Origin of the sequence: Corynebacterium meitnerae (genome assembly GCF_027570075.1) — a bacterium.
Taxonomy (GTDB): domain Bacteria; phylum Actinomycetota; class Actinomycetes; order Mycobacteriales; family Mycobacteriaceae; genus Corynebacterium; species Corynebacterium meitnerae.
In genome coordinates this window covers 1-57,671 of the sequence record NZ_JAKMUS010000011.1, presented here as the reverse complement: position 1 = coordinate 57,671, position 57,671 = coordinate 1, and the positions used below count along the sequence as shown (strand labels likewise).

General features: G+C 60.7%; 51 protein-coding genes (1 of these 51 running past the window's edge). 20 read left to right on the top strand and 31 right to left on the bottom strand.

The window, feature by feature from the left end:
- Together L8U60_RS07740 and L8U60_RS07735 are read right to left on the bottom strand one after the other, a co-directional pair.
- On the bottom strand, positions 1-34 hold the beginning of the coding sequence (locus tag L8U60_RS07740) for a TlpA family protein disulfide reductase (RefSeq protein ID WP_269965790.1). Its footprint begins 566 nt before the window's first position; the window shows 34 of its 600 coding nt (coding positions 1-34); its start codon is at positions 32-34; its stop codon lies beyond the left edge, outside the window.
- Positions 35-643, bottom strand: a complete 609-nt coding sequence (locus L8U60_RS07735; protein ID WP_269965789.1) for a histidine phosphatase family protein — start codon at positions 641-643, stop codon at positions 35-37.
- Between the two features lie 113 nt (positions 644-756).
- Here L8U60_RS07735 and L8U60_RS07730 point away from each other — a divergent pair, with 113 nt between their 5' ends.
- Genes L8U60_RS07730 through galK form a run of 5 tightly spaced genes read left to right on the top strand, consistent with a single transcriptional unit; the run spans position 757 to position 5,927 of the window.
- Positions 757-1,650, top strand: a complete 894-nt coding sequence (locus tag L8U60_RS07730; RefSeq protein WP_269965788.1) for an aldose 1-epimerase family protein — start codon at positions 757-759, stop codon at positions 1,648-1,650.
- A gap of 40 nt (positions 1,651-1,690) precedes the next feature.
- On the top strand, positions 1,691-3,334 hold the full coding sequence (locus L8U60_RS07725; RefSeq protein ID WP_269965787.1) for a sodium:solute symporter family protein: 1,644 nt from the start codon (positions 1,691-1,693) through the stop codon (positions 3,332-3,334).
- Between the two features lie 14 nt (positions 3,335-3,348).
- Positions 3,349-3,609: a hypothetical protein gene (locus tag L8U60_RS07720; RefSeq protein WP_269965786.1), complete on the top strand. Its 261-nt coding sequence runs from the start codon at positions 3,349-3,351 to the stop codon at positions 3,607-3,609.
- Positions 3,610-4,719, top strand: coding sequence for a galactose-1-phosphate uridylyltransferase (galT, locus tag L8U60_RS07715; protein WP_269965785.1), 1,110 nt, complete (start codon positions 3,610-3,612; stop codon positions 4,717-4,719).
- Positions 4,716-5,927, top strand: a complete 1,212-nt coding sequence (gene galK / locus L8U60_RS07710) for a galactokinase (RefSeq protein ID WP_269965784.1) — start codon at positions 4,716-4,718, stop codon at positions 5,925-5,927. The genes galT and galK overlap by 4 nt, the downstream gene beginning before the upstream one ends.
- A 2-nt stretch (positions 5,928-5,929) precedes the next feature.
- On the opposite strand, the gene L8U60_RS07705 is transcribed toward galK, so the two are convergent.
- The 9 genes from L8U60_RS07705 to L8U60_RS07665 all read right to left on the bottom strand — a co-directional run bounded on the left by L8U60_RS07705 (position 5,930) and on the right by L8U60_RS07665 (position 15,767).
- On the bottom strand, positions 5,930-6,694 hold the full coding sequence (locus L8U60_RS07705; RefSeq protein ID WP_269965783.1) for a DedA family protein: 765 nt from the start codon (positions 6,692-6,694) through the stop codon (positions 5,930-5,932).
- Positions 6,695-6,718: 24 nt separating this feature from the next.
- Positions 6,719-7,744: an FAD-dependent oxidoreductase gene (locus L8U60_RS07700; RefSeq protein ID WP_269965782.1), complete on the bottom strand. Its 1,026-nt coding sequence runs from the start codon at positions 7,742-7,744 to the stop codon at positions 6,719-6,721.
- On the bottom strand, positions 7,737-10,517 hold the full coding sequence (locus L8U60_RS07695; protein WP_269965781.1) for a heavy metal translocating P-type ATPase: 2,781 nt from the start codon (positions 10,515-10,517) through the stop codon (positions 7,737-7,739). The genes L8U60_RS07700 and L8U60_RS07695 overlap by 8 nt, the downstream gene beginning before the upstream one ends.
- Positions 10,517-11,041, bottom strand: a complete 525-nt coding sequence (locus L8U60_RS07690; protein ID WP_269965780.1) for a hypothetical protein — start codon at positions 11,039-11,041, stop codon at positions 10,517-10,519. Before L8U60_RS07690 ends, L8U60_RS07695 begins: the two co-directional genes overlap by 1 nt.
- 16 nt (positions 11,042-11,057) lie before the next feature.
- Positions 11,058-11,639 carry a hypothetical protein gene (locus tag L8U60_RS07685; protein ID WP_269965779.1) on the bottom strand — a complete coding sequence of 194 codons (582 nt, stop codon included), beginning with the start codon at positions 11,637-11,639 and terminating at the stop codon, positions 11,058-11,060.
- Positions 11,640-11,649: 10 nt separating this feature from the next.
- Entirely contained in the window at positions 11,650-12,687 is a 1,038-nt protein-coding gene (gene hemB / locus L8U60_RS07680) for a porphobilinogen synthase (RefSeq protein ID WP_420840178.1), read from the bottom strand.
- 15 nt (positions 12,688-12,702) lie between these two features.
- The gene (locus L8U60_RS07675) at positions 12,703-14,454 is read right to left on the bottom strand and encodes a bifunctional uroporphyrinogen-III C-methyltransferase/uroporphyrinogen-III synthase (protein WP_269965777.1); all 1,752 of its coding nucleotides are present in this window, start codon (positions 14,452-14,454) and stop codon (positions 12,703-12,705) included.
- A 195-nt stretch (positions 14,455-14,649) separates the two neighbouring features.
- Positions 14,650-15,534 carry a hydroxymethylbilane synthase gene (gene hemC / locus L8U60_RS07670; protein WP_269965776.1) on the bottom strand — a complete coding sequence of 295 codons (885 nt, stop codon included), beginning with the start codon at positions 15,532-15,534 and terminating at the stop codon, positions 14,650-14,652.
- A gap of 17 nt (positions 15,535-15,551) precedes the next feature.
- Entirely contained in the window at positions 15,552-15,767 is a 216-nt protein-coding gene (locus L8U60_RS07665; RefSeq protein ID WP_269965809.1) for a glutaredoxin family protein, read from the bottom strand.
- Positions 15,768-15,862: 95 nt separating this feature from the next.
- Between L8U60_RS07665 and L8U60_RS07660 the strand changes: the two genes are divergently transcribed.
- Both L8U60_RS07660 and L8U60_RS07655 read left to right on the top strand, forming a co-directional pair.
- A complete protein-coding gene (locus L8U60_RS07660) occupies positions 15,863-16,819 on the top strand; it encodes an HAD family hydrolase (RefSeq protein ID WP_269965775.1) in 957 nt (318 codons plus the stop codon).
- A gap of 201 nt (positions 16,820-17,020) precedes the next feature.
- A complete protein-coding gene (locus tag L8U60_RS07655; protein ID WP_269965774.1) occupies positions 17,021-18,112 on the top strand; it encodes an HNH endonuclease signature motif containing protein in 1,092 nt (363 codons plus the stop codon).
- Positions 18,113-18,302: 190 nt separating this feature from the next.
- On the opposite strand, the gene L8U60_RS07650 is transcribed toward L8U60_RS07655, so the two are convergent.
- The 5 genes from L8U60_RS07650 to L8U60_RS07630 all read right to left on the bottom strand — a co-directional run bounded on the left by L8U60_RS07650 (position 18,303) and on the right by L8U60_RS07630 (position 21,799).
- The gene (locus L8U60_RS07650; protein ID WP_003855542.1) at positions 18,303-18,404 is read right to left on the bottom strand and encodes a 30S ribosomal protein bS22; all 102 of its coding nucleotides are present in this window, start codon (positions 18,402-18,404) and stop codon (positions 18,303-18,305) included.
- Between the two features lie 231 nt (positions 18,405-18,635).
- A complete protein-coding gene (locus tag L8U60_RS07645) occupies positions 18,636-18,839 on the bottom strand; it encodes a helix-turn-helix domain-containing protein (protein WP_269965773.1) in 204 nt (67 codons plus the stop codon).
- A 305-nt stretch (positions 18,840-19,144) separates the two neighbouring features.
- A complete protein-coding gene (gene proC / locus L8U60_RS07640) occupies positions 19,145-19,957 on the bottom strand; it encodes a pyrroline-5-carboxylate reductase (RefSeq protein ID WP_269965772.1) in 813 nt (270 codons plus the stop codon).
- A 48-nt stretch (positions 19,958-20,005) separates the two neighbouring features.
- The gene (locus tag L8U60_RS07635; RefSeq protein WP_269965771.1) at positions 20,006-20,854 is read right to left on the bottom strand and encodes a hypothetical protein; all 849 of its coding nucleotides are present in this window, start codon (positions 20,852-20,854) and stop codon (positions 20,006-20,008) included.
- A 21-nt stretch (positions 20,855-20,875) separates the two neighbouring features.
- A complete protein-coding gene (locus L8U60_RS07630) occupies positions 20,876-21,799 on the bottom strand; it encodes a Ppx/GppA family phosphatase (RefSeq protein ID WP_269965770.1) in 924 nt (307 codons plus the stop codon).
- Between the two features lie 34 nt (positions 21,800-21,833).
- On the opposite strand from L8U60_RS07630, the gene L8U60_RS07625 reads away from it, so the two are divergent.
- Positions 21,834-22,703 (top strand): DUF3109 family protein, encoded by an 870-nt coding sequence (locus L8U60_RS07625; RefSeq protein ID WP_269965769.1) that lies wholly within the window; start codon positions 21,834-21,836, stop codon positions 22,701-22,703.
- 16 nt (positions 22,704-22,719) lie between these two features.
- Here the strand turns inward: L8U60_RS07625 and L8U60_RS07620 are convergent, their stop codons facing one another.
- The 3 genes from L8U60_RS07620 to L8U60_RS07610 are packed head-to-tail and all read right to left on the bottom strand — an operon-like array spanning position 22,720 to position 25,406.
- Positions 22,720-23,418, bottom strand: a complete 699-nt coding sequence (locus L8U60_RS07620; protein WP_269965768.1) for a response regulator transcription factor — start codon at positions 23,416-23,418, stop codon at positions 22,720-22,722.
- 19 nt (positions 23,419-23,437) lie between these two features.
- Positions 23,438-24,637 (bottom strand): sensor histidine kinase, encoded by a 1,200-nt coding sequence (locus tag L8U60_RS07615; RefSeq protein WP_269965767.1) that lies wholly within the window; start codon positions 24,635-24,637, stop codon positions 23,438-23,440.
- Positions 24,638-24,659: 22 nt separating this feature from the next.
- Positions 24,660-25,406, bottom strand: coding sequence for a phosphoglyceromutase (locus L8U60_RS07610; protein ID WP_269965766.1), 747 nt, complete (start codon positions 25,404-25,406; stop codon positions 24,660-24,662).
- Positions 25,407-25,651: 245 nt separating this feature from the next.
- On the opposite strand from L8U60_RS07610, the gene L8U60_RS07605 reads away from it, so the two are divergent.
- Positions 25,652-26,815: a chymotrypsin family serine protease gene (locus L8U60_RS07605; RefSeq protein ID WP_269965765.1), complete on the top strand. Its 1,164-nt coding sequence runs from the start codon at positions 25,652-25,654 to the stop codon at positions 26,813-26,815.
- Here L8U60_RS07605 and mshA read toward each other — a convergent pair.
- Both mshA and L8U60_RS07595 read right to left on the bottom strand, forming a co-directional pair.
- Complete coding sequence (gene mshA, locus L8U60_RS07600) at positions 26,812-28,092, bottom strand: D-inositol-3-phosphate glycosyltransferase (protein WP_269965764.1); 1,281 nt, start codon at positions 28,090-28,092, stop codon at positions 26,812-26,814. The two genes, L8U60_RS07605 and mshA, sit on opposite strands and share 4 nt — an antisense overlap.
- A gap of 11 nt (positions 28,093-28,103) precedes the next feature.
- Positions 28,104-29,081 carry a MinD/ParA family ATP-binding protein gene (locus L8U60_RS07595; RefSeq protein WP_420840179.1) on the bottom strand — a complete coding sequence of 326 codons (978 nt, stop codon included), beginning with the start codon at positions 29,079-29,081 and terminating at the stop codon, positions 28,104-28,106.
- A 342-nt stretch (positions 29,082-29,423) separates the two neighbouring features.
- On the opposite strand from L8U60_RS07595, the gene L8U60_RS07590 reads away from it, so the two are divergent.
- The 3 genes from L8U60_RS07590 (at position 29,424) to L8U60_RS07580 (ending at position 36,245) form a co-directional block, all read left to right on the top strand.
- Positions 29,424-31,214 (top strand): long-chain-fatty-acid--CoA ligase, encoded by a 1,791-nt coding sequence (locus L8U60_RS07590; RefSeq protein ID WP_269965763.1) that lies wholly within the window; start codon positions 29,424-29,426, stop codon positions 31,212-31,214.
- A 291-nt stretch (positions 31,215-31,505) separates the two neighbouring features.
- The gene (locus tag L8U60_RS07585) at positions 31,506-34,889 is read left to right on the top strand and encodes an HtaA domain-containing protein (RefSeq protein WP_269965762.1); all 3,384 of its coding nucleotides are present in this window, start codon (positions 31,506-31,508) and stop codon (positions 34,887-34,889) included.
- A 294-nt stretch (positions 34,890-35,183) separates the two neighbouring features.
- Positions 35,184-36,245: a hypothetical protein gene (locus L8U60_RS07580; protein WP_269965761.1), complete on the top strand. Its 1,062-nt coding sequence runs from the start codon at positions 35,184-35,186 to the stop codon at positions 36,243-36,245.
- Positions 36,246-36,251: 6 nt separating this feature from the next.
- On the opposite strand, the gene L8U60_RS07575 is transcribed toward L8U60_RS07580, so the two are convergent.
- Positions 36,252-37,349, bottom strand: coding sequence for a UDP-N-acetylmuramate dehydrogenase (locus tag L8U60_RS07575; RefSeq protein ID WP_420840176.1), 1,098 nt, complete (start codon positions 37,347-37,349; stop codon positions 36,252-36,254).
- Here L8U60_RS07575 and L8U60_RS07570 point away from each other — a divergent pair.
- On the top strand, positions 37,338-37,829 hold the full coding sequence (locus L8U60_RS07570; protein ID WP_269965759.1) for a DUF2505 domain-containing protein: 492 nt from the start codon (positions 37,338-37,340) through the stop codon (positions 37,827-37,829). The genes L8U60_RS07575 and L8U60_RS07570 overlap by 12 nt on opposite strands.
- A 108-nt stretch (positions 37,830-37,937) precedes the next feature.
- Complete coding sequence (locus L8U60_RS07565; RefSeq protein WP_269965758.1) at positions 37,938-38,714, top strand: LmeA family phospholipid-binding protein; 777 nt, start codon at positions 37,938-37,940, stop codon at positions 38,712-38,714.
- Here the strand turns inward: L8U60_RS07565 and L8U60_RS07560 are convergent.
- The 9 genes from L8U60_RS07560 to lpdA all read right to left on the bottom strand — a co-directional run bounded on the left by L8U60_RS07560 (position 38,674) and on the right by lpdA (position 48,529).
- The gene (locus tag L8U60_RS07560) at positions 38,674-39,315 is read right to left on the bottom strand and encodes a beta/alpha barrel domain-containing protein (RefSeq protein ID WP_269965757.1); all 642 of its coding nucleotides are present in this window, start codon (positions 39,313-39,315) and stop codon (positions 38,674-38,676) included. The genes L8U60_RS07565 and L8U60_RS07560 overlap by 41 nt on opposite strands.
- 12 nt (positions 39,316-39,327) lie before the next feature.
- Positions 39,328-39,651: a DUF2516 family protein gene (locus L8U60_RS07555; protein ID WP_420840175.1), complete on the bottom strand. Its 324-nt coding sequence runs from the start codon at positions 39,649-39,651 to the stop codon at positions 39,328-39,330.
- 65 nt (positions 39,652-39,716) lie between these two features.
- Complete coding sequence (locus L8U60_RS07550; protein ID WP_269965756.1) at positions 39,717-41,039, bottom strand: DUF445 domain-containing protein; 1,323 nt, start codon at positions 41,037-41,039, stop codon at positions 39,717-39,719.
- A 98-nt stretch (positions 41,040-41,137) separates the two neighbouring features.
- Entirely contained in the window at positions 41,138-41,515 is a 378-nt protein-coding gene (locus tag L8U60_RS07545) for a hypothetical protein (RefSeq protein ID WP_269965755.1), read from the bottom strand.
- A 30-nt stretch (positions 41,516-41,545) separates the two neighbouring features.
- Positions 41,546-42,295 (bottom strand): succinate dehydrogenase/fumarate reductase iron-sulfur subunit, encoded by a 750-nt coding sequence (locus L8U60_RS07540; protein ID WP_269965754.1) that lies wholly within the window; start codon positions 42,293-42,295, stop codon positions 41,546-41,548.
- On the bottom strand, positions 42,295-44,316 hold the full coding sequence (locus tag L8U60_RS07535) for a fumarate reductase/succinate dehydrogenase flavoprotein subunit (RefSeq protein WP_269965753.1): 2,022 nt from the start codon (positions 44,314-44,316) through the stop codon (positions 42,295-42,297). The genes L8U60_RS07540 and L8U60_RS07535 overlap by 1 nt, the downstream gene beginning before the upstream one ends.
- A gap of 20 nt (positions 44,317-44,336) precedes the next feature.
- Positions 44,337-45,095, bottom strand: a complete 759-nt coding sequence (locus L8U60_RS07530; RefSeq protein ID WP_269965752.1) for a succinate dehydrogenase cytochrome b subunit — start codon at positions 45,093-45,095, stop codon at positions 44,337-44,339.
- A gap of 457 nt (positions 45,096-45,552) precedes the next feature.
- Positions 45,553-46,569 (bottom strand): DUF4352 domain-containing protein, encoded by a 1,017-nt coding sequence (locus L8U60_RS07525; RefSeq protein WP_269965751.1) that lies wholly within the window; start codon positions 46,567-46,569, stop codon positions 45,553-45,555.
- A 547-nt stretch (positions 46,570-47,116) separates the two neighbouring features.
- Entirely contained in the window at positions 47,117-48,529 is a 1,413-nt protein-coding gene (gene lpdA, locus L8U60_RS07520) for a dihydrolipoyl dehydrogenase (protein ID WP_269965750.1), read from the bottom strand.
- Positions 48,530-48,745: 216 nt separating this feature from the next.
- Between lpdA and L8U60_RS07515 the strand changes: the two genes are divergently transcribed.
- The 6 genes from L8U60_RS07515 (at position 48,746) to L8U60_RS07490 (ending at position 57,642) form a co-directional block, all read left to right on the top strand.
- Positions 48,746-50,182, top strand: a complete 1,437-nt coding sequence (locus L8U60_RS07515) for an alpha/beta hydrolase-fold protein (RefSeq protein WP_269965749.1) — start codon at positions 48,746-48,748, stop codon at positions 50,180-50,182.
- A 238-nt stretch (positions 50,183-50,420) separates the two neighbouring features.
- On the top strand, positions 50,421-51,509 hold the full coding sequence (locus L8U60_RS07510; protein WP_269965748.1) for an HNH endonuclease signature motif containing protein: 1,089 nt from the start codon (positions 50,421-50,423) through the stop codon (positions 51,507-51,509).
- Between the two features lie 877 nt (positions 51,510-52,386).
- Positions 52,387-53,535, top strand: a complete 1,149-nt coding sequence (locus tag L8U60_RS07505) for an alpha/beta hydrolase (protein WP_269965747.1) — start codon at positions 52,387-52,389, stop codon at positions 53,533-53,535.
- A 74-nt stretch (positions 53,536-53,609) separates the two neighbouring features.
- On the top strand, positions 53,610-55,625 hold the full coding sequence (locus L8U60_RS07500) for a prolyl oligopeptidase family serine peptidase (RefSeq protein WP_269965746.1): 2,016 nt from the start codon (positions 53,610-53,612) through the stop codon (positions 55,623-55,625).
- Between the two features lie 56 nt (positions 55,626-55,681).
- Entirely contained in the window at positions 55,682-56,326 is a 645-nt protein-coding gene (locus tag L8U60_RS07495) for a copper chaperone PCu(A)C (RefSeq protein ID WP_269965745.1), read from the top strand.
- Between the two features lie 26 nt (positions 56,327-56,352).
- Positions 56,353-57,642 carry a Dyp-type peroxidase gene (locus L8U60_RS07490; protein WP_269965744.1) on the top strand — a complete coding sequence of 430 codons (1,290 nt, stop codon included), beginning with the start codon at positions 56,353-56,355 and terminating at the stop codon, positions 57,640-57,642.
- Positions 57,643-57,671 lie beyond the last annotated feature (29 nt).

Below are 57,671 nucleotides of genomic sequence, written 5' to 3'. Positions count from 1 at the left end.
CGCTTGCCAAAACCATGGCATGAGAACGACGCATCTAAATCCCCTTCGCCGGTTCGGAATAAGACCAAGACTTCAGCTTGTCCCCTTCAAACACCAGGGTGGTCACGCTGGCCAGGTCGCACTTACGCGTTGCCGGGTTGTGTGGCAGCCGCTTGCCCTGGGCCCAACGCTGCACCATCACGATAGGCAGCTGGTGGGACACGAGCACGGCCTCATGCCCTTCAGCCTCAGCACGAGCCTTATCGACGGCACGCAGCATCCTCTCCAGAATCTCCGCGTACGGCTCACCCCAACTCGGCTTCAACGGGTTGGTCATGTGGCGCCACCGGATCGGGTTGAGCAGCTGGCTGCGTAGCCCCTTGGTGCGCAGGCCTTCAAAGACGTTGCCGGACTCAATGAGATCCCGGTTCGTCTGAATATCCTGCCCCACCACCTCCGCGATGGGTGCCGCGGTTTCTTGGACGCGTTCCAGCGGGGATGCCGCCAGGTAGGTCACGTCTTTGCCTTTGAAGCTCGTGGCGGTCCGCGCCGCCATGGAACGGCCGCGGGAACTCAAGTGGAAATCCGGGAGACGCCCGTAGAGCAATTTCTTCGGGTTGTGCACTTCCCCGTGTCGCACGAGGTGGACAACGGTCTCAACCATGACAAGCCCTCCTCTTTACGCTGCGATTTTCATGGAGTTTCAGAATCTGAGTACTAATCCTATTGGTTGATGCCAGTTTCACGGCAGAGGGGGCACCCGTGGATAATTACCCCATGGGTGTTCACACAATCCCGGAAGTAACGCTTCGAAGAGTCGCTGACCACGAGGTCACCGCGATTATTACGGCCTCAGGCGCCGCTATTCGACGTCTGGAGGTAGACGGACGCCCATTACTCAAGAGCTTTGAACCCGCCCACCGGCCACCGGGAGCAGCCAATATTGTACTGGCACCCTGGCCGAACCGGGTTGCTGATGCGACGTTCACGTTCAACGGTGTTACGCACCAACTGGACGTGACGGAACCTGAACGGGGGCATGCACTCCACGGGTTCACGTGGGGGCGGATCTTCAGCATTGAGGAGCACACGGACGACAGCGCAACCCTGCGCACAGTCTTGGGGCCTGAACCTGGGTGGCCGTGGCAGATTGAGCTCACGGTGATGTACACGCTCACCGATACGGGAATTGATGGCGCAATGACAGCACGCAACATCACCCCGGCCGAGGACGATCACGGTCCAGCGCCGTGTGCTTTGGGCGTGCACACCTATCTAGATCCCCAAGGCGCGCCACTCGATGAGTGCACGTTGCATCACACCATCGAGGAACGCCAACCACTAGATTCCCGCAATATCCCAGCCGGCCCACGTGAACCGTGGCCGGCCAGCCCCATGCCCATGAACGGGGTGTGGCTCGATGATGCGGGAATTGATTTAGTGAAACGCCCACGCGTGGCCCGGCTGGTGAATAAGGGTGGATATGGGGTGGAACTGGAGGCGTGCATAAGCATGCCCTGGACCCAGGTTTTCACCTCCCCGCAGCGGGAGCTGGCGGTCGAACCGATGACCGCGCCCCCAAACGCCCTGAACTCGGGCGAAGATTTGACCGTGCTGGCCCCCGGTGAGCGCATGAGCGTGAGCTGGTCAGTGCGGGCAATACATAACTGAACACGAAACCTGTACATCAACAGAAAGCGAGTGTCCCGCTATGGATACAGCCCTCAGGCTCGATGCCTCCTGGGTCGACTACATGCTCGTCGCGGTGTTTTTCGCGTTCGTGCTGGGGATTGGATGGGCTGCGAAGCGCGGCGTGTCCTCGTCGATTGACTTCTTCCTCTCCGGCCGCGGGCTGCCCGCCTGGATCACTGGTTTGGCGTTCATCTCCGCCAACTTGGGTGCGGTGGAGATCATCGGTATGTCCGCCAATGGTGTGGAGTACGGCGTGCAAACCATGCACTACTTCTGGATCGGCGCCGTGCCCGCCATGATCTTCCTGGGCATTGTGATGATGCCGTTCTACTACGGCTCCAAGGTCCGCTCCGTGCCGGAGTTCATGCTCAAGCGTTTCGGCCCGGCCGCGCACTTGGTCAACGCGATTTCCTTCGCGGTGGCACAGCTGCTCATCGCCGGCGTGAACCTGTTCCTTTTGGCCACGGTGGTGGAAGCGCTGCTGGGCTGGCCGCTGTGGGCAACGCTTGTTGTTGCCGCCGTGATCGTGTTGGCCTACATCACCCTGGGTGGCCTGTCGGCTGCGATTTACAACGAGGTGCTGCAGTTCTTCGTCATCGTTGCCGCGCTGCTGCCGCTGACCATCATTGGTCTGCGCCACGTGGGCGGCTGGAGTGGCCTGAAGGAGGCCATCAACGATCCGAGCCACTTCTCCACCTGGCCCGGCCAGGACATCTCTGGCTTTGCCAACCCGGTGTGGTCCGTCGTGGGTATCGTCTTCGGCCTCGGCTTCGTGCTGTCCTTCGGTTACTGGACCACCAACTTCGTTGAGGTGCAGCGCGCCATGGCATCTGATTCGCTGTCCTCGGCGCGCAAGACCCCGATCATCGGCGCATTCCCCAAGATGTTCATCCCGTTCATCGTGGTTGTGCCCGGCATGGTTGCTTCCGTCCTGGTCACCCCGATCATGGAGGGTGCCGCTAATCCGAATGATGCGGTGCTGTATCTCATGCGTGACCTGCTGCCCAACGGTCTCCTCGGCGTGGGTATCGCTGGCCTGCTGGCTGCATTCATGGCCGGTATGGCAGCGAATATTTCATCCTTCAACACCGTGTTCAGCTACGACCTGTGGCAGACCTACGTGGTCAAGGACAAGGACGATGATTACTACCTGCGCGTTGGCCGCCTGGCCACCGTCGGTGCAACCGTGATCGCTGTGTTTACGGCGCTGCTCGCCGCGAACTTCGGCAACATCATGGACTACCTGCAAACACTGTTCGGCTTCTTCAACGCCCCGCTGTTTGCCACCTTCATCCTGGGTATGTTCTGGAAGCGCATGACCCCGCATGCCGGTTGGTCCGGCCTGGTGGCGGGTACCGCTGCCGCGATCATCTTCTGGGCACTCTCCCTGGGCGAGGACCCGCTGGTCAGCCTGCCGGGCCAGGGCACCGCATTCGTCGCTGCTTCCCTGGCATTCACGGTGGACATCCTCGTGTCCGTCATCGTGTCCCTGTTCACCACCCCGAAGCCGGATGAGGAGCTCGTGGGCTTTGTCCGCAGCGTCACCCCGAAGGACCAGCTCGTCGACGCCTCTGAGGCCACCTTGCCGTGGTTCCAGCGCACCATCCCGTTGGGCGTGATCGCCCTTGTCCTTGTCATCGGCCTGAACTTGATGTTCCTCTAAAGGAAGTGACTTCCATGACTACTTCACAAGCATCAACCGCCACGTTTGATATCCGTAACGTCATTGGCGCGCTGCTGGGTTTCTACGGCATCGTGCTCATCATCTGCTCGTTCGTGCTCGACCCGGGCTTCAATGTGGACGAGAACATCCCCAAGGAGTCCGGCGACAACCTGTGGGTGGGCATTGTGCTGGCCGTCGCGGCAGCAGTGTTCTTCCTGTGGGCACGGTTCCGCCCGATCGCCTTTGACCCCGAGACACTGGAAGCAGCAGATTAGATGACTGATCTGAAAATCACGCGCACTACTTTGTCCGATGGACGTGAGCTCATCTACTTCGATGAGCCCGGCACACCCGATCGCACCGCCACCGATGAGCGTGGCCTGCCGGAGGTTCTCACCGAATCCTGGATGCGCCGGGACCCGCTGACCGGCGAGTGGGCGATCTACGCCGCGCACCGCCAGAATCGGACGTTCCTCCCACCCGCCAATGAGGACCCGCTGGCGCCCACGCGGCCTGGCCAGAAGCCCAGTGAGATTCCAGAGGACGACTACCAGGTGGTCGTGTTTGAGAACCGCTTCCCGTCCTTGAGCATGCGGTTGGATATTCCGGAACACTATGACCCATTCGTCGATAAGCAAGAGCTCTTCGAGCGCGCCCCCGCGTGGTCACGCTGCGAAGTCGTGTGTTTCACGCCGGACGCGGAAGGCTCTTTCAAGGACCTGCCGCTGAGCCGCAAGCGCGCGCTCATCGACGTCTGGGCGCACCGCACCGCCGAACTCTCCGCACTTGAACCCGTCAAGGCCGTGTTCCCGTTTGAGAACCGCGGCGAGGAAATCGGTGTGACCTTGCACCACCCGCACGGGCAGATCTACTCCTACCCGTTCGTGCCGCCGCGCATGGCCGCCATCGCGCGCCAAGCACAGGCTCATCGTGCAGCGCATGGCACATCGCTTTTCGACGATCTCTTGGCCGCCGAACTCGCCTCCGCCCAGCGCGTCATCGCGGAGACAGACCGCTTTGTGGTGTTCACACCCGCCGCGGCGAAATGGCCGCTGGAGGTCATGGTGATGGCCAAGCGAGCGGTGCCGAATTTCGCTGAGCTGACCACCGCTGAGCGTGATGATCTGGCCGTGATCTGCGACAAGCTCTTCGCCGCTGTGGACCAGTTCTTCCCTGGCATTGAGCGCACGCCGTACATCGCTGCGTGGAACCAGGCGCCGGTGGATGCCCCGGAGGATGGGCGCTTCCACCTTCAGCTGTTCTCCCTCATGCGCTCTCCCGGCCGCATGAAGTTCCTGGCTGGCAGTGAATCCGGCATGGGTGCGTGGATCAATGACACCACCCCGGAAGTCATCGCCGCGACGTTGAAGGAGGCCTACCAGTGATTGTTTCTGCCACCCGCAGCCCCGAGCAGCTGACCACCAATGCGCACGCGTTTTTCACCGAGCACATCGGTGGCCGTGCCGCTGGTGTGTGGGTCGCACCGGGGCGCGTGAACCTCATCGGTGACCACGTGGATTACGCCTTCGGTGTATGCCTGCCCTTTGCCACCTCCATGGCCACGGCCGTGGCTGCGCGCGTGCGTGAGGACGGCGTTGTGCGCATGGTGTCCCACTCCCCCAATGGTGAGATTCTGGACGCCGAAGTGAACCTGGCGGAACTATCCACCACCAGCGCGGAGGAAGGCTGCCTGCCGGATTGGCGCGGCTACATCGCCGGCACCGTCCATGCCCTCATTGGTGGCGCCACATCAGGCCTAGACATCGCGGTGATCTCTGACGTGCCGCTGGGTTCTGGCCTGTCCAGTTCCGCCGCTTTGGAGTGCGCCGTGGCCGTTGCGGTGCGCGATCTGTTGGCACCGTCCCCGACTGATGAGGACATCATCGCCGCCACCATGCGCGCCGAGAACCACTACGTGGGCGCCAACACCGGCGGCTTGGACCAAAACGCCGTGGTGCGTGGGCGCGAAGGTTTCGCCTTGGCGCTTGATTTCCTGGCCAATACCCACGAGCAGGTTCCCTGCGACTGGGAGGGCTACCAGCTGCTTGTCTCCGACAGCCGCGTTGAGCACTCCCACGTGACCGGTGAGTACAGCTCCCGCCGTGGCCTCATCGACCAGGTGGCAGCCGCCCTTGACTGCACCTTCCGCGAGGACGATGTGGTGGAGCGTGCCGTGGAGTGGGCATCCTCATCCGAATCCGGTGGCACCGCTGTTGACGGTGCCACCGTGCGCCGTCGCGTGCGCCACGTGCACACGGAAACCGCGCGCACGATCGATGCGATTGCGGCGCTCAAGGCTGGCGATATCGCCCGATTCGGTGAGCTCATGAACGAAAGCCACGTCTCCTTGCGCGATGATTTTGAGATCGTCCCCGACGCCCTCGAAACCGCTGTTCAAGCCGCTTTGAAGGCCGGCGCAGTGGGCGCCCGCATCACCGGCGGTGGCTTTGGTGGTTCCATCATCGCCCTGTGCCGGGTGGAGGATGTGGATGCGGTGGCCGCAGCAATTGAGGCTGACACCGCCGCCCAGGGCCACCCCACCCCGGTCATCTATGCGACGAGCGCCCAGGATGGTGCCCGGCGCGTGGACTAGCGTCAGGCCTTGCCGGTGGCCTTGGACTGCCCGCGGAAGGCGCCGAAGAGCACCACGACGATAAGGCCGATGGCGATCCAGTTGGCTACCTTCGAGTACTGCTCGAGGACGTAGACCACTGGCTCGCCGATCGACCAGCCCAGGCCGAGGTAGAGGAAGGACCACATGGTCTTCGCCACAAAGTCGAGGACCATGAACTTCTTCACATCCATGCCGGTTGCACCGCACATGACAAACACAACGAAGGCGATGGGCAGCGGAATAGGCAGGTACGCCAGGAAAATAGCCACCCAGCCGAGGCGGTGGAACCAGCCCTCCACGCGCGCGAAATTCTTCGCCGCACGCTTGGAGTTTTGTGCCTGAACATCCAGGATGCCCCGGCCCCAGAGTTTGCCGGCCCACCAGTAGACCCAGTCAAACTTGATGTTCACCAGCGAACCAATGAGCAGGAACCACAACCAGCCCGGGGCCTCCCCTACCGCGGCCAGCGCACCAGTGGATGCCGCACCAATGCGTGAGCCCGTCACGGCCAACAGGATTGGTGGATCCAAACCAAGCAGCCAGGCACGCAACGGAATCATGGCCATGCCAAAGATGCCCACGAAACCGAACCAGGCGAGACACCAGTAGTCCGACTTCGTCGGCTTAGAATTCCACGGCAGGCCGGATTGCTCCCACCATTCGGGTTCTTTGTCCTCCGAGCCTTCCGGGGTTTCCGGCTTGTCCGGATTCTCCGACAGGTCTGGCTGATCCTGGTCTTTGTGCATGGGACTTAAAACTACACGGGGTATCTACGCGGTGGGCACATCATCCGCGGTTGTGCGGGCGTGTGCGATGACAGCGGCGATACCCGCGCCACCTGCCCATGCACCGGTGGCGGAGATTCCCGGGAGCTGCGCGATCAGTTCAGCTGCTTCCGCGGCAGCAGCCTTGTTCGCATCCGTGTTCTCCGGGAAAGCACCGAACCAGCGCTGGACATAGATTTCTTCCAGGCCGGCAGCGCGGCCATCAAAGCCGGTCACCGTTGCCAGATCATCCAGGGCCCAATCCACCAAATCATCCTCATTGGCATGCGCTTCGGCCTTGAGAGTGGCGCGGACCAGTGCGCCCTCGCGTTGCGCGATGTGGGTCCAGCGCTGAGACGAGAACACGAAGGATTCTGTGTGGACTCCATCCACCCCATCCGCAATACGGATCTCCGCGGTCTCCGGCAAGCCCTCACCCGTGGCAAAACGCATGCCCACCACAACGCGGTTAGCCAAGGTCACCTTCGCCAAAGCCTGGGATGCATCAGCATCCACCTGCTTGAGCAGAAGAGCCGCGGTCGGTGTTGGTACAGCGAGAACAACGTGGTCGTAGAGCTTGTCCTCGCCGCCTTTCAGGCGGAAGCCTTCTCTCCCGCTTTCTTTGTCCTTTTCACGCGTGATGCCGGAGATGAAAGCATCAATGTAAATATCGGCGCCGGATTCCTCCGCGAGCTTCTCCGGCAGTTCCTGGAGGCCGTGGTGGAAGGTGGTGGTGCGGGGAGCATCGATAAGCGAAAGCTCCTTGCCATCCCACTGCATGGTCGGCGCGTCGCTGGGTTCGACGAGTGACCCAGTCAGGCCCAGCTCGTCGATAAATGCACGCATGTCTTCGGTGGGGATGAAGGATTCCGAGCCGATGTCCGTGGGGCCGCCCTCGAATCCGACGGTGTGCAGCTTGCCTCCGATGCGATCGGTTGCCTCATACACATCGACGCTCACCCCGCGCAATTGCCGTGCCACGGTGAGTCCCGCCAGCCCGGCACCAACAACAGCAATCTTCGTGTTAGACATTGTTCTCTCCGTTGACAAGTTCAGACATCGTCTCCGGCTCCACGCGATCCTCATTCGGGAAACTACGCGCACGCATAGACAACCCCTCAATGAGCAGCGAAGAACCAAGCATGAGCACCGTTGCCGCGATCGGCGGAATCACACCCGCCACCGCGCACAGCAACATCACACCGTTGTAGACCCAGGCGAGCGTGAGGTTGCGGTCAATCACCTCACACACCTTGCGCGCATGAGCGACAAGCTGCGGCACCGCCAGTACATCGTGGCGCAGCAGCACAGCAGACACCGAGCGGCCACGACGACGGGAAACTTCAAGGTCCTCCGAGTCCGCGTACATGACACTCACGGTCGCCGCGCGCAACGCATCGCGTACCGACGCATCCCCCACCAACGCCACTTCCGCCCCCGCCGCCTGCAGGTTGCGGATCGCCCCGGCCTTGCGGTTATTCGTGATACCGGCCAGAACATTCGAGATACCCAAGAAATCCGCAAAACGACGCGCCACCGGGTAGGTGTCACGCGTCATCATGACCGTTTCCACACCCATCTGCTCCAGGCGGGACACCGCCTCATCCGCGTCATCCTTGAACGGGTCAAACAACGTAATCACGCCACGGTCCTTGCCCTTCCAACGCACCACAACGGGTGTACCGCCGGAGGTTGCCGCCACCGCAAGGCGGCCACGCAGGTGCGACAGGTTCACCGGGCGCCACAGCGTGGCGTCAACCTGCGAGGAGGTTTCCTTACCGTCCTCGTCGATGTACACCAGGTGCACGCGCGCGTTCACGTCACCGCTGGGCTCCGTGGTCACGCTCACCAGTTCATAGCGCGTGGGCAGATCCGGGTTGTTGTCCGACTGCGTCTTTGCCTCGCGTGCGCTCTGCACCAAGGCACGTGCCGCCGGAGTGTCCGATTCCATGGACAGCGCACCAGCGATGCGCAAAACCATTTCCTCGCTCTCCCCCTCCGCGGCCGTGACTGTTTCCACACACGTCTGGTCCTTCACCAACGCCCCCACGCGGTTAAACACCACCGTGTCCACCGTCTCCAGAGCACGCAGCGTACTGCCGTCGCGCAGCAGCACACCGTTGCGGGCCGCAGTCTCAATACCCAACCGCAGCGCCAACGCCGGGGACAGGGCCAACGCGACTGGTGCCACACCAGCCAGCACCGCCAAGGAGGTGCGCAGCGCCGCGTTGTAATCGCCGGAGATCAGACCCCACAGAATGAAGCTGAAAAACGCCACCGTCATGGACAGCGGCATGAGCCGGGCAGCGCTCTGCGCATATTGCACAGACGCGTAGCGCTGGCGCTCTTCCACGTCACGCAGCCACTGCATGACCACCAACCAGCGCGTGGCATGGCCGGTGCGCTGCGCGCGGATCTTGATCTCGCCGGCCTCAATCACGGAACCGGCGTACACGGTGGAGCCGACTTTGACGTCGTTGGGCTCGTGGACGTCGATAAGCCCCGGGCGCAAACGAGCCTTTCCACCGATCACCTTGCCGTCGGCTGGAATGACTTCCCCGACGTGCACGACAATGTCATCGCCGCGGTTGATTTCGGTGACCGGGATCTGCTCCTGATCAATCTCCGCGCGGCCGCGCATCTTGTTGATGCGCGTGTACTCAAGATCCGGATCAAGCGATTGATCCGCCATCTCATCAAACAACAAGCGCCGCGCGCGAATGGAATATCTACGGCCGATGAGCAGCAACAACGTGATGCCGCACGCCACATCTAGGAACAACTCGGGCCCATTATCCGTACCTTGCGTTGTCGCGAACCACGTGAAACCCGAATGCCAGCCGTGCTGCCCCGTCGGCGCGAGAATAATCACCGCCGCTGACCACAGGTACGCAATGATGATGGCCACGGAACTAGCCCCATCCAGCGCGGTGATTCCACGCCGGACTCCGCCCAACAACGCACGGTGGAACGGGAAAGCACACCACATGACCACCGGGGTGGCCAAGGCGAGCTCCACCCACTGCCAGCCACCAAACTGCGCCGACTCAAAGTAGGCCAACACCAGCACTGGCAGCGTGAGAACCAACGCCAACCACATGCGTGCCGGCGTGATCAGATCACGCGCGGTGTACAGGACATCGTCCTTCTTATCCCGCTTGACCGGATCCTTGCTCTGGTTCTTCCGCTGCGCCTCCTCACGCCGGGCCCGCGGACCAAAACCCGCCTGGCGCGCCCGATCGAGCGAACGCTGCGCCGAACGGCGGCGCCGACGCAACTGCACCGGCACATCCCCCGTTGCCTTGCGGCGCACATAGTGCTCAGCGCTTTCCACCGCCGCCGCGTAGCGCAGCATCGACGCATCCGTCAGGGACGCCTTAATTCCAAGTTCTGCAAACTTATCGACGATCACCTCCGGCCGCGTATCCACCGTCGCCGTCACCCACGCGGACTGACGTGGATGCACCACACGGCACTCCACCCCGTCGAGGGATTCCACGGCTTCCTCCACCATGTCAATGTCTGGTGCCGGCGGAAGATTCTCCAACACGAAGGAGTAAGAAACATGGGGGCGGTCCTCAATGTCCGCCGAGAACCAGACGGAAGACTCCCCTGGTTTTTCTTCCACGCCAATGCCAGCAGCACGTGCCGCATCCATCGCATCCTGGATGGAACGCCCAAGATCCTCATGGCTACCGGTGATCTCTGGGGCGCCCTCGCCCACCACGACGGCCTCCATGGCCTCCGTGTCTGGCAGATCACTGTTATTCACTGGCTTGGTCATTGCTACTCGCTGGTTCCTCATTAAAAACGTGGACTTTTCTCATCCACAAACGCATTGGAATCTGGACGAAACGCTAGCAGCATAGCCACCACCAGCAGAACCACAACAACCATGGACACCCACGCTGTCATTTGAACGACAAAGGACGCCAGGTGCAGAAAGCACGCCAACGCCACACCAGCACCCGCCCAGCGGCGGGCCGTGCGGCTACCCTTCGGAAAGTACGCGGCTGCGGAGACCAACCACACGGTGAGGATGATGCTGCCCCAGGCCGTAACACGCATGTTGGTCATGTACCTCTGGCGAAATGGCTCATCGGCGACGTCGCCAAGCAGCTTGCTCACCTCATGGATCACGGCGTCACCCGGATACCCGTTGGCCAACAGCGTGAACGCGGTGAGCAACATCAGCACACCGGCAGCGCAGATCAAGTAGAAGGCCACGCGCAGGTTGCGCGGGCAGCCTTCCCCGCCTGACGCAGTGAACCTGTGGTTACGGTTCGGGTCATTCGGGTCCGACACCATCGTGGGGAACATACCGGCCATGGTTTTCTACTTTCCCTTAAGAGTTGCGGGGGTTGCTGTTCTTTCCCGGCTTAGTTACCCACTTCCGGGTCTCATCCTGCGTGGCAAAGAAAATGGCACACACGCCGGCCACACCAGCGATGATCTGCATGATTCCATCCAGCGCAATAACAGGTGTGGGAACGGCACTGCCGCTGGCCGGGATGGCAAAGATGAGCATGACGCGCAACGCGAAGTAACCGCCGAACACCATGAGCAGCTTCATCGCATTGGACGCCCAGGAGGCTTGCTTAGACACAGCCCGAAGAGCGATGGCGAGCACGAGCACAATGATCAACGCGAAGAGCGCGGCGATTGCTATCGACGCATACGCCAACAACGTCACATTCGCCTCGCCGATCTCCTTCGCCGCCGATGGGCGCGACTGCTTCGCTTGTTCCACGAGTGCGGAAGGATCAAGCAGCGCCACCGCAATGGAGAACAACTGGTGTATAAGCTCCCCGCACAGCATCACCACGGCTGTGAGAACGAATAAGCGCACTGCTTCCGGTTTCTCGTGGCTGTCCACTGGGGGCTGATCGTCCACCGGTGGTGCAAGGTGGGTTGGGGGTGTGGTCATGGTGAAGAGCTCACTGATCCTTCTGGTCCCGGAGGAACCGGGCAGCGTCGATAGCAAAATAGGTAAGAATCTGGTCTGCGCCAGCACGCTTGATAGCCATCAATGATTCCATCATCGTGCGCTCCGCGTCGAGCCAACCATTCTGGCCGGCGGCCTGAATCATCGCGTACTCGCCGGAGACTTGGTAGGCAGCAACGGGCACGGGAGAGACCTCCGCGACCTGCGCCAGCACGTCCAGGTACGCCATGGCAGGTTTCACCATGACAAAGTCCGCGCCTTCAGCCACGTCGTGTTCGACCTCCAGCAGCGCTTCCCGGACATTCGCCGGGTCCTGCTGGTACGTGCGGCGATCCCCCCTCAAGGATGAACCCACTGCATCGCGGAAGGGGCCAAAGAAGGCAGAGGCGTATTTGGCGGAATACGCCATGATGGCCACATCCGTGTAGCCGTGCGCGTCCAGCGCCTCACGGATCACCGCGACCTGGCCATCCATCATCCCGGACGGGCTCACCAGGTGTGCGCCCGCTGCTGCCTGCGCCACGGCCATGTCCGCGTACAGCGGCAGCGTGGCGTCATTGTCCACCACCTCGCGCCCGAAGCGGTCGTGCGTGACCACGCCACAATGGCCGTGATCAGTGAACTCATCCAGACACGTGTCCGCCATGATGAGCAGGTCATCACCGAACTCTGCGCGCAGTTGTGCCACAGCCCGATTGAGAATCCCGGCTTCATCCCAGGCGACGGAACCCGTGGCGTCCTTGTCCTCCGGCCGCGGAACACCGAAGAGGTCCACACAGGGAATACCGACAGCAAGAGCTTCCTCACAGATCTGCTTCAGCGAGTCCATGGAGTGCTGGTACACCCCCGGCATGGAAGGGATCTCCCGGCGCTGCCCGGATTGCCCGAGATCATCAGCAACAAAAAGCGGCAGGATGAAGTCCGCCGGATCAAGCAGATGCTCAGCCACCATCCGCCGCATCGCAGGCACGCTGCGTAGGCGACGCGGGCGTCGTACAGGTTTCAGCTCACGTTCAAACACGTGGCTCATTGTAGGAAGATCTGCCTACGAGCGGCGTGCGCGGCGCTTCTTACGCGGCGGCGGCAGCTGCCCCGCGGCGCGCAGCCCGGCCACGTGCTCGGCCAGTGCATCAACCAGGGACGGCACGTCCGCAGTCTCCGGCATGACGTCCACGCGCAGGCCCTGCTCCTTGGCTTCCGCTGCTGCCAACGGGCCAATGCAGGCAATGATGGTGCGCGCGTGCGGCTTACCGGCGATACCCACGAGGTTCTTCACCGTGGATGCGGAGGTGAAGCACACTGCATCAAAACCACCGGTCTTGATCATGTCGCGCACCTCCGGTGCCGGCGGGGCGGCGCGGACGGTGCGGTAGGCCACCACATCGTCGACTTCCCAGCCGCGTTCCTTCAGGCCTTCCAGGAGCACATCCCCGCCGATGTCCGCGCGCGGGAGGAGCACGCGGCCCACCGGGTCAATCTCCTCGACGTAATCCGGGAACACATCCACCAAACCCTGGGCGTTCTGCTTGGTGCGGTGCGGCACCAGCTCAGGGATCATGCCGCGGGAGCGAATCGCATCAGCGGTCTTCTGCCCCACCGCCGCCAGGTGAACACCGGCGAAGGAACGGGCATCCAGCCCGAGCTCCTCAAACTTGTCCCAGACCGCATCCACGCCGTTGACGGAGGTGAACACGATCCACTGGTAGCGGCCTTCCACGATGCCCTTGATCGCGCGGTCCATCTGCGCCGGGTTACGCGGTGCTTCCATAGAAATGGTGGGCACAGACTGCGGGATTGCGCCGTAGTAGTTCAACCGCGCATTCATCGGCCCTGCCTGCTCCTTGGCACGCGGAACCAAAACACGCCAGCCGTACAGCGGGCGGTTCTCCCACCAGGAGTACTTCGAGCGATCATCCACAGCGGTGCCAATGGTGACAACCAAGGTGCCATCCAAATCCGCGTCCAACTTGCCCACGGTGCCCAGCGTTGCGTCGAACGTACGCTGCAGACGCGTCGTGCCGTTCACCGTGACCGTCAGCGGCGTTTCCGGGGAAAAGCCACGTTCTGTCAGCTCAGCGCTGATCACCGGCAGGTGCTCTGCTTCACCCTGAAGCACGAGCGGCTGCGGGGCGGCCGCCAGGCCATCCCAATCCACCGGCTCATTCGCCAAATCAGCCTCGGTGTACGTCGACCCCAGCGGAATACCCGCGAAGGACGGCACCGTCGACGGCAAAGACATGCCCGGCACAACCTGGAACTCAATTCCAGCAGCCGCCACAGCAGAAATCTCCTGCATAACAGCATTGCGGGTGAGCGGGTTGCCCGCGATGAGACGAATCACATCACCATCGCCCGCATCACCGCGGTAAATCGCCGCCGCGGCCTCATCAAGAGCAGCCTCAAGCTTGTCGACGATCCCCTCTTCCCCCTCCGGCGCCCACTCCGACAATTCCGCCGCGGTGGGATCAGCCGGCTTCACCGGCTTACGGCGCGCACCGGCTTCCTTCGCCTTCGCGCACATCTCTTCGTAAGCAGCAGCAGCGGCTTCCAGCTTCTCAGCCGGGACGGGCAATGCCGAACCAACAACATCGCGGACGCCTGCGGAAACATCCGGATCAACAACCGCAACGGCGTTGCGCTCAAGCACCTCACGCGCACGAATGGTCAACAGGTCCGGGTTACCTGGACCTGCACCAACGAAAATGACCTTCCCCCGCAAAGCAGCCAAATCTGGGTCACCAGAACTGGCGGCGGCTGCCTTTTTGGGCGCGGCTAAGGGCGTGGAGGCACTCGTCATCGACACAAATCTCTTCTAAAACAGACTGCTAAAACTGCACAACACGTGAGAATTCACGTTGTGGCCGTCGTGCCTGCTCAGTCCACCGAATCCTGATTCAGGGGACCATATGGGTGGCGGCGCCGACGGCGTATGGTAGTTACACCTTAAATTGCGCAGGCGGAAATAAAAAACTGAACGAGTTTCATATCCGCTTTAAAGCACCTGCGCAGCCCCATCCTCCAACAGGCCTGCGGCAACTTCTGCACCCAAAGAATGCGGGTCCGTGCCACGCACTGTGCGAACAAATTGCTGTGACCCATCGAGCGCAAATACCCCGGCACGCAGCGTAATCACACCACCTTCGATGGTCGCACTCGCCGCAACAGGCGCCGTGCATCCTGCCTCCAAAGCAGCCAGCGCTGCCCGCTCCGCCCATGCGCACGCCGCATCATCAGGGCTGATCAGCTTATCGACGGCCTCCCGCGCCCCCTCATCATCCACCCGACACTCCACCGCCAGCGCCCCCTGCGCCGGTGCCGGCATGAACTCCTCAGCGCTGAATACCTGCGTGGCCACGTTCTCCAGCCCGACGCGCTTCAAGCCAGCGAAGGCAAGCACCACAGCATCCAGCTCACCATCTGTCACCCGCGCCATGCGCGTATTGATATTGCCACGCAAGGGACGAATATCCAGGTCCGGCCTCATCGCCTTCAACTGGGAAATCCGCCGCGGCGCAGACGTCCCCACCTTTGCCCCACGCGGCAGCTGCGCCAAGGACAACCCATCACGAGCAATCAACGCCTCCCGTGGGTCCTCCCGCACCGGCACCACCAAGTGCGCACGCGGTTCCGCCGCCGTGGGCAGATCCTTGAACGAATGCACCGCCACATCCGCCTCCCCCTTAAAAAGCGCCTCCCGGATCGCCGCGGTAAACACACCAACACCGATGCGCTCCACCGGCGCCATCGACATATCCCCCGCCGTCACCACAATGGTGAGCTCCGCGGGATACCCAGCAGCAACCAACCCCCTGCGCACAATATTGGCTTGCGCCTGCGCAAGATCCGATCCACGCGTGGCCACCAATAGCGTGCCCATCACATGCCCTTTCATCCTCAACGCAGCGCTTCAGCCAGCTCCGCGTTATCCACTTCCCAACACGCGAATTCCTCACCATCAATGACGACCACCGGCACGCGGTCGCCGAATTCGGTGGCGAGTTGGGGGTCCTCGTCGACGTCGATAAGCATCAACTGCGCACCCGCATCTGCGACAACAGGCTTAATTTGCGCAGCAACGCGGTCGCAAGAACCGCACGTCGCGCGCACCATGAGTTCAACCAGCACCTTTCAACACCTCTCCGTCGCGATTGGCGCATACGATGGACTAGGCTACCGCCACCACACCAACCGAAAGGACAGACCCCGTGAGCCCCATCAAAGGCCCCCGCCAACCGTGGTCGCACTCACGGGGCAACGTGCGCCGCTTCATCGAAAGCACCGCGCTTCCGCCCATCGGCGAGGAATACCAACGCAAAGCCGGTATCGCCGCAGCCCGCGCGGCCGTGGAAGCCGGCGGCATCCGCGTCACCACACCCGACCCGGACATCCCCCAACACGTCACCGCCGCCGCATTTTTCGACGTTGACAACACCCTCATCCAAGGCAACTCCCTCATCGCGCTGGGCTACCAACTGTTCAAGCGGCACTACATTGAACTCGGCGACATCTTCCCGTACCTGATCACCCAAGTCCGCTACCGCGTCTTCGGCTCCGAACTGCCCGACGCTATGGCCCAAGGACGGGAGAAAGCCCTCAGCGTGGTGAAGGGCCAAAGCGTCGACGAACTCAAGCAACTGTGCACCGACATCGTGGACAACCACCTGGTGGACCGGACCTACGACGGCACCCGCGAACTCGCCGCCATGCACATCGCCGCAGGTGAACAAGTGTGGCTGGTATCTGCCACCCCCGTGCAAGTGGGGCAGGCGCTCGCCGCACACCTAGGATTCACCGGTGCGCTTGGCACCGTGGCCGAGGAGAAAGACGGCAAATTCACCGGCCGCCTCGTCGGCGACATCCTCCACGGCCCCGGTAAAGCCCACGCCGTCCAAGCGCTGGCGGAAGCCCAAGGCCTAGACCTGAAGGAGTGCACCGCCTACTCCGATTCCGTCAACGACATCCCCATGCTGTCCCTCGTAGGCACCTCGGTGGCTATCAACCCCGACCGGCAACTACGTAAGCACGCCGAGAAGAACGGCTGGCTCATCCGGGACTACCGCCCGGTCCGCCGCGCCTTCACCGGCGCCCTGGTTCCCGTTCTGGTGGCAGGCGGGGTTGTGGGCTTGGTGAAGGGGTGGAAGCGCGCCCGCGGGAAGAAATAGGAGCTTCCCGCCACTGGCGGTTGATTCCGCGGTAAGCGTCTAAATCTTTTTTGGGTTTTTGTAGAACCGGCCTGTTTCCGCTGGTCCTCCGCGCGCTACCCTCCCTGCCGCCCGCTCCGCTTGTGGATAGTTTTTTGGGTTATCCACAGGTTTTTGGGGCCCTTCTCGCGCGTTGTTGCGTTTCGGTTTAGCGTGCAAGGCATGAGTTCATTTGCAGCTTCCGTGGCGGGGTTAACCAACCCCATTGAGACCTTGGCATCCTTTGATGCCCAGGAGCTCATCAGCCTTGGCTGCAAACCCGCTCTCATGCGCGAGTGGGCCAAAGTCCACAAGGCCTACTACGGGAAAACCAAGTTCACCCGCAAACAAGCCAACGCTGTTGCGGTCGCACGGTCGACCCAGAAGTCCATGGATCAACTCGTCTACATCGAATCCCGAGTAGCACCTTTCACCGACCCTGCTGAGAAGTGGCGCCTGCGCCTGGCACTGCTGTCTATTCCGGGGGATTACGAGACGCTCAAGCGCCGCTCCAAGGACATCGTGCCCGAGGTGGACAAGCCTGCCCCGGAACCAACAGTCGGGTTTGGACGCTCGCGTGAAGAGTCCCGCCCGATGAACGTCATGGGCCCAGAACGAGACATGGCAGCCATCGAATACGCACTACGCCAAGACCTCAAAGACGGCCCTGCCGGCCCACAGATGTACGAAAAACTCATGCGCCTCCTGGGTCTTCGCCCCGACGCTGAAGACGAGACCCCAACCCGAATCGCTCCTGCAGTGCCGCGTCCCTTGATCCTCATCCCACTGGAGGAGCACATCACAATCATGAAAGGCGACGGCGACGAAGTCATCCTGGGACTGACTGATGGCACCACCATGACCGGTGCGGAGTTTTTGGCCCAGAACTTTGGGGACGTCCTAGAAGTAGCGATGTTCCACCCCCAAGAAGGCCCCGTCAACCTGTACGACACACAACGCTTCGCCAACCAGAAGCAACGCGACCTGGCACGTGCCACGATGCCGACGTGTCCTGTACCGGATTGTAGGCATGCAGCCGATAACTGCGAGGTCCACCACATCAAAGCATGGTCCCAAGGTGGGCTGACCAACATGGATAACCTGGCCATGCTGTGCAGGTACCACAACAGAACCAATGATGATGACCCCACCAAGCCCCACCACGGGCGGGTGGAAAACATCAGAGGCACACCGATGTGGAGATCACCCCGCGGATACCTCGTCCCCAACACCGTCCACCCCTACGGAGCAATGACACTGCTCTACGGAAGGTAATCACCGAATAGCCAGCGACAGCTGGTCTTTCGGTGTGCCCGTTTGACTATGGCGATTCACGCGCGACAAAACCCCAGGTCGGGGATCGCTGGAAGGTGCGATAGTCAAACCGGCCCCGAGATTTGCAAAAGGAAAACCCGCCCACCTTCACCAGGCGGACGGGAATCCAAGTGCAGCTATAAGCAGCGGCTTACTTGCCGAGCTTACGACGCTGAACACGCGTACGGCGCAGCATCTTGCGGTGCTTCTTCTTGGACATGCGCTTGCGGCGCTTCTTAATAACTGAACCCATGGGGGTACCTCACTTCTCTTTGTACGTACAGTTCCCGTCGGACCCGGACCCAGGTCAAAGCTGTTGGGCCTTTACCTGGTGCGCACGGGGTGCACTCCCAACGCGCGGGCCGAAAATCCGACACGAATGGGTTTAGAGTTTACAGCCGGTGCTAGTCATTCCCAAAAATATTAGAAGGGCCAGCCGAAGCTGACCCTTCCACAAACCAGGGGACGCGCCCTCTGGGGATAACTATCCGACGTCAGGAGTGACGTCGTAGACCGAGGAGTCCAAGTACTCGGAGACAGCCTTCTCGTTCACACGGAACGAGCGACCAACTCGCACTGCCGGCAGCTCACCAGAGTGAACCAGGCGGTACACCGTCATCTTGGATACGCGCATGATCTCCGCGACCTCAGCAACGGTCAGGAACTTACCCTTATCTTCATTTGCCATATGTGTAGTTAACCTCCAGCATCTGTGCGCGCTGTAGGCTTCCCCTCCCACAGAATGAACACGCACGTGCTTGAACGAGCTTAGCGTGAAACCAGTGTCACATGCGACTCAAAAGCAAGAAAAGATTCACACTATTCACACAAATCCCACGGTCCACTCAAGGCCTATCCCGGTCCAACCGTTTCATTCCGGCTGGTAAGACGCGCCATGAGCGGCATCGGGAAACTCGTCGGGCGGGCGCGAGAATTTTCTCAAACTCCCCCCGCCGAATACCCGCGAAGTACCGGCACGGCACTCGTTCCTGGCTAGTCCCCCAACTCGGCAGCACGCTCCGCGGCGGCTTCCGTGGCACGGTAGAAGGCGCCGCGGATACCGGACTCCTCCAACTCGCGGATGGCCTGCACCGTGGTGCCCGCTGGGGAGCACACACCGGCGCGCAGATCCACCGGTGTCTTGCCCGCATGAGCCAGCATCACGCCAGCCCCCTCAGCGGTGGAGGTGGCCAACAGCGTGGCGGTGTCGCGGGGTAGGCCCATGGCCACGCCAGCGTCGATAAGCGCTTCGGCGACGAGGAAGAAGTAGGCGGGGCCGGAGCCGGAGATGGTCGAGGCGGCGTCGATAAGCTTCTCCGGCACAACCGCAACCTTGCCTGCGGCGGCGAGCAGATCAGTGACCAGCTCCTGCTGATCCTCATCGACATACTTGCCAAACGCCACCACGCACACACCCTTGCCCACCTGCATCGGCGTGTTCGGCATGACGCGCACGATCGGGGTGCCCGCGCTGTGGGAGGCCTCCGTCATCGTCTCCAATGTCACGCCCGCGGCCATGGACACCACGACAGTCGGCGTATCCGACGCCGCGATGGGCTCCGAGAGCTCCTCGATCACCGTGGTGATGTCGTACGGCTTCACGCACAGGAAGCACACGTCCACGTCCGTGACGGCCTCAATGTTGTCTTCGGTGGTGTTGATCCCGTACCGGGCCGCCAGCTCCTCGCGGCGCTCCGCGGTACGGTTCGTGGCGGTGATGGTTTCCGGGTCGACTCCAGAATTCACGAGGCCCGAAATCAGGGCCTCCCCAATATTGCCTGCACCGATAACTGCAATGTTTGTCATGCGCACTAGCGTGCCACAGTGCGCGCGGTGGGGCGATATTTCAGTGCGCTAGAAGCCGACGATGAGACCCGGACCGAAGGTCATAGCAAGGCCAGCAACAGCTGCGAGTGCCATGGTGAAGCCATCGCGGCCCGTCTTCATGCGACGCACAGCCAGCACGATGCCTGCCGTCACGGCCACCGCGAGCACGCCAACGAGGATCGAGTTGAGGTTCTCCCACAGCGCCTGGAAGCCCAGGAACACGAGCACGCCCACGATCAGGCCAGCGAACACGAGCAGGACGAGCATCACCGGGTTAACGGCGGTGTCTTCCTCGTACTCTTCGTATTCCTCTTCGCCGTCGACGAGCTCGTCGTAGTCCTGGTCATCCTCCGCCACCACAGCTTCCTGCGGCTCGGTCTTCGGCTGCGCAGCCAACGCCGAGGCCGCCGGCGTCTCACGCACGACGGGGATCACGTTGGTCTTTTCCGCATCTTCAGCAGCTTGCTTATCGACGTCCCCCACCTCAACCTTGCGCACCGGCACAGACCCGGTCTTGGTGGCGGGCTTCTTCTCGGCCGGCTCGACCTTGACGACCTTGACGTTCGGCTTCTGTTGAGGCTTAGCAGCCTCAGCAGGTCTATCAGTCTCAGCAGGTTTATCAGCCTCAGCAGGTTTAGCAGGCGCCTTGGGCTTTTGGGGTTCGGAGCGCTCGGTGTTCTCTTCGTCGATAGGAGCATTGGAGTGCTTGGGCTCAGCAGGGCGCGCATCAACGGCCTGCAGCGAGCCAGTGAGCTCAGCGACGGAGATGCCGCCCTCTTCGAGGCTGCGGCGACGGCGGCGTCGCGGCTGGGCGTCCGGGTTTTCTTTTTGTGCCCGGGCCATCAACTCGGCAACGGTGAGTTGCTTGTCAGCCAATTGAGCGTCTCCTTTGTGCTTCTATCCCTTGTCAATCTGCCGGAGGATCACGCCTTCGCGCAATGCCCAGGGGCAGATCTCTAACTTATCAATCTTAAGGGCACGCATGGCAGCTTCGGCGACCAGTGCGCCCGCAACGATTTGGTGGGAGCGGTCCGGGCTCACACCTTCCAGCTCAGCGCGGTCGGCTGCCGTCATGCGGGTAATGAAGGCGATGAGCTGGCGCAGACCCGGCGCGGTGAGCGTGCGCTTGACGTACGGGCCAGCCGAGGAGGGGGCGGCACCGGTCAGACGCGCAAGGGTGCGGAAGGTCTTGGAGGTACCCACAGCGAGGCCAGCTTCACCTTGGGCGAGGAACTGATCGGACACCGTACCCAGTTCCGCATCGATGTAATCACGCAGCGTGTTCACGGTCTTCTTCGACGGCGGGTCAGAGTCGAACCACTCGTGGGTCAAGCGGCCGGCACCCAAATCGAGGGACACGGCGATGTCGGGTTCCTCGTCGCTGCCGGTACTGAGCTCCAGCGAGCCGCCACCGATGTCCAGGTTGGTGATTCGGCCGGCGGACCAGCCGTACCAGCGGCGCACCGCCAAGAACGTCAAACGCGCTTCGTCTTTACCGGAAAGAACGTCCAGCTTCACGCCGGTTTCCTTCTCGATGTGTTTAAGCACGTCATCCGCATTCGTTGCTGAGCGCACAGCAGAGGTAGCGAAAGCGAGGAATTCCTCACACTTGAGATTCTTCGCCAGATCCGCGGCATCCTGAACCGTGTCGGTGAGCTTCTTTACGCCCTTATCCTCGATCGCCCCCTTCTTATCGAGCAATTCCACCAGCCGCAAAGACTGCTTCCAATCGCTCATGGGGGTCGGGTGGCCACCGCTCACGGCATCCACCGCTACGAGGTGGACAGTGTTGCTGCCCACGTCCAATACACCTAGTCGCACGTGTTCCAGAGTAGACCGTCTACCGTGGTCAAGTGTGAACCAACCTGTATTTCTGGGCTTTCCAAAACATTCGCCCGCAGGAAAATCCATCCGCGCCGGCCATGAACTTCCGCCAGATTTTCCCCGCGAGTGGTTCGAATTCATTCACCCGGATGATCCGCTGCACTACTTCAGTATTGATCTGACCTGGCTGGAATCCACATGGTCGTGCCGCTTTGGCACATCAACGTGCCGCGGTATTTCGGAGGATCTGCCCGTGGTGGGCTGCTGCATTCACGGCGCGTATTTGTCCGATGAGACAGACCGGGATGATCTGTACAACGCCGTCGCGGAGATGCCCGCGAAGTACTGGCAGCTCCGCCCGGACAGCGTGGACAGCTATCTCGCCGCGGGCGACTCAGTGGAGCTTGAGCCGTGGCTCGAGTGGGATGACGATGAAGAGGAGCCCTCGCTCAAGACCACGCTTATCGACGGCGCGTGCATCTTTGCCAACCGCCACGGCCATGAAACCGGCCCCGGTTGTGCTCTGCACCAGTGGGCGATGGCGGAGGGCCGCAACATCATCGGCTCAAAGCCGGAAGTGTGCTGGCAGGTGCCGTTTTCCCGCGAGGATGAATGGCAGGAGCGCAGTGATGGCCAGGAGATCCTGCGCACCACGATCGGTGAATATGACCGCCGTCAGTGGGGCAACGGTGGTGAGGACTTTGATTGGTGGTGCACCAACGACCCGGCGTGCCACGGTGGGCCGGATGCGCAGCCGGTGTGGAAGTCAATGAAAGCGGAACTGACGCAGTTGATTGGGGAGGAGGCGTACGCGATCGTCGAAAAGCATTGTGCTGCTCGCGCTGCCCTCCCGCAGGAGGCGAAAGCGGTGCACCCAGCGACGCGCGCTGCAGACTCGTGATGTCCCGAATGGGGCATTACGTCTCGAACTTGTACCCCAAACCGCGCACCGTGATGAGCTGTTCCGGGCGCGAAGGCTCCTTCTCAATCTTCGTGCGCAGGCGCTTCACGTGGACGTCTAGGGTCTTCGTGTCACCGACGTAATCCGAACCCCAGATCCTGTCGATGAGCTGCCCGCGAGTGAGCACGCGACCGGCGTTGCGCATGAGGTACTCGAGCAAATCGAATTCCTTCAGCGGCATGGCCACCGGCTGATCCTCAACGAACACCGTGTGGCGCTCCACGTCGAGGCGGACGCGACCGCCCACCAGAACGTCATCGCCCTCTGTCTCCTGCGCAGACTCAGCTGAGCCGGTGCCGCGACGCAGCACCGCACGAATGCGCGCGATGAGCTCACGGGTGGAGTACGGCTTGGTCACGTAATCATCCGCACCGAGCTCCAGGCCCACAACCTTATCGATTTCAGAATCACGCGCCGTCACCATAATGATCGGCACATCAGAGGTAGCGCGAAGCTTCTTGCACACATCCGTGCCGGACATCCCCGGAAGCATGAGGTCGAGCAACACCAAATCAATCTGGTTCGACTCGAACTTCTTCAACGCCGTCGGCCCGTCCTCCGCGGTAACGGTGTCAAAGCCTTCCTTACCCAGCAGGTAAGCAAGCGGGTCCGCGAGCGATTCCTCGTCCTCGACAATCAGGATGGTCGATGTCATCGATTCTTCCTACCTCGGCTCAACTGTCTTGTTTTTCTATTTGTTCAATTTCTTCCGGCACCACCGCTGATGCCATCGATTCAGGGGCGAAAACCGGAAGCTCAATCGTGAACGTCGAGCCTGTTCCTAGGCGCGACCACACCTTGATATTACCGCCGTGGTTGGCCACCACATGCTTCACGATGGCCAAACCCAATCCCGTGCCACCCGTCTGGCGGGAACGCGCCTTGTCCACGCGGAAAAAGCGCTCGAACACACGCTTTTGATCCTCCGGTGCAATGCCGATCCCGCGGTCCGTCACACGAATGAGCACTACTTCATCGCGCACAACCTTGTGCGTGACGCTCACTGGCTGCCCCTTCGGCGAGTAATTGATCGCGTTGGTGATCAAGTTCGCCAGCGCCGTGACCAGCAGCGCCTTATCCCCCATCACGAACGTTTCGTGCCGTGCTCCTCGGGTCAGCTCGATCTCGTGATTCTCCGCCGCGATGAGGTTGCGTTCAATAGCGGCATCAATCAGATCATCCACCTGCACCGGCGCCATCTCTGGCAAAGCCTCAGCCCCCTGCAGCTTGGACAGGTTGATCAGATCCGTGATCATGGCCCCCATCCGGTGAGACTCGCCCAGCAACTTGTCCCCGAAGTACTTCACCGTCTCCGGATCATCGGGATCCTCCAGCAGTGCCTCTGCCAACAAGGACATGCCGCCAACCGGGGTTTTCAGCTCGTGCGAGATGTTGGCCACGAAGTCTCGGCGTGCCGATTCCATCCGGACGTTTTCTGACTCATCACTGGCATAGACGATGACGTAGGAGTCCTCTGCCAACGACATCGGCTGAACTACAGCACGGACGTTATTCACCCGACTACCCGTCGAGCGATGCCTCATATTCAGATCCAACGTCCGCGTTTCCCGGTCCTCGAAGACCTTGCGGCCAACCTCCCAGACCTCCGGGTTGAGGGTCCGGTCATGCACGATGGACATCTCATGTGCCCTGGCGTTGGACAGGATCACGTCTCCACCCCGGCTCACCACCGTCACTCCGGTCGGCGAACCTTGAATGACTAAGTGCAGGATCTGGCTGACCGTGCGTACCCGGTTCTCCTCCGTGTTCGGGGCAGCACGACGAGGCCCTCGCCGCTCCTCGAGGAATTTCACCCCAAGGACAGCGAGGGCAACAACGAGACCTCCAGCAATGAAGGCAATAACCGTGTTCACCAGGACAAGCAGACCTTAGTTTCTACTTGTTGCCCTGGCTTGCCACAGCAGCGGCACCAGCAGCGGCAGCCTCCGGGTCAAGGTAGGTGCCACCTGGGTTGAGCACCTTGCCGTTGCCATCAATCTCGTACACCAGCGGCATACCCGTCGGAATGTTCAGCGCCGCAATGTCCTCATCCGAGATGTTGTCCAGGTACTTCACCAGGGCACGCAGTGAATTGCCGTGAGCTGCAACCATGACGGTCTTGCCTTCCAGCACCTGCGGCAGGATGACGTCGATGTAGTACGGCAGGAAGCGCTCCACAACATCCTTCAGGCACTCCGTGCGCGGCACCTCCGGCAGGAATGCGTAGCGCGGATCATTCGTCTGCGCGTACTGGTTATCTGTATCAATCGCCGGCGGCGGAGTGTCGTAGGAACGGCGCCAGGACATGAACTGCTCTTCACCGAACTTGTCACGGATCTCAGCCTTGTTCAGGCCCTGCAGCTTGCCGTAGTGGCGCTCATTCAAACGCCAGTTGCGCACCACTGGGATCCAGTGGCGGTCAGCCGCATTCAGGGAGATGTTGGCAGTGCGGATAGCGCGACGCAGCAGCGAGGTGAACACGATGTCCGGGAGGACACCCTTCTCACTCATCAGCTTGCCGGCATTGACTGCTTCCTTAATACCCTTCTCCGTCAGATCCACATCCACCCAGCCGGTGAACTGGTTGGATTCATTCCACTTGCTCTGTCCGTGGCGGACGAGGACTAGCTTTCCGTTGCTCATACAGCCAAGCATGCCAAAACATGCGCTTCTCTGCCGGTGAAACGGGGTTCCCCTACCGAAATGGGGTAGTACAAAAACCCATCCGCTCGGTTATTCCACGGATGTGCCCCCTGTGGTCTAGATTGACTGTTGTGATTTCGCGCCGTTTTTCCTCTCCTGCCATTGTGCTCGCTGCCCTTTGCAGCCTCATTCCCGCTGTACAGGCCCCGACTGCCTCTGCCGCGCCAGTCGACCATCAGGGAACAATGGCCAGCGCTGCAATTGCTGCCCCCGGCGCGCCAATGCGCCTGCGCCCCTTTGATGCCGCTGCCCCGTTCGGCCAGGGCAACGCCACCTTCAAAGAGGTGACGGGCCTGGATGTTCATCCGAACATGCTCGCCCGCGTGTGCACCCAGGGCCCGGTGGGCACCGTCACCCTGCCTAATGGCACGAAGCAGCGCATCATGTTGTCCGCTGGCCACTGCTTGGCGGCCGAGGATGTCACCGGCATGTTCATGGGTCGCACCGTTGATGCGCCGGTGCGTGGCGGTTACAAGAACATCGGCACCATTGACCTCGTGCGCACCAATGGCCTGCCCAGTGGATATGACCAGCTTGGCACGTCCGCGCAGAAAGCTCTGCGCGCGGAAGACTGGGGCATCGTGGTGCTTGAGGACGGCGTGGCCGCGGACGGCGCCGCCTCCTCCCGCGACCAGTTCAACCGTGGCCCCAGCGCCCCTGTCCCGATGACCGGTGTGCGCACCTACCGCACGCTCGCTCCGGGGGAAATTGCCCTGGATAACTTCGCTCAGCCGGTGTGCAAGGACGGCTCCATGAAGGGCCGCAACTGCGGTGTCCAGCTCTTCTACACCGCCAACAACGTGTGGACCTTGAACTTGAGCTACGCCACCGGCGATTCGGGCGGAGTGAATTTTGACCCGAAGACCGGCCAGATCATTGGTGTGACATCCCTCGGCTTCGGCCCGCTGGGAACGGCACAGCGCGCTGACCGTGCGATCGAATCCGCCTACGATCTGCCCGCCGGCACGGTGAATGAGCACTTCACCCCTGCCGCACCGAATGGCAACCGTGCTGATTTTGTCTCCGCGAAGGAAGAGGAGGCTGAGTTCAACCAGTACCTCACCGAGCACAACCCTGGTGTCACGCCGGAGATGATTGCTCCGCCGACGCCGCGCCAACAGTTCGACCAGGCAGTGGCGCACGCGACCGCTGATGCCGGTGTCATTGCCAATGACGTCCGCGATTTCGCTGTCCTGAGCAGTGTTGCTGCCATCGCCGGTGTGCCACTGGGCCAGATCGCTGATGCTGGCAGCACCGTGGCCAACGCTGTGGGGACGTACGCTAACGCGCACATCACCAACGTCGTCAACGCTGGCGTGTACGCCGCCCTCGACGAACTGGGCTACTAGTTCCCCACCGCACGCCGACGTTGCGGGGGCTCATAGCCTTCCACGGCATCGGCGTACACCGCAGCCAACGCTTCGGCCGAGGCTGCCCAGCTGAACTGTGCTGCGCGTCCGACGGCGGATTCGGCCATGGAGATGCGGCGGGAGTCGTCGATAAGCAATTGCCCTAAAGCATCAGCCCACGCGACAGGATCGTGCCCGTCGACGAGCACCCCCGTCTCACCATCCGCGACCGCGATGGGCAGCCCACCCGCGCGCGCCGCGACAACTGGGGTGCCGGTGGCCTGCGCCTCGATGGCGACGAGCCCGAAAGATTCGTTGTAGCTCGGCACCGCCACGATGTCCGCTGCCTGGTAAATCTGCACGAGCTCCTCCGGTGGGCGCGGGCCAAGGAAGCGGATCTTGCGGCCAACGCCGAGCTTGTGCGCCATCGCGCGGTAGTAATCCACCGACGCATCTGCGCCCGAGGCGCCCCCGCAAATGATGGCCCGCACGTTGCAATCCGGGTCCCGGTCAAGCAGCTCCGCCACTGCACGGATGAGCACCTGCGGGCCCTTGAATTCCTGGAGGCGCCCAACAAAAGCGATCAACTTGCTGTCCAGCGGAATACCCAAGTGGCGGCGCGCCACTTCCGTGTTCCGGTTCGTGCCCGGCGTGAACATCCGCGTATCCGCACCCGGTGTGACCACGCGGATACGGGCGGGATCCGCGTCATAGTGGCGGCCCAGCTGGGTGATCTCATCGGGAGTGTTCACCACCAGGACATCGGCGTTGTCCACGAGCTGCTGCTCACAAATCCGGCGGGCCTCCGTCTCCGGCGAATCCGCATCATCTGCCGAAGCCACCCCAAGGCGCGCGGCGTTTTTCACCGCAGCCCACGTGTGACCAGTGTGGATGAGCGGCACGCGAATGAGATCACGCAGCAACCAGCCCACCTGGCCGGAGAGCCAATAGTGAGAATGGATGAGGTCATACTCCACCCCCTCATCCCGCGTGAACTTCACAATCCCGCCCGCAAACGCAGCGAGCTGAGTGGGCAACTCCTCCTTAGCCAACCCCTCATACGGGCCGGCGACAATGTTGATCACGCGCAGGTTCTCAGACACCTGCACCACATCGCCCTGGCTCGGCCGGGTCGCGCGGGTAAACACGTCCACGTCCATCCCCGCGGCAGCGAGCTCACGCGCAATGTTGAGGACGTACACGTTCATACCGCCGGCATCACCCGACCCCGGCTGTTCGAGCGGGGACGTGTGCATGGACAACATTGCTACGCGCATGGTCCCCCAGCCTAGCGCGCATGCTTATGCCACTGACGAAAATCCATGGCCAAGGTGGCCGCCAACTCCTGGTACGCACGCAAGGTACGCGGGTGCATCCGCGCCACATCAATGACGGCCCCTTCCGCCAAGTGCGAGTCATACGGAATGACATGCACCGCCCGAGTTCGGGCCGCAAAATGCCCCACCACGCTGTCCATCTGCACCGCCACCTTGGGCGATGGGGAGGACACAACCACCACTGCGTTCGCCGCCAACCGGTCATAGCCGTGCAGATTCAACCAATCCAACGTCGCCGACGCGGACTGCGCACCATCCAACGCCGGCGATGTCACCAGAATCAGCGTGTTAGCCAAATCCAGCACCCCCGCCATCGCGGAGTGCATCAGACCCGTCCCGCAATCCGTGAGGATGAGGTTGTAGTGGTGCTGCAGAATATCCACCGCACGCCGGTAATCATCCTCGCTGAACGCCTCAGACACCGCCGGGTCCCGTTCACTGCCGATCACCTCCAGCCGTGAAGCGCCCTGCGTGGTGTACGCCCTAACCTGCCCATACCGGTCCGTGTCCGGTGCGCTCAGCAGGTCCCGGATCGTCGCTGAGCTCGCCGCATCAGCCGCCACACGCTGCGCGAGGGTGCCAAAATCCGGGTTCGCATCAATCGCGATCACACGGTCCCCGCGTGTTTCTGCCAGCACAGAACCCAACGCCACCGTCGTTGTTGTTTTGCCCACTCCACCTTTCAGCGACATCACCGCAATCCGGTAATCACCCCGCAAAGGAGTGCGGATGGTGTTGGTGAGATCGTCGTGTTCCTGTTGGCGTGGAGAAGCACCCAGATTCACGCGCCCACCTGTCATCCCGTGCACAAGCTTGCGCCAGCCGGACGTCGGGGGAGTTTTTGCAGGCTTAACGACGACTCCCCCATCCAACCCCTGCGCAGGCGGTGCCGGCGGAGTAGCTGGCATAGGCCCCGGCGGCACCGGCATGGGCGGCATGGGCATGGGCGGCATGGGCGCAACCCCACGCGCAGCCGCAACTTCCGGCACCCATTCCCCCAAACCGTTGTTGGCAAAGCGGCGGTACAGCTGCAGGTCATGCTGATTTCGAGTCTGGTCGTGCGTATGCGTCACGGAAAATTCCCCCTTAAAAAGATGCGTGCTGCCCCTCTACAGCGCGCTGTGGCCCATCATCCTAGCGAGTTCATGCCCTCTACGCGGGATAAACGATAGTTGCGTGATTTAAGTTACAAAATTCCCCACATAGATCACGCATCACATATATACTTCACCGGAGTAAACCAATTCACAACATACGTGGAGGCAGACAACATGTCAGCATTCGAAGAAAAAGCATGGCTTTCCAGCTATGCAGAGTGGACGCCACCAGAGGTAGAACTTGGCGACGACACCATCTTGGACATCTACGACGAAACGTTGGCCAAGAAGTCCCACAAGAACGCCCTGTACTTCTTCGGTCGCACCACCACGTACGCTGAGCTCGACCGCCAGGTCCGCAGCTGCGCTGCTGGCCTGAAGGCTTTTGGCGTCCGTCCGGGTGACCGCGTGGCGCTGGTTATGCCGAACTGCCCGCAGTTCGTTATTGCCTTCGTTGCCACCCTGAAGCTCGGCGCTTCCGTTGTTGCCCACAACCCGCTCTACACCGAGCACGAGCTGCGCGGCCAGTTCCAGGACCACGGCGCACGCGTGGCCATCATGTGGGACAAGGCAGCTGGCAACCTCGCTGGCCTGCGCAAGGACACCCCGCTGGAGACCATCGTCTCCGTGGATATGACCAAGGCTATGCCCAAGTACATGGAGCTGGCCCTTAAGTACGTTCCGGTGAAGAAGCTGCGCGAATCTCGCAACAAGCTCTCCGGCCCGGCACCGGACACCATCGCGTTTGAGACGCTGCTGTCCTCCGCGATCGGTGGAGACGGCCACGACCTGAAGAGCCCGGAGATCACCCAGGACACCACCGCCGTGATCCTGTACACCTCCGGCACCACCGGTGAGCCCAAGGGCGCACAGATCACCCACGGCAACTTCAACCACCAGATGAAGGCCGGTAAGGCATGGGTGAAGGACCTCGGCCGCACGGATGAGAAGATCTTCGCCGTTCTGCCGCTCTTCCACGTCTACGGCCTGGCACTCAACCTTGGTCTGGGCATCATGGTTGGCGGTGAGATCACCCTCCTGCCGGCACCGGAGCCGGACCTCATCCAGGACGCACTGAAGAAGAACCCGCCCACCTGGATGCCGGGCGTGCCTACCCTTTACCAGCGCATTAGCCAGTCCGCTATCAAGAACGGCACCACGCTGGACTCCATCCGCAACTCCTTCTCCGGCGCGTCGACCCTGCCGGTCTCCACTGTGGAGGCATGGGAGAAGGTCACCGGCGGCAACCTCGTGGAGGGCTACGGCCTGACGGAGACCTCCCCGATCGTCACCGCTAACCCTATGGACGGCTCCCGCCGCCCGGGCTACATCGGTGTTCCGTTCCCGAACACCCTCGTCCGCATCGTCAACCCCGACAACCCGACCGAGCTCATGCCGGACGGCGAGCCGGGCGAGCTCGTGGTCAAGGGTCCGCAGGTGATGAAGGGTTACCTGAACAAGCCGGAGGCCACCGAGAAGGCGTTTGTCGACGGCTACTTCCGCACCGGCGACATGGGCATCATGGAAGAGGACGGCTGGATCCGCCTGGTCTCCCGCATCAAGGAGATGATCATCACCGGCGGCTTCAACGTCTACCCGGACGAGGTGGAGAACGTCATGCGTGAGCACCGCGACGTCGAGGACATTGCCGTTGTTGGCCGCCCGCGCTCGGATGGTTCCGAGGACGTCGTTGCCTGCATCACCCTCGCCGAGGGCGCTGCCCTCGACCCGGACGGCCTGCAAGCCTACGCTCGCGAGCGCCTCACCCCGTACAAGGTGCCGCGCACCTTCTACCACTTCGAGGAGCTCAACCGCGACATGACCGGCAAGATCCGCCGCCGTGAGGTCCAGCAGTCTCTGATCGACCGCCTCAACGCCGGCACCGCTGCCGACGGTGAGAACGCCGCCGGCACCCCGGAAGCACCGAGCGAGGAGCAGATCGAGCAGGGCAAGCAGGACAACTAACGCCTAACCCAACGCCACGCCAGCCTCTTCCCGCCAACGCGGGAAGAGGCTTCGTCGTTGTTGGCTGCGGAGCCGGTTTGACTATGCCACCGCACGCGCAGCAAAAACCCAGGTCGCAGATGGGTGGTTGGGCACATAGTCAAACGGACTCGAAAGCTAATCGAGGGAAACCCTCACCCCCGGCTACCTCCTCAACATTTCGATCGATAGAACATTAGGCTAGCCTTCATTTACCTGATATCGCAGTCTCCCAGGACCATTTTCCCAATCCTTTACATGCAAGGAAGGCTCATGTCTATCTCCGCAAGGCGCACATGGGTGGCACTTTTCATGGTGCTCGCAATCATTTCGGGCGTACTCATGCCCCCGCCTAAAAGCGCGCATGCTCAAGAAATAATCCCGATCACTCAAGGTCGAGTGACCTGGGGAATTTACGAGTCATGGCGCAGCTACGTTGGCACTCAAGCAGCAACGGTGTCTGGAGGTGTTGAAGTCCTACCCAGCGGTGAGTACAGCTGGCCGATCGAATCCGGCACCTATGATCCCGAGTCAAAGACCCTGACAGTGAAAACCAAAGGCCAAGTCAGGTTCACGCAGTACAAACAGCCTGACGGCACCTACCAACTCGATTCAACCTATAAAAACGTTGAGGTGATAATCTCCCCTACCACCCAAGAGATTCGCTTGGATTACGTAGGTAACTCTCGGTCGACCGGCCAGCTAGAAGAAAAATCTGGCACGTACGCGACACTCAACATTTCAGACGCGAACCCTAAAACGGAAAACAATGCGACCACGTGGGAGCGGATTCCGACTTTTCAGGCCTCTCTCATCGACCTTTATCCACAGGGCACGCCAATCGATCCAGTGTCCATTGAGTACCAAGGACCTGGAGGCAAACCCTCTACCTCACGACCGGAACTTCCCGGCGGAATTCCTGTCTTGTCCCCGAATCAAACATGGGTAAGCAACACCCAGGACGAACAGCCATTCGTCACTTTCGCCTCGCCGAAGAATGACCTACTGCACGTCATCGAATACTCCAAGATCACTTCGGAGGTGCCTGAGCTCACCCTCCGGCATATCAAGGCCAGCACCATGGAAGAGATTGCCTCCGAGCCATTGCCGGTGAGCAAATCAACTTCTGCCCGTTTTGCCTACGATCCCGAAACTGAGTCAGTTTTCTACGGTGACTTCTCGCTGGGTGCGAACCGTGCGGGACTGAGCAATATCGACATCAAACGGGCTCACTACAACCCTGAAACCAAGCAGACCCAGGTCAGTACCGTCGCCACGCTTACCGACGACCCGGACTACCGCCGTATCGGCTCGATCGTCTGGGACCCTCACGAAAACGAGCTTGTTGTCGCAATCGACACTGGCACGAACAATCCGAAGAAGATTGGGTTCGTGTATCTGGACGGGGAGGACTGGAACGAAACAATCGCACCCCTGAACCTTGAATCCCGTCGAATCGGCGAACAACAGCCCTTCATGCTCAGCCCGTCAATGTTCACCAGTGAGTCCTTCCAGCCGATGAATATCATTCCCATGGGCGACGGCGTGTACGTTGCAGCACTCGGTGGCACCTACCAAACTGCGGGAAGCACGAAACGTAAAGGCATGCCAGCGTTTCTCCTTGAGCGCGCAGGCAAGCAAACATTTGCAACACCGATCGCAGGCACCACTCCCTCAAAGCAGGCACTGCTAGGAACTGCGTACTCCATTGCTCAGCTAATCGACGATAAGCACGTCCTTCTTAGCACCGCTGATCTTTTCTACGGTGACCTGCAGGTAGTCACTGTAGAAGACGATGAAGCCGAGGCAGGCGAAGAATTCACCCTTCCTAACTGGGAAAATACTGCAGCCTACGCCGCAACTTTCGATCCGACATCGGGCTTCCAATATGTGCTCGGCCGGGATAAGGCCCTGTACGTTCTCCGTGACGGCGCCCATATCCACCGTTACCAATTCCCCGATACGTCTAATGCCGGTTTGTCTCCGCAACCAACATTCCCACTCACGGTCTCCTCAGACGGATCCGTGGTCTTCCAGGTGACGGACCCTGAGACCAAGAACGCTGGTTTGAGGCGCTTTGAGTTGCTTGGAACATCGCCGTCGTTCACTGCTTCGCCGGAGTCCACAACTATCAACCTGGGACGCGCCAGCGAAGGTTCAGTAACCCTAAGTGCGGAAGCGACGAAGACGGATCTGGCCAGCACTCGTCACTGGCAGGTCAAGCGTGCTGGCGAAAGCTCCTTCGTCGATATCAATGGAGAAACTGGCGATGAGTTCACTGCCAAGGTGACCGCTGCCGACAACGGCGCGCAATTCCGTGCGGTTGAACGCACTAAACGTGGGGATGTGGTGTCCGATACCGCAACCATCACCGTGACGGGTGCACCAGCAGTGACCCAACACCCGAAGGACATCACCGTTGTTCCAGGTGAGCAAGCCGCATTCAGTGCAAGCTTCGCATCTCACCCACCAGCTACCAAGATCGTGTGGCAACGATACTCCAACGGGTTCTGGGCAGATATTTCGCTTGACGACGACACCACCGTCGCAACCAACGACACCACATCAGTACTCACTCTGTCTAAAGCTTCTTCCGATATGCATTCGGTTCGCGTCCGAGCACACGCTGTGAACGATGCCGGTGATATCTTCACTTCCCCGGCAACATTGACTGTGAAACAGACAGGGAACTCAGGTGAAACCCCAACCCCACCGAAAGCACGATCCGTCAAGGACGCAAAGATGCGCTGGGCTTTCAACGACGAGCTCCAACACCGTCCGCCCGCCGGAGGAGTCAACTACCTCTCAGCTGATATTTCCGATGGAACGGAAGCAACCTACTCCGCCAACAACGGGGACGTAGCCATCAAAATTGTCAACGGTGACTCCGTCGCGTCTCCTACGTGGAAGACCAAGGCTGACTTCCTCGGTACAGAAAATGCACAGCAGGTCGTGGAGCTTTCAGGTGGACGCGGCTCTATCAATCCAGATGGTTCTGCCACGATCGAATGGGAAGGCTCAATGAGCCTCAACTACTACGGAGGCTTGGCGGTATTCAGCATTACCAACCCCCGACTTGTGATCAGCGCAGATGGAACTGGAGAACTGCGTGGTGACTTGTCCGGTTATGAAACGGATCGCACTGCATTAACGAAGCTCCCGCTGCAACCCCGCGAGGACGTTCAAATTGCAACGTTCAAGAGTGTCCATATTGATGAATCTGGCTCCCTCACCGTCTCACCTGAATTTGCAGGACGGGAGATTGAAGTGCCAGAAGGTCACCGCCCGCAAAACCGTTCCGTAGCAGGATGGGGAGCATGGCCACAAGAGTTTGTGGACTTCCAATTCAAAACGGGCCTATCCTCCTACTGGTACTCCTCTGGAGGCTCCTCAGATAGCGCCAAGGTTCCGCATCCAATCACCTTTGGCTTCGGAACTACGAGTGATGAGGGCTCTACAACCACTCCGGATCCTGCACCGGAGCCACCAACGCCTAGCCCATCGGAATCTTCTGATGTCCCAGCCTGGCTCCGAATCCTCGGCGGGACGCTGGCGGTCCTTTCAAGCGTGATTAGCGCACTTTCGCTCGTGGGCATGCTGCTTCTTAACGCATACCCAGACCTGCGCAAGCACCTGCCCTCAATCGGCCTCAACTAAGGTCTAGCCGAACGCCACGCGAGCCTCTTCCCGTACATGTGGGAAGGGGCTGCGTCGTTTTTGGGCTGCGGAATTGGTTTGACCATGTCACCCCGCGCGCAACAAAAGCCCAGTTCGCGGATGGACGGCGGGGCACATAGTCAAACGGAGCCGAAAGCTCGCCCGGCGGGGACGCCCCCACCCCCGAACCCCACTAGATATTTTGATTGATACTTACTTAGGTTACCCTTTATTCATCTGACCCCGCGGGTTCCCGCGGTCATGTTCTCAATCCCCTAAACCCAAGGAAGGCTCATGTCTATCTCCGCAAGGCGTATATGGGCGGCACTGTTTATGGTGCTCGTAATCATTTCGGGTCTACTCATGCCAACGACCACAAGCGCTCATGCTCAAGAAGCCACCCCCGCTCCGCAGGAAATACGAGCCATCAAGGGTGCCCAGCTGCGTTGGTCAATTAATGATCAGCTTCAAAAACGCCCGCCAGTTGGTGGTGTCAACTACCTCACTGCTGGTATCTCCGACGGCAAGAAGGGGACCTACTCAAGCAGCGAAGGAAACGTGGCCATCAAAATAATCAACGGCGACTCCGTCACGTCTCCTACCTGGAATACCAAGAACAACTTCCTCCGCATGGGTAATGCACAGCAGGTTGTTGAGTTTTCAGGCGGTCACGGCGCTATCAATCCGGATGGCTCTGCCACGATCGAGTGGGAAGGCTCAATGAGCTTCAACTTCTTGGGAGGATTGTCAGTATTCAGCATCACCAATCCACGCCTTGTGGTCAATTCAGGCGGCACCGGCGAATTGCGTGGAGACCTGTCCGGCTACGGCTCTGATCGCGTCAAACTAACAAAACGCCCTCTACAACCCCGTCAGGATATGCAAATCGCGACATTTAAGGATGTCCACATTGACGGAACGGGATCCGTTGTTATTTCACCTGAATTCGCGGGCCGCGAAATTGATGTGGACCCAGGGCAGAAACCACAGATTCGTTCCGGCGCAGGGTGGGGAGCATGGCCACAAGAGTTTGTGGACTTCCAATTCGAAACCGGCTTGTCTTCCTTCTGGTACACCTCTGGGGGTTCCACCGACGCAGCGAAGGCTCCGCACCCAATCACCATCGACTTCGACGCCAAGACGGATCAGAACTCCACCCCCACGCCGACGCCTTCACCGGAACCGCCGGCGGCCAGCTCCACGGAGCCCACTGAGGGGCCAGCTTGGCTTCGCATCCTCGGTGGGACGCTGGTGGTGCTTTCAAGTGTGATCAGTGCGCTGTCGCTCGTGGGCATGTTGCTTCTCGACGCATACCCGAACCTGCGAAAGCACTTGCCGCCTATCGGCCTTAACTAACGCAAGCTAGTCCAGGGAAACACCCACCCACACCGGCTCCGGTACGAGGGTGACGCCGAAGCGGTCGCGGACACCGTCGCGGATGGTGCGGGCCAGGTCGACGATGTCGTCGGTGGTGGCGGATCCGCGGTTGGTCAGTGCCAGGGTGTGCTTGGTGGACAGGCGTGCTGGTGCATCGTCGCCCGGGAAACCACGGGGGAAGCCGGCGCGTTCGATGATCCAGGCGGCGGACAACTTCACCATGCCGTCGGGCTGGGGGTAGCGCGGCATGGTGGCGGCGTCGGGGCCGACGGTGCGGGCGACCTCGTCAGCGACGGCCACGGGCACGATCGGGTTGGTGAAGAAGGAACCGGCGGACCAGGTGTCATAATCAGCCGCGTCCAACACCATCCCCTTGGAGGCGCGGACGCGGAGGATGTCCGCGCGGGCTTCGGCAAGCGGAAGGCGCTCCCCGCCCAGGTGACGCAGAGGAATCGACAGGTCAGCGGGCGCGAGCTGCATCTCAATATCCAGGACAACCGCGCGGCCGGTGAACTTCAGGTTGGAATAGCGGTATGCCAACTCAAGGGAGCTGGCGGGTACCCACTCAGTCTCGCCGGTTTCGCGGTTGTACAGGTGGACGCGCGTGAGCACGTCGGAGACTTCCGCACCATAGGCGCCGACGTTCTGCACCGGGGTGGCACCGGCGGAGCCCGGAATACCGGACAGCGTTTCAATACCGGACAGGCCCGCCTCTACCGTGGCGGCCACAACGTCGTCCCACACGGCACCAGCACCGGCACGAACAAGGCCGGGCACGCCACCGGCGTTGACCTCAATACCGTCATTGGCGGCGATCACCACAACAAGATCAAGGTCGCCGTCAGCCACAACGAGGTTGGAACCACCGCCGACGATGAGGAGGGGGGTGCGGGATACGTCGAGAAGCGAAACTGTGCGCGCAAGCTCCTCTGAAGTACGCGCGCGAAACGCCTCACGCGGGGCACCGCCCACGCGCAACGTGGTCAGGTCCGCTAAACGTACGCCGCTAAGTCGCTCGGCCGGTGGAGTCGCTGAATGTTGATGCACGCAAACAACGGTAGTCTGTTTGGCATGGCAACTCATAGCGAAAACACCGTGACCATCAACCAGCAAGTAGCAAAGGTGCACGAGGCGTACTCGTCCCGCGCATACTGGGAGTTCATTGCAGCAAACCTGTCGCCTGAGGCAGGCGAGGTCAACGAGTTCACTGATAACTCCGTGACCCTCTTCGAGGTTCTGCCCACCACCGTCCTGCCGGAAGCCGTGCAGGCCATGGTGTCCCAGGCGCTGAAGGTGAAGCGCGTGGTCAACATCGGCGCACTCGAGGGCGAGGCCGCTGAGGTGACCTACACCGCTGACGTCAAGGGCACCCCGGTTGACTTTGGCGGCACCATCAAGCTGGCTGGCGCTGGCGAGACCACGACGCTGAGCTACGACAACGAGGTCTCCGTGAACATCCCGTTCATGGGTCCGGCCATTGAGCCGAAGGTCGGCGAGGCTCTGGGTGACCTGTTCAACCAGGAAGGCGAACTGACTGAGAAGTGGATCGCCGAAAACCTCTAGTGCCCAACCAAGGCCCGTCAAATATCCCGCCAGCATCCAGGAAACTCACAGGATGTTTGGCGGGATAATACTTGGCACTGGCATATACGTCGTGCACAATGGCGTTTCATGACACGCACGAAATCTCATCGGGGTATCAAAATCGCCCTGGGCATTTTCGGCGCGTTGATCGTGCTGTTTTTCATTCTGGAGATCGGCCTCCGCATGTTCATCGCACAGCAGATCAAATCTGATTTTCTGGACAACGCGCCCGATTCTGTGACTGTGGAGCGTGAGCCCACGGTCCGTTTCGGCGCAATGCCCGTCTTGTTTGGGCTGGCCAGCGGGAAGATTCATCACATCAACCTTGATCTGCCCTCCACGCTGACCCCGGATAGTTCTTATATCGCGGGCACCCCGGCAGCAACCATTGATGCGACGGGGCTCGCTCTTGACGAGGATAATCCGCACGCTGATCGCGTGGTGGTGAACACCATGCTGCCGCAGGCCGTTGTCCGCGACATGCTTCGCCGCGAGCTAGGGGATTCGCTGGAGGAATCCAGTGACGGAAGCTTCGTTGACCTCAATAGCATGCTGACCGTGTCCAAGGTGCAGGCCAATCCGGAAAGTGGCACGTTCACCATCACGTTCTCTAACGGTGCTTTTGCGGTGGAACTGCGCCCGCATATTCAGGATGGCCAGCCGGTGTTTGAAGCGGTGTCTACCCAACTACTGGGCCGCACGCTGCCTGATTTCTTCTCTGATGCGGTGAGTGTTGCGCTGGAGCGCGGCCTCAATGATCAAGTTGTTGGGCAGATGAAGGTGGAGCGCTTCGACGTGGTTGATGGCGGTTTCGCCGTGACCATCATCGGGGAGAATGTTCTCCTGAACGACCTGCAGGTGTAACAAACACTCGCTGCGCACCCGCATAAAGCGCGTCCACCGCGCCCTCCAGAGTGTCCGCACCATAGACAGCCAGCTCGCAAGTAGTCTCCGGGAGTTCCGCCCCAGCCGCCACAGCAAGGACCGCCGCGTCGACGCGCTCCGCCATGCGCGCGAGAGCATCGAGCATCTGCTTATCGACGCTCCCCTCACACACCACCCCCATCCTCGCCGGCGCATCCACCACCTGGCTCACCGCGATGATGTCCGCCATAACGGCACTGGCACCGCTCTCCCCCGCTGCGAGCACATCCGCGTCCACGGCAAGCCAGATCTCCCCTGCACCGTCTTGGACTGCCAGGCGTGCTTCCGCTGCTTTGATGAGGCTGTGGTGACGCCCTGTGGGCCAGCCCACGAGAGCAATGACGGGGCCGGTGCTGATAGTGGCGACTGCCGCTGAAACACCAGTGGGCTCTACGACGATGCCTGCCTCCGGCTGATCAACGATGCTGCTGCTACTACTCAGCGCTGTCTTTGCAGCTGTCTTTGCAGCTGTCTTTGCACGGGGATCGAACACACCGATGCGCTGGGAGAGCCAGGAAAGATCCTCCGAGGAAACGTCCACGAGTACCCCTACTTACCAGCCGTAATTGCCGCGCAGAATGTTGTTGATCTGCGGGCGCACGTCGAAGAAGTAGACACCGATGAACACGCAGCCAATCAGGCCGAGGAATCCGAGGCCACTCAGGCAGGCGATACCGCTGACCACGAGGATGGCCACCCAAGCCCACTTCTGCATGCGGTCCGCCGCAGTGAAGGCATCATCGCGCGTGACACCAGCCATCACAGCACCCACGATGCCCGCCACACCCACGATTGCCATGAGGAACTGGCGCAGCAGTGTCGGCGAAAGCATGATCCACGTCTCAAGCGGCACATTCGAGAGCTGGAGCAAGGTCATGGTGGGATCAAAGCCTTTCTACGACGGTTCAGATGGCGGGTTATTAGACCCAACAAAAGTCGAGCTTAGAACAGGAACTGACTCACAGTGTAAATAGCCAACCCGGCCAGCGCGCCGACAATCGTGCCGTTCATGCGAATGAACTGCAGATCCTTACCCACCATCAGCTCGATCTTCTCTGCTGCTTCCTTGCCATCCCACCGCTCAATCGTGTCGGAGATGATCCCAGTGATGTCATCCGCGTAGTTGTCTGCGACGAAGCGGGCACCGCCCTTAATTCGACGATCCAGCTCTTCCCGCAGCTGAGCATCAGTGGTGATCCGCTCGCCCCACTCCTGGGCCAATTCGGCGACGCGGCGGCGGAGGAGGGAGGAGGGGTCGACGGCGGCGTCGATAAGCGACTGCGATACGGCTGACCACATCTCTCCCGCAAGATTCTGTGCCGCGCGTGAGCCCATGATGTCCTGCTTCAGGCCCTCAACCCGGGTGATCATGGCGGCATCAAACTGCAGATCCTGCGCGAACTGCGAGAGCATCTGGCGAATCGCGCGACGCGCATCATGCTGCGGATCCGTATCAATTTCCTCCATGAAATCCACGAGCTCGCGGTACACCCGCTCGCCCACAAGATCCTTGGCAAAACGCGGCGCCCACCGCGGCATGCGGTCATCGATCATGGAGACAACCGTGTCTTCCATCTCCCCGACCTTGCCGCGACCCCACGTGATGATCTCCTGCACAACCGGCTCAACCTTGCCATCCGCGATGAGTGAATCCAGCATCCTACCCAACGGTGGCCCCCACGCGGGCTCCGCGAAACGATCAATCACCTGCTGATTAATCAGGGCCTCCGCATCCGCCGGATCAATCGCGCCCACCGCATTCGCCGTGAACCGACCAACCTGCTCTGAGACCTTCTCCGCATTCGCCGGCTGCGCCAACCAGGCACCGATCTTCTCCGGCACATTGGCCTCAGAGACCTTCTCCGTAATCAACTGCGCATTCAGGAAGTTCTCCCCCACGAACTCCGACAAAGCCCCACCAATCTGGTCCTTCTTCCGCGGCACAAGCGCCGTATGCGGAATCGGAATACCCATCGGATAACGGAACAGCGCCGTCACCGCGAACCAGTCCGCAAGGCCGCCCACCATGCCGGCCTCCGCCGCGGCCCGGACATAACCGACCCACCCCGGCACATCCCCACCAGCGTGATCAGTCCACCACGAACAGGCCAGGAAAACGATCGCCGCGAAGACGAGCAACCCCGTCATCCACGCCTTGTAGATCCGCAACGAACGGCGCCGCTCCGCCTCCACCTCCGGTGACGGACCAGGAACCTCCAACCGGCGCGAAACGGAAGCAGGAGTATCAAGTGAGTGCTTGGCCATAAAACGATTAAAGCGCAAAGAAACCTCCCACTCACGTTTGCACGTCGAGTGGGAGGTCTCCGCTTTATATATTCGTCTCGGCTACGGCTGAGACGCCGTTAGTTACGGCGGCCCGTCTCCTTGCGGTAAGCCTTGTAGTTCTTACGACCAACGGTGATCAGGATGATAGAACCAATCACCATCACCGCAGTCATCACAGCACCAGCAATGAGAAGCTCATTGGTGATGTTGTCCGATGCACCGTGGCCCCAGATGTAAGTGCCAGCACCGTAGATCAGGGTGCCCATGCCAGCCAGGGAAGCCAGCATCAGACCCATGCCAATCCACGTGGTGTTACGCACCAGCGAAGAGTGCGGGGCACCCAGCGACACCGGGTCATAGCCCTCGATGTAGCCATCCTGGATCTTCTGGCCGTACTCCGGGAAGTTCTCCACCGAAATATCCGCAACAGGTGCGGGACCATTGTGTCCGCTCATGGAATTTCCTCTCTTCCTTTAAGCCAAACCCTAGTCGTCCTTGCCGCGGAACGCTGCGCGAGCACGCTCACGGTTGACAGCGCCGACAGCCTCCAGCGGGATACCAGCCGGGCAGACATCTGCACACTCGCCGAAGAGGGTGCAGTGGCCGAAGTTGGTCTCCAGCTCATCAACCATCTGACGAGCACGCTTACCGCGCTCCTCCTTGCCCAGCGGCAGGAGCTTCAGGTGGGACAGCTTCGCGCCGGTGAACAGGTGAGCTGCACCGTTCGGGCAGGCAGCCACGCAAGCACCACAGCCGATGCAGGCAGCGAAGTCGAGTGCCTTCTCAGCGGTCTGGTGGTTGACGTGCAGGGTATCTGCATCCGGAGCGGTACCAGCCTGGATGGACACGTAGCCACCCTGCTGCATAACGCGGTCCAGTGCGGAGCGGTCAACGGTGAGGTCCTTGATCACCGGGAACGCAGCCGAACGGAACGGCTCGATGCGCAGCGTGTCGCCGTCCTTGTAGTTGAACAGGCGCTGCAGGCAGGCGGTGATGTTCTGGCCAGCACCGTGCGGGCGACCGTTCACGGTCAGGCCACAGGTACCACAGATGCCCTCACGGCAGTCAGATGCGAAGGTGAAAGGCTCCTTGCCTTCCTCAACGCGGGCGTTGTTTACGTGATCCAACAGCTCCAGGATGGACATCTGCTCAACAGCGTCATCCACCTGAACGGTCTCGAAGGATCCTTCGGCGTCGGGTCCGGCCTGACGCCAGATCTCAAGTGTCAGTTTCATTACTTGTAGTTCCTTGTCATCAGCGGGATCGAATCGAAGTACAGGGGCTCAGCGTGGCGGATGAACTTCTCATCCCCAGCCGGCTCCCATGCGGAGACGAAGCACCAGTTCTCGTCGTCACGCTCTGCCTCGCCATCTTCAGAGAGGTGGTCTTCACGGTAGTGCGCACCACAGGACTCGTCGCGGTCCAGAGCGTCAATGATCATGAGCTCACCCAGGTTGATGTAGTCCGCCACACGGATGGCGTTCTCCAGGGGCTGGTTCATGTCCATTGCGTCGCCCGGGATGTTGACGTTTGCCCAGAAGTCACGGCGCAGTTCACGGACAGCCTTGAGGCCCTTCTCCATGAGCTCCACGTTACGTGCAACACCGCACGATTCGTAAAGGATCGCACCGAGCTGCTCGTGGTAGTAGTCCGGGCCGTGCGGGTCAGAGCCGTTGATGTTCATCAGACGGTCAATGAGCTCCTGGGAGCGGGTCACGGCTGCGGTGACCTCAGGTGCCTCCAGCTCGAGCACCGGCTCGTTCAGGTGGCCAGCGAGGTAGTTCGGAACCGTGAACGGCAGGGTGAACCAGCCGTCAACGGAAGCGGACAGCAGCGAGTTTGCACCCAGACGGTTTGCACCGTGGTAGGTCCAAGAGCACTCACCAGCGGCGAACAGGCCGTCGATGGAGGTCATCTCGTTGAAGTCAGTCCACAGACCACCCATGGTGAAGTGAACGGTCGGTGCGATGAGCATCGGGGACTCGTACGGGTCCTCACCGACAGAGTCGAAGTACATCTCGAACAGGTTCGAGTAGCGCTCCTTGATGGTGTCCTTGCCCAGACGCTCGATGGCGTCTGCGAAGTCCAGGTACGCAGCGTTGTGCAGTGCACCGACACCGCGGCCAGCGTTGATCTCCTGGGAGATAGCGCGGGAAGCGACGTCACGCGGGACCAGGTTGCCGAAGGCCGGGTAGCGGCGCTCCAGGAAGTAGTCACGATCCTCTTCCGGAATCTCATTTGCCGGACGGTCATCGCCCTGCTGCTTCGGCACCCAAATACGGCCGTCGTTACGCAGGGACTCCGACATCAGGGTCGTCTTGGCCTGCCACTTAGCGTTGACCGGAAGACCCGTCGGGTGGAACTGCACGAAAGCCGGGGATGCCAGGTAAGCACCGTGCTCGTACGCACGCATGATGGCGGAAGCATTGGAGTTCTTCGCCAGCGTGGTCTTGTGGTACACGTTGCCGTAGCCGCCGGTAGCCAGCACAACAGCGTGGCCGGTGAACGGAACGAGCTCGCCCGTGATCAGGTTACGGGTGACAATGCCCTGGCAACGCTTCTTGCCGTCCTTCTCAGTGATGATGAAGTCAACGAGGTCGTTGTGGGTGAAGATCTCCACGTTGCCCAGGTGGATCTGGCGCTGCAGCGCAGATGCCGTGGACAGCTGGAGCTGCTGACCTGTTTGACCACGGGTGTAGTAGGTACGGGAGACCTGCACACCACCGAAGGAACGGGTGGCCAGTGCGCCGCCGTACTCACGAGCGAACGGTGCGCCGATCGCGTTCATGTGGTCGATCACGCGGACAGACTCAACAGCGAGGCGCCAGCAGTCAGACTCGCGGCAGCGGTAGTCGCCGCCCTTGACGGTGTCCTTGGTGTGGCGGTACGCACCGTCATTGTCCATCTTCTTACCGCGGGCGGAGTTCACGCCACCCTGCGCAGCAATGGAGTGCGCACGGCGCGGAGCGTCGTGGTAGGTGAAGTTCTTCACGTTGTAGCCAAGCTCGCCGAGTGCGGCTGCGGCAGCACCACCGGACAGGCCGGTACCCACGACGATGACCGTGAACTTACGACGGTTCAGCGGGGAGACCAGCTCCATGTGGTCCTTCTGGTAGCTCCACATGTCGCGCATCGGGATGCCCTTGGGCTCGTTGTTCTCCAGGATGGTGCCCGGAGTTACACCCTGAGCCTTGGACTGCGGGTTAGTGAAGTCCTTTTTGCCGGCGTCAGTTGCCGGGTTAGTTGCAGTAGTCATTGAGGTTCCTCCAGCAGTTCCTAAGACACCAATCCGAATGCGATAGCCAGCGGCATCGCAATGTTGGCAATCACAACGATGGCCGGGATCCAGTAGGCCAGGACGACCATGATCGCGTGGCCACGCTTGCCCAGCCAGCCCAGGTCAGACACAGCCAGGTACACACCGTGGGTGAGGTGCATGAAGAGCGCGAGCATTGCCACCACGTAGAACAGGGTGACCGGCCAGCGAGCCGGATCGAAGGTGGCGATCATGTTTGCCTTGATCGAGCCAGCAACGAAGCTGTCCGAGGCCACAACCTCACCAATGGTCAGGTCCAGCAGGTGGAAGATGATGAACAGCAGCAGGATCGCGCCGGTCACCAGCATCCAGCGAGCAGCGGTGGACTGCAGGCCACCCATCAGGTTGGTGCGACGGAACTTACCGCGCGACTGACGGGAACGACCGTGCAGGACAAATGCGCCCCACACGTGCAGCACCAGGCAGGCAAGAAGCACGATGCGGATGATCCACAGCAGCGACTCACCTGGGAAAATGGGCTGGCCCATCGAGCGCAGGAACTCGCCGTACTCATCGATCGCGGCGACATTGCCGTGGTCCGGCATGAAGATCTTGAGGTTACCGACCATGTGGCCGATGACGAACAAGAAGAAGAACAGGCCGGTCACGGCCATGATGAGCTTGAGTGCCCAGGTAGGCACTCCAGGCCGCTCACGCAGCGGCTGTTCAGTGATTTTGCCGTGACGAATTGCGTCACGATCTGCGTTTTTTACAGTCATGGCACCTCCAGTGTCGATTTAACTTTACGGTTTCTTTGAGGTTTCTCACGACTCGAGCAGGTTCAAATCCATCGATTACCCCCGCTTTTCACTACTTTTGGCACCGTTTCGCGCACGCTTCGACGCCTTTGCTTTTCGACGTCCCCCCGCCACCCCCTTCAAAGCCTCACTCACACCCCCTGTGCGCTGTTGTTTCTCCCCCAACGCATGAACTGAACAACATACGCCCCACACTCCCCACCCGAAGGTGTGAATTTCCCCACTTTCAACACCCAATTTTGGTCACCCCCACCAGGTTCACCCCGAAGGGTGTCAACCTTTGGTTGGTTAGATCAGCCTAATTAGATTCTCCTTGCCCGTCCCCCTAAAACCGCCTGTAATCCTCTCTTTCACGCAACTGTGCCCCCGGCTCCACTCCGGAACCGGGGGCACAGTTTCGCTCTCCTACTTCACAGCCCTACTTCACTGCGACGAAGTGCTTCTTATCCTCAAAGCCCGAGCGGATGGACACGACACCTTGATCCTTGGTGTCCTTCGGGACAGCGATGCCGATATTGCCGGAAACGCTGCCGCCCTTGAACAGAGGCTTCATCATGTCCAGGTCATCCGGAACAACGGCGACGTTATCCAACCATGAATAGGTATTGCCGTCCGCTCCCACGTATGCAATATCCAACAAGACGCCCTCGCCTTCAGCTGTATCGCCCTGATACTCCGCAGTCACGTTGACCAAGATGTACTCTTTGTCCGCTCCCGGATCATCGTTGAATGGGTTCTCATTCATAACCTTGTCGTGCGCGTTCAAGTCCACGGAGTTCACCGTGATGATCCAGTCCCCACTCTCAATCGGGGTCCCCAAAGCCAATGGATCTTCGCGGGTGCCCTTGTCATTGCTATCCGGGGCCGACTCCTTCTCAGTGCTCGATGGCTTAGCCGCATCACTCTCCGCCGAAGCCGAGCTTTCTGCCGTAGCCGGATCATTAGTAGTCGACTCAAAATCGCCGTTGGCTAAAATCGCTGCGAGAATGCCAGCGGACACGAATGTTCCCACAATGCCACCAATAATCGAGACCACAATCGCCGCAACAGCCGGAATCTTCGACTTGGACTGGATGAATAGGCCGACAACACCCAAAATCAGCGCCAGAAGCAGCACGAGCCAGCCAAAGATCTGAACGATCGGGATGCACGAGAGGATGAAACCAACCACTGCGAGGATCAGACCAATAATGCCCGCGACGTTGGGCTTATCCCCACTCTCCTGCTGAGGCATGCCCGGGTACGGGCTCTGATTGGCGCCGCCACCGTAGGGGCCCTGCTGACCCGGCGCACCGTACTGAGCACCCCCATGCTGCGAGCCGTAACCACTCTGGGCACCCGCATACTGCGAACCTTGGCCACCATGCTGGTAGCCCTGCTGCCCCGCCTGCGCATACGTCGACTGTGGCGCGCCGAATTCACGGGTTTCGTTCATATCACTCCGCAGGGGCTGCGGGTTTGAACCACCCTGCGCACCGTATCCGGAAATACCGTAACCAGAACCCGATTGTGCCCCGCCGTACTGCTGTCCACCGTATGGGGAACCAGCACCCGATTGGCCAGGCTGACTGGTTGAACCGTACTGGCTCGGCTTACCGGCCTGATTGGACTGGCTGTAAGAGGATGTGGGGTTTGAGCTGTACGACGACGGCGTGCTGCTGTACTGGGAGCTCGTGTACCCAGAAGAGCTGCTGCTGCCGCTCGGCGCGCCGCTGGAGTAGCTCGAAGGCGTGTACCCACTCGTAGAGGGCGTGCCAGACTGAGCGTCCTCACTGCTCTTCGGATCGTTCGGGCCCGGCGTGGGGCCACCGCTGGGATTGTTCGTAGACATGTCTTAACCCTTCCCGCTTATTTCATGTGGTGCAGATCACCAACAAACTTACCGCCCACAAAACAATTTGGCGGTGTAAGAAGCACAAAAACCCCAAACTCCGCCTGAAAAGGTGGAGTTTGGGGCCCACTACCCGTCGATAAGCAAATGCTTACAGGTTGATCATGTGACCTTCAACGCCGTGTGCGATCTCCTTGAGCACCTCAGACAGCGTCGGGTGAATGTGCACGTTGCGTGCGATCTCACCTGCGGTGAGGTCGAAACGCTGCGCGAGGTTGACCTCCGGGAGGAGCTCCGAAACATTCGGGCCAACAAGGTGTGCGCCAAGGATCTCACCGAACTCACCGTCAACGATGAGCTTGCCAAAGCCCTGAGCCTCAGCCAGACCAAGCGCCTTACCGTTCGCGGAGAACGGGAAGGTAGCGACCTTGATGTCCTTGTCCGCAAACTTCTCGCGTGCCTGCTCCTCGGTGTAACCCATGGAAGCGACCTGCGGGTTGCAGAAGGTTGCGCGCGGCATCATCTGGTAATCGCCGAGCTCCATCGTCTCTGCGTCAGCAATGGTCTCCGCAGCCACGATGCCCATGGCCTCAGCCACGTGAGCAAGCTGCAGCTTCGCGGTGACATCGCCGATAGCGTAGATGCCCTCAACATTGGTGCGCATGCGCTCATCGACGGCGATTGCGCCGCGCTCAGTAAGCTCCACGCCGGTGTTCTCCAGGCCGTAACCCTCGGTGCGCGGCTGGAAGCCAACAGCAACCATCACGCGGTCCACGGTCAGAGTCTCCGTGTCATCGGAGCCCTTCTTCTGGATGTCCACCTCGACCGAGTCACCGTTATCGCGCACAGCCGTGGTCGCGTGACCCGTCATGAGCTTCACGCCAAGCTTCTTGTACGCGCGGGCGATCTCCTTGGATACGTCCTTGTCCTCGTTCGGCAGAACGCGGTCCATGAACTCCACGACCGTGACGTCCACACCGTAGTTGGACAGCACGTACGCGAACTCCATGCCGATCGCACCGGCACCAACGATGACCATCTTCTCCGGGGCCTTCGGGTTGAGGATCTGCTCCTCGAAGGACACCACGTTCTCAGACAGCTCGATGCCCGGCAGGGTCTTCACCACAGAACCGGTAGCGATGATGCAGTCATCGAAGGAGATTTCCTTGCCCTTGTCATCGCCCTCGGTGATCTCAATCGTCTTAGCGCCCTTGAAGGAACCCAGACCATGGATCTCCGTGATCTTGTTCTTCTTCATCAAGTAGTGGACGCCGCCCACGATCTTCTCGGAGACCTGACGGGAGCGCTTGTGCGCATCCTCGTAATCAAAGGACACCTCACCCTTAATGCCAAAGGTCTTCGCCTCATGCTTGAAGATGTGCGCGACCTCAGCGTTCTTAATGAGGGACTTCGAAGGGATACAACCCACATTGAGGCAGACACCGCCCCAATACTGCTTCTCTACGACCGCAACCTTCTTACCCAGTTGAGCCGCACGGATTGCGGCGACGTAGCCACCAGGGCCCGCGCCGAGTACTACAACGTCAAAATGTTCATTAGCCACGCCCACTAGGATACGTGCGCTCGCGCATAAACGCTCGGACAGGTTTCCTCTCAGCGATTTCTGCTCCCCAAACAGGGGTCTTTCGTTTTTCAAATGGTTTCCGGTTCAAAGTTCACCCAAGTTTTGGCATGATGTTAAAAGTTGCCGGGAACAACCGGCCAGATGCATCACATACAACTGACTCATCCGTCCAGCCATCTAAGAAGGGCTCCCCCTATGAAGCTGTCTCGCCCCGTGCTGGCCGCCGCAACCGCAGGCGCCATCATCGCAGGTTCTTACACCGCGGCCGATTCCACCCCTGTCTTCGCTCCCCTCGTTGAGGAGACCACTGACACCGTCGCTGATACCGGCACCCCGTCAGAGACCGAGGCTGACTCTGATTCTGACACAGGCACTGACGCGCAGGACACCACCGATGGACAAGCCTCCAATGAAGCCCCTACAGCCGACGCCGAGAAGCCTGAAGCAGGCGAGACGGCTGAAGGTGCTGACAATGCTGACGCCCCCGAAGGCAGCGACTCTGAACCCAATGTTGCGGACCAGCCAGCGAACCCCAGTGAGATGCGCAAGCTGACCAAGGCGCCCCTGCAGGTAGGCAGCAAAGCAGCACAGTCCTGGTTCGGCGCGGAGGGCGTTGAGGCATGGGAAGTTTGGTCAGAGTCCATGAACCGTTGGATCCCGGTGGCCATCATCCCGGCTACCGGTCCGGATAAGACGACGCGTATCCCGAACGCACCGACCCTGTACATGCTCAACGGCGCTGGCGGCGCGGAGCAAGATGCGGACTGGGTCGACGTGGGCAAGGCCCACAAGTACTTCCCCGGCAAGGGTGTCAACGTGGTTATCCCGATGGAGGGCGCTTTCTCCTACTACGTTGACTGGCTGACGGACGGCGATGAGCTGAAAAAGAAGTCCCCGTACTTCAAGGGTGCACAGAAGTGGACCACGTTCCTGGGCCGCGAGCTGCGCGAACCGGTAGAGGGCTACCTCACCGCCGACGCATCCAAGCGCGGTGTCGTGGGTATGTCCATGTCCGCCACCTCTTCCCTGCTGCTGGCACAGCACTACCCGGGCGAGTACCAGGCAGTTGGCTCCTTCTCCGGCTGCGCAGCCACCTCTACCCCATTCCCGTGGGTGTTCTCTTCACTGACCGTGAACCGCGCAGCGTACGAACCGACCTACTCGTCCGTCACCCCGGCTGACATGTGGGGCCCGATGGGCAGCCCGTACAACCGGTACAACGACGCACTGGTGAATGCAGAGAAGCTCAAGGGTTCCGCGCTGTACATCTCTAACGCCTCTGGCCTCGCAGCTGCGGAGGACATGTTCGGCTACCGCCTGAATCATGGTCAGAATTCCATGAATGCCTACACCGGCTCGATGACCACCACCGTGGAAGGCGGCGTGATCGAGGCAGCGACGAACTCGTGCACCCACGATCTGCGCGCGAAGCTCAACAGCCTGGACATCCCAGCACATTACGAGTTCAAGAATGCTGGCACCCACTCCTGGCCGGTGTGGCGCGATGATATGAAGCGCTCCTGGGAAAAGGTGATCGGCCCAGCCCTGCTCGGCGACAAGTTCGTCGCACCGAGCAAGGAGGAAACCGTGCCGGAGTCCTCTTCCTGGAACGCCAACAAGTCGAGCCAGTAAAAGATTCAAAGGACCACTGCCTCGCAGCATCGAAAAACAGCAGAGGATGCGGTCGTTTTAGTTCCGCGGTAAGTTCCTGAAACTTTTTTGGGTTTTGTGGGAACCGGCCTGTTTCCGCTGGTCCGCTCCATTCGTCGCGGGCTGTGGCCCGCGACCCCTGTGGATAGATTTTTGGGTTATCCACAGGTTTTTGGGGCCCTTCTCGCGCGTTGTTGCGTTTCGGTTTAGCGTGCATGGCATGACATCGTTTGCAGCTTCCGTAGCGGGGTTGATCAACCCCATTGAGCTCCTGGCATCCTTTGATGCCCAGGAGCTCATCAGCCTTGGCTGCAAACCCGGTCTTATTCGTGAATGGTCGAAGGTTTACAAGGTTTACTACGGGAAAACGAAGTTCACCCGCAAGCAAGCCAACGCCATCAAGGTGGCGCGCTCGACTCAGAAATCGATGGATCAACTCGTCTACATCGAATCCCGAGTAGCACCTTTCACCGACCCGAAAGAAAAGTGGGACTTACGGCTTGCCCTGCTGTCTATTCCGGGCAATTACGACACACTGAAGCGCCGTTCCAAGGACATCGTGCCTGAGGTGGACAAGCCTGCCCCGGAACCCACAGTCCGGTATGGCCGCTCGAACAAGAAGAGGCGTCCTGTGACCATCATGGCGCTGGAAGAAGACGCTGCAGCTATTGAGTTCGCGACACGCCAAAACCTCACTGATGGTCCTGCCGGTCCGCAAATGTACGAAAAGCTCATGGCCATCCTTGGCCTGCGCCCTTCCGAGGATGACACTCCTTCCGGCATTGCCCCGGCAGTGCCGCGCCCCTTGGTGCTCATCCCACTGGACGAGCACATCACAATCATGAAAGGCGACGGCGACGACGTCATCCTGGGGCTAACTGACGGCACCACCATGACCGGTGCAGACTTCCTGGCCCAGAACTTTGGGGACGTCCTAGAAGTAGCGATGTTCCACCCACAAGAAGGCCCCGTCAACCTGTACGACACGCAACGCTTCGCGAACCAGAAACAACGCGACCTAGCCCGGGCCACCATGCCAACGTGTCCTGTACCGGACTGCAGGCATGCGGCCGATAACTGCGAAGTCCACCACATCACAGCATGGTCCAAGGGCGGACTGACCAACATGAACAACCTGGCCATGCTGTGCAGGTACCACAACAGAACCAACGACGATGACCCATCCAAACCCCACCACGGCCGGGTGGAAAACATCCGGGGCACACCAATGTGGAGATCACCGAACGGATACCTCATCCCCAACACCGTCCACCCCTTTGGGGCAATGACGCTGCTCTACGGGAGGTAAACAGCGAATAGCCGGCACGTCCGGCTATTTGGTGTGCCCAAAAAGAGTTGGTTTGACTATGGCGATCCGCGCGCGGCAAAAACCCAGGTCGCGGGTCGCCGTTTAGTGCGATAGTCAAACCGACCCATCAACGCCAAAGCGCCGAAAGCCAGCAATAGCTGGTCTTTCGGCATGCCCATTTCCGGGAGCCATGCCGTCCGCCGCACCCCCGGTTGATGTTAGGCAACACGGCCACACCCCAAGAAGCAGGCCCGGGTGTTTCACCACAATGGGCTGTTGGATTCCCGAAGCATATACTTTCGGCATCTCCGCAGGCCAGCCGCCGTAAAACGTCGATTCTAGACACACTTTTTGACCCTTAACCCTGATTCCGCAGCTGCACGTCAGCATCAAAAAATCGGCCCTCCCCTAATGTCCGCCAGGGACTAAGGGGGAGGGCCGATTGCTTTCTACTGCGTCAACCGCAGGAGGCAGTTGCCCTTAGAACATGCCCAGAGCGAGGGCGAGGCCCGAAGACATGGAGGATGCCTCATGGACGAAGCCGCCGAGGAACTGGTTGATCATAAGCTGGAACTGCTCGATGAAGTTCATGGTTGTCCTTTTCCTTTAAATGAATATGCCTACGTTCATACGGTTGCATGGGATTGCATGAGGTTGCATGAGGCCCTTTCACGCAGTTTGTCGTGAAGCAGCCCGATGTCGTTACAGCCGAAACTAACAGTAACATGATTCACTTGTGTCACAACTGTAACTTTATTCCGCTTGTCGGTCAGCTGGCCCACAGTTAAAGTCAAGTGCGATTTTAAGTTTATATGCCGGTAACACCCACCACCGCTAAAGCGAATAGTGAGAGTGAACCCGAAAGTAAAGGAACACCATGAAGCTCTTCCGCCCCATCCTCGCCATCGCGGCCGCATCCGCGATCGCAGTTGGTGCCGCGACTGCCGCACCAGCGGACGCCGCCCCGGTCACTGCTGCCCAGGCAGCAGGCAACACCCCCGTGGGTACGGTAAAGAACTGGAACGCCAACCCCGCCCCCATCGCTGTCTCCACCGGCGAGAAGGCCAAGTGGGTCGACGAGGTTGACCACAACAAGGTCTGGGCCTTCTGGGTGAGCTCCCCGTCTATGGGTCGCGACATCCCGGTTGCAGTAATCCCAGCCCGCAATGAGGCTGGCCAGCTGGTCAAGAACGCCCCGACGGTGTACTTGCTCAACGGTGCCGGCGGCGCGGAGCAGAACAATGACTGGTTGACCTACGCGGACACCCAGAAGTTCTACGGCGACAAGGGCGTAAACGTGGTCATCCCGATGGAGGGCGCGTTCTCCTACTACACCGACTGGCTGAACACCCCGCAGGCGGAGTACTTCCGTGGCCCGCAGAAGTGGGAGACGTTCCTGACCAAGGAGCTGCCGGGACCGATCGAGCAGCGTCTGGGCGCCGATAACCGCCGCGCAATCGTTGGCTTCTCCATGTCCGGCACGTCCGCACTGGTGCTGCCCACCAAGATCCCGGGCTTCTATGACGCTGCTGCTTCCTTCTCTGGCTGCGCTGCAACGTCGACCTTTGCGCCTTACAACTTCGCTCGCCTCACCGTGAACCGCGGTGCGGGTGCTGCTGGTGCGAACTACCAGACTGTTACCCCGGAGCAGATGTGGGGCCCGATGGGTGGCCCGTACAACCGCGCGAATGATGCGCTGGTGAACGCCGATAAGCTGCGCGGCACCGCACTGTACGTGTCCACCGCCACCGGCCTTGCTTCAGAGAATGACATGATGGGCACGCTCGTGGGCAAGGGCGCAACCCCGGCACAGGCTTCTGCTGCCGCTATGACCCTGCAGGTTGAAGGTGGCGTCATTGAGGCCGCGATCAATACCTGCAACCACGATCTGCGCGCGAAGCTGAACAAGCTGCAGATCCCGGCTCATTACGAGTTCCGCAACGTGGGCACCCACTCCTGGCCGGACTGGCGCAAGGATCTGGAGAACTCCTGGTGGAAGACCATTAAGCCGGCGTTCAAGATGTAACAGCGCTTCTCATCCTTAAGCCCCTGCTAAGCAGGGGCTTTTTGCTGCCCGTCGCACGTCGATAATGTGGGGGCATGAGCACACAGTTCACCCCTGACGTCAGCATTGAGCCAAAGCTTCTCGACGAGATCACGGGCCCCGAAGCATTAACCTGGGCCACCACGTGGTCGGACGCCACTGAGAAAGCGGTGCGCACCCAACCGGGCACGGCTGAGCTGGAACAACGAATGCGCGCGGCGCTGGATACAGAAGACAAGATCCCATACGTCAGCCGCCGTGGGGAACATCTGTACAACTTCTGGCGTGACCGTGACCATCCCCGCGGGGTGTGGCGCCGCACCACCACGGAGGAGTATCTCGCTGGTGGGGAGCATTGGGAGGTGCTGGTTGACGTCGATAAGCTTGCGCGCGCTGAAGATGAGGATTGGGTATGGAAGGGCGCGACCGTGCGCCCGCTGCACCATGACCGCGCGCTGTTGCGGCTCTCGCGCGGCGGGGCGGACGCGGTGGTCGTGCGCGAGTTTGATCTGGCGCGCGGTGAGTTCATTGACGGTTTCACCCTGCCGGAGGCGAAGACCGATGTGAGCTGGGTGGATCTGGACACGCTGCTCGTGGGCACGGACCTGGGTGCGGATTCAGTGACGGAGTCCGGCTACCCGGTTGAGGTGCGACGTTGGGAGCGCGGCACGGACATTGCCAACGCACCGGTGATTTTCCGTGGTGAGCGCAGCGATGTTGCTGTCGGCGCGCAGGTGGACCACACACCCCGCTTTGAGCACGTGACGTTTACGCGCGCGCTGGATTTTTACACGTCGCTGACATTCGTGGGCGACGCGCACGGCGATATGACTCTCATCGATGCCCCCACCGATTGCACGGTTGTCCCGCATAAACAGTGGCTTTTCCTCGTCCCCCGCACCCCCTTCGCGGGTCTGCCCGCCGGTGCGCTGGGAGTGATCGAGCTCGACGCATTCCTCGCGGGTGACAGGAGCATTCGCACGCTTGTCCGCGACGCCCCCATCGAGGACCTCTCCATCACCTCCACCCACCTCTTGGTAACCACCTTGGACAATGTGGTGACGCGCATTTCCCGCTTTGAGCTGGGCACATGGGAACAATCCGAGATCGATCTGTCGTCTGCTGCCACCGCCTCAGTCGTGGCCACGAGCCCGCTGGATCCCGTGCATGGTGAGGAAGTGTGGATCAACGTATCCAACTTCACCACCCCATCAACGCTGCTCCGCAATGGTGAGGTGGTGCGCCAAGCCCCAGCCCAGTTCGACGCTTCAGGTCTGGAGACCCGTCAGCACTGGGCAACCTCCGCCGACGGGACGAAGATCCCCTACTTCATCACCGGCGATTTCTCGCTCGGTCCGCGCCCCACCCTCGTCGGCGGGTACGGCGGTTTCGAGGTCTCTTTGACTCCGAGTTACTCCGCCATCCGCGGCATGGCCTGGCTGGAACACGGCAACTTCTTCGTCCAGCCGAACCTGCGCGGCGGTGGCGAATTCGGCCCGGAATGGCACTCCCAAGTGGTAAAAACCAACCGGCACAAAGTGTGGGAAGACCACCGCGCTGTCCTCGAGGACATCATGGCCAGGGGTTACAGCACCCCTTCTCTGCTGGCTATCCGTGGTGGATCCAATGGTGGCCTGCTTACCTCCGGCGCGCTGGTGCAGTACCCGGAACTCTTCGGAGCCGCCGTCATCCAAGTCCCCCTGACGGACATGCTGCGCTACCACACGCTTTCTGCCGGCGCGTCCTGGATGGCTGAGTACGGCGACCCGGATAACCCCGAGGAGCGGGCAGCGATTGAAACGTGGTCGCCCCTGGAAAATGTTGCGTCTGACGTCCCATATCCACCCGCCCTAGTGACCACCTCCACCCGGGATGACCGCGTTCACCCGGCGCACGCGCGCACCTTCGCCCTTGCTTTGGCTAAGGCAGGCCAGCCGGTGGACTACTTCGAAAACACCGCCGGCGGCCACGCGGGTGCCGCGGATAACCAGCAAGTCGCGCGCGTAGAAACCCTCATCTACCAATGGATCAACAAAAAGTTGGGGGTAGCGTTACCCCCAAGGGAACTTTAAGAGCACCCCGCACGACTAACCCCACACATCGTCCAATCAACAGAAAGATTCTCACGATGCTGAACTCTAAGAAGTCCATTGCTCTCGCCGCCGCACTGTGCGCTGGCACCCTCGGCCTGGCTGCTTGCTCCAACGACGGTGAGTCCACCGACGCCACTGCAACGACCACCGCCATGGAGTCCACCACCGCTGCGGAAGCTGACGCCAGCGCATCTGTCATCCAGCTGGTAGAGGGCTACTGCCGTGCAAAGGCTGCTGAGGATGACGCCGAGGCACACGAGCACATGACCGAGAAGGACATGAAGCACGCTGACATGACCGCTTGCTTCGGCCAGCTCAAGAACGTGTCCGACAAGGACATCAACGTCGTTTCCTTCTCCTCCCCGACCCTCGAGGGCGCAACCACCGAGCTCCACGAAACCGTGGACGGCATGATGCGTGAGAAGGAAGGTGGCTTCACCATCCCGGCCGGCGGCACCTACGACCTGATTCCGGGCGGCGATCACCTGATGATCATGAACTACCCGGGCGCCATCCCGGCTGGTGACAACCTGACCGTCGAGCTCAAGCTTGACGACGGCACCACCCTCACCACCGAGATCCCCGTGCGTGAGCAGCCGTCCGGTGAAGAGAACTACGCTGGTGACATGGACCATGGGAACATGGACCACAGCGAGCACATGGACCACTCCGGCCACTAAACCCCTAAGGAGCAGCACCACCCGCCATGCCTGAACTAAACCAGCACCCAGAGAACGAGCACCAGCAGCCATCTGGCGCTACCCGCCGCCAATTCCTGCGCGGCGCTGGTACTGCCGGTGCGGCAGGAGTAGCCGGTCTCACGGTGATGGGGCTCGGCGGGTGTGCTGAGGGGGCGCAGACAAGCGACATCCGGCCGGGCCAAGGATCCGCTGAGCCCGGCGACAATGATTTCCTTGCCAAGGCCCGAGTGCCTTTTGACGGCCCCCATCAAGCGGGCGTGGATACGCCCCAACAATCTTTCATCAAGCTCATCGCGTTCAACCTCAAAGAGAGCAAGACCAGCCGCGAGGATGTTATCCGGCTGATGCGTCTGTGGACCGATGATGCACGCCGCATGTGCAGCGGCCTGGCCGGGCTCGCCGATCTGGAGCCCGAGAATCTTGAATCAACCGCAAACCTGACCATCACGGTTGGCTACGGGCGTAGCCTGCTGGACAAGATCGGCCTCAGCGATAAAGCCCCCGAGTGGCTCGGCGATCTGCCCGAGTTCTCGCGCGACGAGCTGGTTGATGCCTGGAATGGCGGTGACATCTGCCTGCAGATCTGCGCCGATGACCGCTTCACGTTGTCTCACGCGGCACGCTTCATGACGAAGACGGCGCGCACCTACGTCGACGTTGCCTGGATGCAGGATGGCTTCTTGCATGCTCGTGGCTCCATCGAACCGGGCACCACCCCGCGCAACCTGTTCGGGCAGCTCGACGGCACCGCCAACCCAGCACCGGATGAGCACGACGACATCATCTGGATCAACGACGGCCCCGAATGGCTCCGCGGCGGCACCGCCATGGTGATCCGGCGTGTGGCCATGCTCATGGACGAATGGGACATTCTGGACCGCGCGTCCCGCGAAGTGGCGATGGGCCGCACCATCGATACCGGCGCCCCGCTGACTGGCACAGACGAGTTCGATGACCCCGATTTTGAGGCCCTTGACCAGTACGGCCTGCCCGTCATTGACCCGAACTCCCACATGGCGCGCGCTTTTTCCACCGATCGTTCTGAGCGGATCTATCGCCGGCCCTACAACTACGACATGCCACCGGGGCCGGACACACGCGGAACCTCCAACTCTGGCCAGATCTTCATCTGCTTCCAGAAGAACCCCCTGAAGCAGTTTGTTCCGATCCAACAACGCCTCGACGAAGCGGACCGCCTCAACGAGTGGATCACCCACATCGGCTCCGCAGTGTTCGCAGTGCCGCACGGCACCAATGAAGGCGACTACTGGGGCCAGGACCTGCTTGAGGGGTAGTCGGGCCTGGTGAAGGATTTAACACACAC

Bases quoted from the DNA above. Each gene is read 5' to 3' on its own strand.
- L8U60_RS07725 (WP_269965787.1), top strand. From the start codon at position 1,691: ATGGATACAGCCCTCAGGCTCGATGCCTCCTGGGTCGACTACATGCTC.
- L8U60_RS07590 (WP_269965763.1), top strand. From the start codon at position 29,424: ATGTCAGCATTCGAAGAAAAAGCATGGCTTTCCAGCTATGCAGAGTGG.
- L8U60_RS07605 (WP_269965765.1), top strand. From the start codon at position 25,652: ATGGCCAGCGCTGCAATTGCTGCCCCCGGCGCGCCAATGCGCCTGCGC.
- L8U60_RS07645 (WP_269965773.1), bottom strand. From the start codon at position 18,839: ATGGCAAATGAAGATAAGGGTAAGTTCCTGACCGTTGCTGAGGTCGCG.
- L8U60_RS07515 (WP_269965749.1), top strand. From the start codon at position 48,746: ATGAAGCTGTCTCGCCCCGTGCTGGCCGCCGCAACCGCAGGCGCCATC.
- hemC (WP_269965776.1), bottom strand. From the start codon at position 15,534: ATGGGCACGCTATTGGTGGCCACGCGTGGATCGGATCTTGCGCAGGCG.
- mshA (WP_269965764.1), bottom strand. From the start codon at position 28,092: ATGCGCGTAGCAATGTTGTCCATGCACACGTCCCCGCTCGAACAGCCG.
- L8U60_RS07585 (WP_269965762.1), top strand. From the start codon at position 31,506: ATGTCTATCTCCGCAAGGCGCACATGGGTGGCACTTTTCATGGTGCTC.
- L8U60_RS07730 (WP_269965788.1), top strand. From the start codon at position 757: ATGGGTGTTCACACAATCCCGGAAGTAACGCTTCGAAGAGTCGCTGAC.
- L8U60_RS07525 (WP_269965751.1), bottom strand. From the start codon at position 46,569: ATGAACGAAACCCGTGAATTCGGCGCGCCACAGTCGACGTATGCGCAG.
- L8U60_RS07490 (WP_269965744.1), top strand. From the start codon at position 56,353: ATGCCTGAACTAAACCAGCACCCAGAGAACGAGCACCAGCAGCCATCT.
- L8U60_RS07540 (WP_269965754.1), bottom strand. From the start codon at position 42,295: ATGAAACTGACACTTGAGATCTGGCGTCAGGCCGGACCCGACGCCGAA.
- galT (WP_269965785.1), top strand. From the start codon at position 3,610: ATGACTGATCTGAAAATCACGCGCACTACTTTGTCCGATGGACGTGAG.
- L8U60_RS07610 (WP_269965766.1), bottom strand. From the start codon at position 25,406: ATGAGCAACGGAAAGCTAGTCCTCGTCCGCCACGGACAGAGCAAGTGG.
- L8U60_RS07700 (WP_269965782.1), bottom strand. From the start codon at position 7,744: ATGTCTAACACGAAGATTGCTGTTGTTGGTGCCGGGCTGGCGGGACTC.
- L8U60_RS07620 (WP_269965768.1), bottom strand. From the start codon at position 23,418: ATGACATCGACCATCCTGATTGTCGAGGACGAGGAATCGCTCGCGGAC.
- L8U60_RS07695 (WP_269965781.1), bottom strand. From the start codon at position 10,517: ATGAGGAACCAGCGAGTAGCAATGACCAAGCCAGTGAATAACAGTGAT.
- L8U60_RS07655 (WP_269965774.1), top strand. From the start codon at position 17,021: ATGAGTTCATTTGCAGCTTCCGTGGCGGGGTTAACCAACCCCATTGAG.
- L8U60_RS07555 (WP_420840175.1), bottom strand. From the start codon at position 39,651: ATGACCTTGCTCCAGCTCTCGAATGTGCCGCTTGAGACGTGGATCATG.
- L8U60_RS07510 (WP_269965748.1), top strand. From the start codon at position 50,421: ATGACATCGTTTGCAGCTTCCGTAGCGGGGTTGATCAACCCCATTGAG.
- L8U60_RS07675 (WP_269965777.1), bottom strand. From the start codon at position 14,454: ATGACGAGTGCCTCCACGCCCTTAGCCGCGCCCAAAAAGGCAGCCGCC.
- L8U60_RS07570 (WP_269965759.1), top strand. From the start codon at position 37,338: ATGGCAACTCATAGCGAAAACACCGTGACCATCAACCAGCAAGTAGCA.
- L8U60_RS07495 (WP_269965745.1), top strand. From the start codon at position 55,682: ATGCTGAACTCTAAGAAGTCCATTGCTCTCGCCGCCGCACTGTGCGCT.
- L8U60_RS07705 (WP_269965783.1), bottom strand. From the start codon at position 6,694: ATGCACAAAGACCAGGATCAGCCAGACCTGTCGGAGAATCCGGACAAG.
- L8U60_RS07535 (WP_269965753.1), bottom strand. From the start codon at position 44,316: ATGACTACTGCAACTAACCCGGCAACTGACGCCGGCAAAAAGGACTTC.
- L8U60_RS07575 (WP_420840176.1), bottom strand. From the start codon at position 37,349: ATGAGTTGCCATGCCAAACAGACTACCGTTGTTTGCGTGCATCAACAT.
- L8U60_RS07720 (WP_269965786.1), top strand. From the start codon at position 3,349: ATGACTACTTCACAAGCATCAACCGCCACGTTTGATATCCGTAACGTC.
- L8U60_RS07565 (WP_269965758.1), top strand. From the start codon at position 37,938: ATGACACGCACGAAATCTCATCGGGGTATCAAAATCGCCCTGGGCATT.
- L8U60_RS07650 (WP_003855542.1), bottom strand. From the start codon at position 18,404: ATGGGTTCAGTTATTAAGAAGCGCCGCAAGCGCATGTCCAAGAAGAAG.
- L8U60_RS07685 (WP_269965779.1), bottom strand. From the start codon at position 11,639: ATGACCACACCCCCAACCCACCTTGCACCACCGGTGGACGATCAGCCC.
- L8U60_RS07545 (WP_269965755.1), bottom strand. From the start codon at position 41,515: ATGAGCGGACACAATGGTCCCGCACCTGTTGCGGATATTTCGGTGGAG.
- L8U60_RS07500 (WP_269965746.1), top strand. From the start codon at position 53,610: ATGAGCACACAGTTCACCCCTGACGTCAGCATTGAGCCAAAGCTTCTC.
- L8U60_RS07505 (WP_269965747.1), top strand. From the start codon at position 52,387: ATGAAGCTCTTCCGCCCCATCCTCGCCATCGCGGCCGCATCCGCGATC.
- L8U60_RS07530 (WP_269965752.1), bottom strand. From the start codon at position 45,095: ATGACTGTAAAAAACGCAGATCGTGACGCAATTCGTCACGGCAAAATC.
- L8U60_RS07665 (WP_269965809.1), bottom strand. From the start codon at position 15,767: ATGGTGCGCGCGACGTGCGGTTCTTGCGACCGCGTTGCTGCGCAAATT.
- L8U60_RS07690 (WP_269965780.1), bottom strand. From the start codon at position 11,041: ATGGCCGGTATGTTCCCCACGATGGTGTCGGACCCGAATGACCCGAAC.
- hemB (WP_420840178.1), bottom strand. From the start codon at position 12,687: ATGAGCCACGTGTTTGAACGTGAGCTGAAACCTGTACGACGCCCGCGT.
- L8U60_RS07550 (WP_269965756.1), bottom strand. From the start codon at position 41,039: ATGGCCAAGCACTCACTTGATACTCCTGCTTCCGTTTCGCGCCGGTTG.
- proC (WP_269965772.1), bottom strand. From the start codon at position 19,957: ATGACAAACATTGCAGTTATCGGTGCAGGCAATATTGGGGAGGCCCTG.
- L8U60_RS07735 (WP_269965789.1), bottom strand. From the start codon at position 643: ATGGTTGAGACCGTTGTCCACCTCGTGCGACACGGGGAAGTGCACAAC.
- L8U60_RS07580 (WP_269965761.1), top strand. From the start codon at position 35,184: ATGTCTATCTCCGCAAGGCGTATATGGGCGGCACTGTTTATGGTGCTC.
- L8U60_RS07595 (WP_420840179.1), bottom strand. From the start codon at position 29,081: ATGCCGGTGCCGCCGGGGCCTATGCCAGCTACTCCGCCGGCACCGCCT.